Below are 55,520 nucleotides of genomic sequence, written 5' to 3' on the forward strand. Positions count from 1 at the left end.
ATTTCATATTTCTTTGAATAAAATTGCAAATATATTTCATGATCCTAATCATGTAAATATAATGCAATTGTTAATTTACGTTTATTTGTGGTTTAAGTCTTCTAAATTTGTAGGATACAAAGAAAAACCCCCAATCATTGGAATCGTTTCTCCAGAAAAAGGAGTAGAAAACTCTATTTTAACAACTCCTATAATTTTTAAAAAAACAATGAATATTTCTTATAAAAATTATGTAGAAAATTTTTTTCCCCATCTAGTTAATAGAATTTTTGAAATTTTAGATCCAAAAATTCCTATTATAGAAAATACTAATTTTAGCGATTTTTGATATATTTTTCTATATAATTTCCAACTTCTTCAGTTGTTACTAAAGAAGAATCTATTATATCTGGTGTACAAATTTTTTTTTCAATAGAGCTTTTTACTGCTTCTTCTAAAAGAATTTTTTCTTTGCACATTCCAAAATATTCTAACATCATAGATACAGAAAGAATACATCCTAATGGATTTGCTATATTCTTTCCTTCTGCTTGAGGATAAGATCCATGAACTGGTTCAAATAAAGATTTATTATTAACTCCAATAGAAGCTGATGGAAGTAATCCCAAAGAACTAGTAATAACACTTGCCTCATCTGAAAGAATATCTCCAAACATATTATCCGTTAGAATAATATCAAATTTTTTAGGATTCATAATAATTTGCATAGCAGCATTATCTATATATAAAAACTCCAAATCCACATTTGGATAATTTAATGACATTTCCTTAATAACTTCACGCCATAATCTAGAAGTTTCTAAAACATTAGCTTTATCCACTAAAGAGATTTTTTTCTTACGAGAAAGTGCTGCTTGAAAAGCTATTTTTCCAATTTTTTCAATTTCTTTTTTGGAATAAATACAATAATCATAAGCTTCTTCTTTATTTTGAGAACGACCTTTTTTTCCAAAATAAATTCCACCAGTTAATTCTCTAAATATCAAAAAATTAACATTTTCTAATCTTTCTTTTTTTATAGGAGATTTATTTATTATTTCTGAATAAGTAATTATCGGACGGATGTTGCAATATAATCCCATTTTTTTTCTAAGTTTTAATAAACCATCTTCTGGTCTCATTCCTCTTGGATAATGATCGTATTTTGAATTTCCTATAGATCCAAATAAAACAGCATCTGATTTTAAACAACTATCTATAGTTTCTTTTGGCATAGGATCTCCAAACATTTCTATAGCTTTAGATCCTGCTATCATTTTTTTATAAAGAAAATTATGAGAAAATTTTTCTTCAATAGAATTCAAAACTTTTATTGCTTGTTTGATTACTTCAGGTCCAATTCCATCTCCTTCTATTACTACTACATTTTTTTTCATAATTAAAAAAAGTTAAAAAACAATCTTTTTTCTTCAAAAAATTTTATCTCTTTTTGAAGAGAAACTAAAAAATCTATATCATCATATCCATTTATAAAACAATTTTTTTTATATGGATGAATATAGAATTTTTCCAATTCTCCTGTTTCTAATATTTTAACAAATTGTTCAATTAAATTAACTTGAACATTTGTATGTGGATTTTTTTCAACTGTATCAAATAATTTTGATAAAAAAGATTCGGAAACTTCTATAGTTAACAATCCATTATTTAATGCATTTTCTTTAAAAATATCTGCAAAAAAACTAGATATAACGACTTTAAATCCATAATCATAAATTCCCCATACTGCATGTTCACGACTCGATCCACATCCAAAATTTCTTCCTGATAAAAGAATCTTTCCAGAAAAAACAGAATTATTTAAAATAAAATTTTTTTTTAAAGACCCATCTTTTTCATAACGCCAATCTCTAAAAATATTTTTTGCACATTCTTTACGTTTTGTTTCTTTCAAAAAACGAGCTGGCATAATTTGATCTGTATCTATATCTTCCATAGGAAAGGGAACAATTCTACTAGTTAGTAGAGTAAATTTTTTCATAAGTATTTCTTTATATCTACAATTTTTCCTTCTATGGCGATAATAGAAGCTGTCAAAGGACTTACGAGTAAAGTCCGAACTCCTGTTCCTTGTCTTCCTTCAAAATTTCTGTTAGATGTAGAAACACAATATTCTCCCATAGGAATTTTATCTTCATTCATTCCTAAACACGCAGAACATCCTGGTTGACGAAATTCAAATCCAGCATTTTTTAAAATTTTGTCTAATCCTTCTTTCTTTGCTTGTTGAATAACTTTCTGTGATCCAGGAACCACCATTACTCTTACATGATTCGCCTTTTTTTTTCCTTTCACTATCAATGCAACTAATCTTAAATCTTCTATTCTAGAATTAGTACAACTTCCTATAAAAATATAATTGATCGTTTTTCCTATTAATGATTCTCCAGGAGAAAAACCCATATAATTTAAAGATCTTTTATCATTTTCAGAAAGTGATTTTTCTGGAATGCGTTCAGAAATTTTCATACTCATTCCTGGAGTTGTTCCATAAGTGATCATTGGTTCTATATCTTCTGCATGAAGAAGATATTTTTTATCAAAAATTGTATTCTTATCTGTCTTCAAAGTAGACCAATACTCTATGTTTTTTTTGTGATGTTTTTCTTCATTTTTTAATAAATACTTTTTACACTTTTTGATGTAATCAAAAGTAATTTCATCTGGAGCTATTAATCCTCCCTTTGCTCCCATCTCAATACTCATATTACAAATTGTCATTCTTCCTTCCATACTCATATTTCTAATGACTGATCCCGTATATTCTATAAAATGTCCTATTCCCACATCTACTCCTAATTTTGAGATTATATACAAAATAACATCTTTTGGAGTTACTCCTTTTTTTAAATTTCCCTCTAATTGAATTTTCATTTGTTTAGGTTTAGAGAGCAATAAACATTGGCTTGCCATAACCATAGCAACTTGACTAGTTCCAATACCAAAAGCAATACTTCCAAAAGCTCCATGAGTAGATGTATGACTATCTCCACAAACTATTGTCATTCCAGGCAAAGTTAGCCCCAATTCAGGACCAATCACATGAACAATTCCATGATTTTCATGCCCAAGTCCATAAAACGTAATTCCAAATTTTTTACAATTTTTTATTAAAAAATTTATTTGTTTTCTAGAAAGAGGATCTGAAATAGGTAAATGTTGATTTTTTGTAGGAACATTATGATCTACAGTAGCTATAATTTGTTTGGGTCTAAAAACAGAAAAACCTCTTTTTTTTAATTCTAAAAAAGCTTGAGGACTCGTAACTTCATGTATATAATGTCTATCAATATAAAGTACATCTAACTTATTTTCCAATTTTTTTATTGTATGAGATTCCCAAACTTTATCAAATAAAGATTTTTTAGACATGTTTAAACAACATTTATTCTTCTTCTAATGTGTTGTAATCTATTTTTATTATTGTTTCCTTTATTATTGGCTTCTTCTAAAATAATTTTTAATTCTTGATCAGATATCTCCTTTTTTTTATCAGCATATCTTAAAAAAATAGAATAAACTAAATCTAAAGAATTTTTATTTAAAAAATGTCCCAATTTTTTATAACGATAATCCAAAGCTGCCCTTCCACTTCTAGCTGTTAAAATAATTGAAGAATGGTTATGAATTCCAACATCTTCTGGATTAATGCTTTCATAAGTTTCTCTTTTCTTTATTATTCCATCTTGATGAATTCCTGATGAATGAGAAAAAGCATTCATTCCTACAATCGCTTTATTTGCCTGTACTTTCATTCCTGTACATTCAGAAACTAAATGACTTATTGAAGAAATAAGTTTTGTTTTTATATTTGTAAATAAATTCAAATGAGAATTTTGTTTAATGATCATAACGATTTCTTCTAATGAAGTATTTCCAGCTCTTTCCCCAATTCCATTAATAGTACATTCTACTTGTTGTGCTCCATTTATTATTCCAGATAAAGAATTTGCAGTAGCCAATCCCAAATCATTGTGACAATGAGTCGATAATGTAATATTATGGATTCCCTTAACATTTTCCTTAAGAAATTTAATTTTTATACCATATTCTTCTGGTAAACAATAACCTGTAGTATCAGGAATATTAATAACTGTTGCTCCATATTTAATTACAGCTTCACAAACTTTTGCTAAAAAATCGTTATTTGTACGTCCTGCATCTTCTGCATAAAATTCTACATCTTCTACAAATTTTTTTGCATATTTTACAGCTTGTATAGCTCTTTCTATAATTTTTTCTGGAGTACTATTAAATTTATAACGAATATGGCAATCAGAAGTTCCTATTCCAGTGTGAATTCTAGATCTTTTTGCATATTTTAAAGCACTTCCTGCTATTTTTATATCTTTTTCTACAGCTCTAGATAAAGCACAAATAATAGGTTTTGAAATAGATTTACAAATTTCTTGAACAGATTGATAATCTCCTGGACTCGAAGTTGGAAACCCTGCTTCAATGACATCTACTCCCAAATATTCTAGTTGTTTCGCTATTTTTATTTTTTCTTTAGTATTTAGTTTACATCCTGGAACTTGTTCTCCATCACGCAACGTTGTATCAAAAATATGAATTCTTTTCTTTTCCATACTATTTGGATTATTTTAATTCCATTTCAAAACTATCTCTTACAAAAAAAAAATAATATAAAATAATTTTTATATTTACAATGTATAAAAATACAAAATATTTTATATTTTTCTGTTTATCAAGCTTAATAACTTGAAAAAATTACAATGTTAACAAAAATGAATAATAAGAAAATGGATCATCTTCTTCTATTAATTCAATCTCTATCTAAATCCGAAAAAAAGAATTTTAAACTTTATGCAAATAGAATAAAAAAAAACAAAAACGCTAAGTTCATAAAACTTTTTGAAATAATGAGCAAAATAAATTCTTATCAAGAAAAAGAAATATTGGAAAATACATTCATAAAAAAAATTCAATTATCTAATATGAAAGCTCATTTATATAAACAGATTTTGATTAGTCTTAGACGACAGCAGAAGCATATTCTAGAAAATTATGATATACAAATACATGAATTTTTAGATTTTGCTAAAATATTATACGATAAAGGTCTTTATCTACAAAGCTTAAAATTTTTAAAAAAAGCAAAAGTTATAGCTAAATGTAATGAATCAAACACAATTTTGTTAGAGTTAGTAGAATTTGAAAAAATGATAGAATCTCAACATATTACCAGAAGTATTTATTCTAGATCTGGAGAATTATCTTTAGAATCTAAAGAATTAATTGAAAGAGTTCAATGTCATAATGCTTTATCTAGTCTATCTTTAGAATTATACGGATTATATTTAAAAGTAGGATATGTAAGAAATGAAAAAGACAAAATATTTATAGAAACATATTTTCGTACAAATCTTACAAAATTTGATATAACTAAACTTAGTTTTTATGAAAAATTGTTTTTATATCAAGCTCAAGTATGGTACCATTATATTAGACAAGATTTTATCATGTGTTATAGGTCATCTTGTAAATGGGTTGAGCTGTTTCAAAATCATGAAAAAGCAAAAAAAATAGCTCCTGTCAGTTATTTAAAAGGATATCATTATTTACTAGATACTTTATTTTACTTGAACCATTACTCTAAATTCAAAAACGTTTTAGAAAAATTTGAAAAAGAAGTTCAAAATGGAGATATTATTTTAAATGGAAATACAAAAATATTAATTTTTATGTACAAATATACTAATCGTATTAATAAACATTATATGGAAGGAACTTTTTCTGAAGGGGTAAAAAATATTCTTCCTTCTTTATTCCAAGATTTAAATAAAATTTCTACTCGTTTAGACTCTCATTATATTATGGTACTTTATTATAAAATTGCTTGTTTATATTTTGGAAGTGGAGACAATAAAAATACCATTAGATATTTACTAAAAATTATGGAAAATAAAGAAAAAAATTTAAGACAAGATTTACAATGTTTTGCTCGACTTTTACATTTAATTGCTTGTTACGAAAGTGGATTAGATGAAAATATGGATCGTAAAATACAATCTGCATACAAATTTTTTATTCAAATGGATGATTTATACATTGTACAAAAAAAAATTATTCATTTTTTCAAAAACCTAGGAACTTTTTATCCACATCAAATTAAAGGACAATTTAAAAAATTAAGAGAAAAATTAATTAAATATTCTGATCATCCTTATGAAAAAAGAACTTTTCTATATCTAGATATCATTTCATGGTTAAATTCAAAAATAGAAAATAAATCCATTGAAATAATTATAAAAGAAAAATTTTTAAAAAATCATTGTTAATTTAACAATAAAATGATTTTAAAAAAAAGAACCAAAAAATATGAAAAAACAAAATTAATGAATGTGACAAACATATTTGAAATATCATATTTCATGATCAAATAAAAAAGAAAAAAAATACTAAAAAATAACTTTAAAATTGTCTCTATCACATAGAGAGAAATAATTGATCTAGGTTTTTTATTAAAAATAAAAAAAAATAATAAAAAAAAACTATTAATAAGAAACAGAAATACATATCCTATTATGAAATAGGAAAAATCCCTTTCATAAAAAAAATTACAAATTATATGTATAAATAATATAAACGAAAAAAAAACTACCAGTTTAAATTTTTTAATTATCATTAGTTTGAAAAATAAATAAAAAAAAAAACATAAAAATAAAATTAATCAAAATGTTCTTTAATAAAAAAACATGCAAAACATTATTGATGAACTTTCTTGGAGAGGTTTAATTCAAAATAAAGTTCCTGGAGTAGAAGAACAACTAAAAAAACGTACGACTATATATATTGGATTTGATCCAACATCTAATTCTTTACATTTGGGAAGTTTGCTTCCTATTATTATGTTGATTCATTTTCAAAAAATGGGACATCAATCTTTAGCATTGATTGGAGAAGCTACAGGAATGATAGGAGATCCATCGTATAAATATGATCGTAGAATTTTTTTGAATCAAAAAACTTTACAAAAAAATACAAAATCTATCAAAAATCAACTTTCTAAACTATTAAATTTTCATTCTGAAAAAGTAGAATTATTAAACAATTTTAATTGGATGAAAAATATTTCCTTTTTAAAATTTATCCGTGATATAGGAAAACATTTCTCTATAAATTATCTGATATCTAAAGATTCTGTAAAAAAACGTGTTAAAAATAAAAATGACGGAATTTCTTTTACTGAGTTTTCTTATTCTCTCATACAAGGATATGATTTTCTCTATTTAAATCAAAAAAAAAATTGCTTTATTCAAATTGGAGGATCAGATCAATGGGGAAACATTACTGCGGGAATAGAGCTTATTAGAAAAAAAACAGGAAAAAAAGCATATGGAATCACTTTTCCTTTGGTAACAAAACCTAATGGAAAAAAATTTGGAAAGAGTGAAAAAGGAGAAAATATATGGTTAGATAAAAATCGCACTTCTCCATACAAATTTTATCAATTTTGGATAAATGTATCTGATATGGATATTGAAAAATTTATTAAAATTTATACCTTTCTTCCTAAGGAAAAAATCAATACATTAATTTTAAAACATAGAAATAATCCAAAAAAGAGATTACTACAAAAAAAACTAGCATGTGAAATGACAAAATGGGTTCATGGAAATGAAGCTTATGAAAAAGCTATAAATATTTCAAATATTTTATTTGAAAAAAAGTATACAAATACTTTTTTACAATCTTTAGATGAAAAAACTATATTTTCCATATACAAAAATATACCACATATGCTCTTTCCTAAAAAAGAGTTTGAAAAAGGTATTTATTTATTAGATTTTTTAAAAAAAAGCAGTTTTTTTTCTTCTAAAAGTCAAGCAAATCGTGCTTTAAATGCAAATTCAATTTTTATCAATAAAATATCTATCAAAGAAAACATATTATTAAATAAAGAAAATGTAATAGGAAAAAAATACATTTTACTTCAATTTGGAAAAAAAGAATTTTTTCTTATAAAACTTAAATAATAAAGTAGATTTAATATCCAAAACTTTTTAATTTATTGTAATTTGAACGCCAATTTTTACATACTTTTACATCTAATTTTAGAGAGACTTTCTTTTTAAAAAAATCCTCTATTTCTTTTATAGAAAAAAATCTTAATTTTCGAACAGAATTTCCATTATTTCCAATGAGAATATTTTTTTGAGAATCACGTTCCACGTATATAGATGAAAAAATATCTATTTCAATTTCATTTTTATTAAATTTTTCTGTAAAAACCTCAACGGAGTAAGGAATTTCTTTATAATAGAAAAAAAATATTTTTTCTCTAATAATTTCATTAACAAAAAATCGTTCCGACTTATCACTTAAAATTCCTTTGGGATAATAAGGAGGGTGTTCAGATAACAATCCTAAAATTTTATTCATTAATAAATCTTGATTTATTTTTTTTAATGCAGATATAGGTAATATTTCTGAATTAGGAATAAATTTATGCCAATAATCTATTGTCTCATAGAATAATTTTTCACTATATTCTATCCCTATTTTATCTATTTTATTTATTAAAATAATGATAGGAATATTTCTATTTTGAATAGGATTCAATATAAAAGAAAAATATTTTTTTTCCATGAAATGGAATTTTCTCATTTCTGTCATAAATAAAACAATATCAGCATCTTCTAAAGATTTTTCCACATATTGCATCATTATTCTTTGCATAGGAGAAATTGGGTTTATAATAATTCCTGGAGTATCAGAAAAAATAATCTGAAAATCAGACTCATCAATAATTCCTAATATTCTATGACGAGTGGTTTGTGGTTTTTTCGTAATAATAGAAATTTTTTTTCCTACAAGAGAATTTATTAATGTTGATTTTCCTACATTTGGAAATCCTATAATATTAACAAAACTAGACTTATGAATAATCACTCAATAAAAATATTGTTTATTGTATTTTTACCGTTTTTGATTCTGATTTTCTAAATACAATTCCTTTTTCTTTAAAAAAATCTACTAATATTTTAGTATTGTTATGTATTTCTCCTTGAATAATTTTTTTAGAAAGTTGATTTAAAATATCATGTTGAATTACTCTTTTTAATGGTCTAGCCCCAAAATGAGGATCATATCCTTTTTCAGATAAATATGCTATTGCTTCATTTGTCGCTTCTATAGAAATATTTTTCTTTGACAATAAGAATCCTAATTTTTTCATTTGTAATTTTACAATTTCTTTAATCTCTTTTCTAGAAAGAGGTTTAAACAAAATTATTTCGTCAATACGATTAATAAACTCTGGTCTTACTATATTTTTTAATAAATCTATCAAAGACTTTTTTATGGATTCTATTCCATTAGAATAATGAACTTCTTGGTTTAATTTTTCTTGAATCATATCTGCTCCTATATTGGAAGTCATAATAATGATTGTATTGGTAAAATTTGCTGTACGACCTTTATTATCTGTCAATCTTCCATCATCTAATACCTGTAAAAGGATATTAAATATATCTGAATGAGCTTTTTCAATTTCATCTAATAATATAACACTATAAGGACGACGACGTATGGATTCTGTTAGTTGTCCACTTTCTTCATATCCAACATAACCTGGAGGAGCTCCAATCAATCTACTTATTGAATGACTTTCTTGATACTCACTCATATCTATACGAACCATATTATTTTCATTATCAAAAAGATATTCTGCTAACGTTTTAGCCAATTCCGTTTTTCCTACTCCTGTACTTCCCATAAAAAGAAAAGATCCTATAGGTTTTTTTTCATCTTGAAGTCCAGCTCTAGAACGTCGTATAGCATTTGCCACAGATTGAATAGCATTTTTTTGACCTATAACTCTCTTATGTAATTTTTTCTCTAGAGATAACAATTTTTCTTTTTCACTTTGTAACATTTTAGTAATTGGAATTCCAGTCCACTTAGAAACAACTTGAGCAATATCTTCTCTAAAAACTTCTTCTTGTATCATTTTTTTTCCATTTTCATTTTGTTTTTTTAATTTTTCTTCAAATAATTTAACTTTCTTTTCTTCTTCTTTAATTTTCCCATATCTTAATTCAGCTACTTTTCCATAATCTCCTAATCGTTCTGCTTGTTCTGCTTCAAACTTAAAATTTTCTATTTTATCCTTAGATTTTTGTATTCCTTCAACCAAATCCTTTTCACTTTGCCATTGATTTTGTAATTTTTTTCTTTTTTCATTCAATTTCGCCAATTCCTTCTTTAATAAAATTAGTTGTTTTTCATCATTTTCTCTTTTTATAGCTTCTATTTGTATTTCCATTTGCATTATTTTTCGATGTAAAACATCTAATTCTTCAGGTTTTGAATTAATTTCCATTCTTAGTTTTGATGCAGCTTCATCAATAAGATCAATAGCTTTATCAGGTAAAAATCGTTCGTTAATATAACGTTGAGATAATTCTACAGCAGCAATAATAGATTCATCTTTAATTCTTACTTTATGATGACTTTCATATTTTTCTTTAATTCCACGTAATATAGATATAGCATCTGTCACAGATGGTTCATCAACATATACTTGTTGAAATCTTCTTTCTAAAGCTTTATCTATTCTAAAATATTTCTGGTATTCATTTAAAGTAGTTGCTCCTATTGCGCGAAGTTCTCCTCTTGCTAATGCAGGTTTTAAAATATTTGCTGCATCTATAGATCCTTCTCCTCCTCCTGTACTGACTAAGGTATGTATTTCATCAATAAATAAAATAATATCTCCATTTGAAAAAGTCACTTCTTTTATAACGCCTTTAAGACGTTCTTCAAATTCCCCTTTATATTTGGCTCCTGCAATAAGAGATGCCATATCTAAAGAGTAAACTTGTTTATTTTTTAAATTATCTGGAATATCTCCATTAATAATACGATGAGCTAATCCTTCAGCAATAGCTGTTTTTCCAACTCCAGGTTCTCCAATTAAAATTGGATTATTTTTTGTTCTTCTAGATAAAATTTGTAAAACTCTACGTATTTCTTCATCACGTCCAATAACAGGATCTAATTTTCCTTTACTTGCCCATTCATTAAGATTTTTTGCATATTTTTCTAAAGAAGCATTAGAAGAGTTTTCTGTCATTTGAGAAACGACATTTCCACTTTCTTTTCTTATATCCTTAATGATTTTCTTTATATCTTCTTCAGTAATTCCTTGATCTTTCAATAATTGAGATGTATAATCAGAATTCATAAAAATAGCATAAAAAAGATGTTCAATAGAAATAAATTTATCTTTTAAACTATTAGCATAGATTTCTGCTCTATTTAACATTTGTATTACATGATTACTTAAATGTTGACTAATTGGCTTACTTAATATTCTAGGATAAGTAGAAATAATACGATCTACTCCTATCATTAGGATTTTATGATTGATATTTAATTTTTCTAAGATAAAAGAAATAATATTATCTTCTTTTTCTAGTAAAGATTTCAATATATGTGCATTTTCAATAGATTGTTGGTTATTTTTTAATGCAATTTGTTGTGCTTTTTGTATAATATTTTGAGATTTTATAGTAAATTTATTAGAATTCATAAAATAATGAAATTTGTTTATCCTAATCTGGATACTGAGTTAATATTAAACTAATAAGTTCCATTTTTTTTTTTTTACAATATAAAAAAAACATATTTATGTTAATATTTACTTTCGTGTTTTTATTTTTATGATAAAAAAAGAAGAAATACAATCTCTTTCAGAAAGAATTAATAGAATTCATGATGTTCTAAACATTCAAAAAATGAAAATCTTTCTTGAAAAAGAACAAGAAAGATTTTTTCATCCTAGTTTTTGTAAAAATTACAAAAAATATAAAAATTTCGTAAAACGTTTACATGTTATGAAAACATGTATAAAAGATTTTTTTGAATTAAAAAATGCTATGGAAGAACTAGAAATTCTTTTTTCTCTTTCTAAAGAAGAAAACGAAGAGAGTATTGAAATTGAAAAAGAACTTCATCTTCAATTTAGTAAGACTAAAAAATTATTATCAAACATAGAATTAAAAAATCTTCTTTCTAAAGAAGAAGATGTTTTGAATGCTATATTACAAATTTCTTCTGGAGCAGGAGGAACTGAAAGTTGTGATTGGACATCTATGTTAATGAGAATGTATGTGATGTGGGCTGAAAAAAAGAAATATTCCGTTAAAAAAATTCATCATCTTCCTGGAGATATTACAGGGATGAAATCCGTGACTTTAGAACTGAATGGATTGTATGCATTTGGATATCTAAAAGGAGAAAATGGAGTTCATAGGTTAATACGAATCTCTCCATTTGACAATAACTCAAAACGACATACTTCTTTTTCTTCTGTTTATGTCTATCCTTTAATAGATAAAAAAAATATTGATATTGATATTAAATCTTCAGATATCCAATGGGAAACTTTTCGTTCTGGAGGAGCAGGGGGACAAAATGTTAATAAAGTAGAAACAGGAGTTAGATTACGTCATCTCCCAACAGGAATTATGATAGAAAATACAGAATATCGTTCACAAATACAAAATAGACAAAAAGCTTTACAACTTTTGAAATCTAGATTATTTGAAATAGAAATCATTAAAAAAAATGAAAAAAAAAATCAGATAGAATCTGAAAAAAAAAAGATAGAATGGGGATCTCAAATACGAAATTATATCATGCATCCTTACAAATTGGTAAAGGATTTAAGAACAGGTTATGAAACTAATCAAATTCATTCTGTCATGAATGGAGAAATAGATATTTTTTTAAAAAAATTTTTAGTCTATAATAAAAAAAGAGAAGAAAAATAAAGAAAAAAATTTAAAATTTTTTCTTAGTTATTGATTTTTTTTTTAAATAAAAAAAAAAGATCATTAATTCTTCTATTTTTCGATTGATGAAAATTCGTTACGCTGATCTTATAGATCAAACTTTTGATTTTCCTACAGAGGAATTTTCTATTAAAAATAATCTGTTAGAGTTTCATGGAATTCCACTAATGAACCTTATTAAAAGATATGGAACTCCATTGAAATTTACTTTTTTGCCAAAAATCTCTCAAAATATACAAAAAGCTAGAAAATGGTTTGAAAAAGCTATTCATTCTAATCAATATAATAACAAATATACTTATTGTTACTGTACAAAAAGTTCTCATTTTTCTTTTGTTTTAGAAGAAGCGTTGAAAAATAATATTAGCATTGAAACTTCATATGCTTATGATATAGAAATTGTTAAAAATCTTTATCAAAAAGGAAAAACAAATAAAAATATTGAAGTAATCTGTAATGGATTTAAAACTCATAATTACATAGAAAATATATCAAAATTGATTAATAATGGTTTTTATAATACTATCCCCATATTAGATAATTCAGATGAATTAGATAAATTAAACTTATTTATCAATTATCCATTTAAATTAGGAATACGAATTGCTTCTGAGGAAGAACCAAAATTTGAATTCTATACTTCTCGTTTAGGTATTGGATATAAAGATATTATTGTTTTTTATTTAAACAAAATAAAAGATAATCCTAAAGTGGAATTAAAAATGTTACATTTTTTTATCAATACGGGAATTAAAGATACAGCTTATTATTGGAATGAACTTTTTAAATGTTTACACATTTATGCGAGACTAAAAAAAATAGCTCCGGAATTAGATATTTTAAATATAGGAGGGGGATTTCCCATTAAAACATCTATGTCTTTTGAATATGATTACGAATATATGACTAATGAAATTGTTTATCAAATTAAAAAATTTTGTCAAGAAGAAGATATTTCAGAGCCACATATATATACAGAGTTTGGAGCTTACACAGTTGGAGAAAGTGGAGGAATTTTATATAAAATTCTTAATCAGAAACGTCAAAATGACAGAGAAAAATGGAATATGATAGATAGTTCATTTATGACGACTCTTCCTGACACTTGGGCTATAAGAAGTAGATTTATTATGATGGCTATCAATCGTTGGAATGATTCATATGAAAGAGTTTTTTTAGGAGGATTAACATGTGATAGTGATGATTATTATAACTCAGAACAACATATGAATGCTATTTATCTTCCTTGTTTTCGTGAAAATATCCCACTTTACATTGGTTTTTTTAATACTGGAGCATATCAAGATACAATTAGTGGATATGGAGGAGTTCATCATTGTTTAATTCCTCAACCTATTCATATTTTAATAGATCATGATAATAAAAAAAACTTTGTCTATAAAATATTTCGTAATTCACAAAGTCCTGAAGAGATTTTAAAAATATTAGGCTATTAATTTTTTTTTATTAAAAAAATAAAATATTTATGAATAAAAAAACTTTTGCAGGAATTCCTAAAAAATACGCCTTACTTGAAAAATCCAAAATTGTACTTATTCCTGTTCCATATGATTATACAGGAACATGGAAAAAAGGATCTAAAAAAGGTCCAAAAGCTTTCTTATCTGCATCAGAACATATGGAATTATATGATATTGAAACTAATTCAGAAGTATACAAAAAAGGAATTTTTATTGTCCCATCACCTATTGTCAATTCTTCAATTCCTTCCAAGGAGATGATTAAAAAAGTATACGATATTACAAAAAAATATCTTTTTAAAAAAAAATTTGTTACTCTCATAGGAGGAGAACATTCTATTTCAATAGGGAGTATTCGAGCGTTTGGAGAAACATATACGAATATGAGTATTCTTCATATGGATGCACATGCAGATTTACGTCCTATGTATAATGGAGATCCTTATAATCACGCTTGTTCCATGTATGAAGCATCAAAAAAATATCCTGTTATACAAATTGGAATTCGAAGTATGGATATACTAGAAAAAAAATATATAAAAAAAGAAAATACATTTTATATCCATGATATTTATAAAAATGATTTATGGATGAAAAAAGCAATTCAGAAATTATCTAAAAATGTGTTTCTTAGCATAGATATAGATGTTTTTGATCCAAGTATAGCCCCTTCTACAGGAACTCCAGAACCAGGTGGAATGTTCTGGTACAAAACTTTAAAATTCTTAAAAATGGTATTCAAAAATAAGAAAGTTATAGGATTTGATATTGTGGAACTCTTGCCAAATGAAAAAGAATCTTCTACAGATTTTTTAGTAGTTAAACTATATTACAAACTATTGTCATATAAATTTTCACTACATAATACATAATTATTATGAATCAAAATCAAAAAATCATTATAGCTATAGATGGATATTCTTCTTCCGGAAAAAGTACTCTTGCTCAAAAGATATCTAAAATACTGAAATATACTTATATAGATACAGGGGCCATGTATAGAAGTATTGCTTTATTAGCGATTCAAAAAAATGTTTTTAACAGTGATTTATGGAATCTTACTAATTTAATTCCTTTTTTGAAAAATATTGATTTTCAATTTCAATGGAATAAAATATTAAATAGAACAGATTTTCTTTTTAATAAGAAAAATGTTCAATATGAAATTCGTTCAAAAGAAGTTACAAATAAAGTAAGTTTAATAGCTAGAATCCCAGAAGTTCGTGAAATATTGACAATGAAACAGAGAAACTTTGTAAAAAATATTCCTCTTAATAAAGGAATTATTATAGATGGAAGAGATATAGGGAATATTGTTTTTCCTCAATCAAAATTAAAAATTTTTATGACAAGTTCTATAGAAATTCGTTCCTACAGAAGATATAAAGAAATTAAAAAAAGAGGAGAATTATCTTCTTATGAAGAAATAAGGAAAAATATTCTGTATAGAGATATGATAGATATTTCTAGAAAAATTTCTCCATTAAAAAAACCTATAGATTCCATAGAAATAGACAATACATTTCTTAACACTGAAAAACAATTAATGCTTGTCCTTCAATTGATAAAAAAAAATATAATAAAAAAGAAAAAAAATCATATATGAAACTTTTAAATGGAAAAATCGCAATAGTAACAGGAGGTTCAGGAGACATTGGAAAATCTATTGTGAAAACATTTGTAAAACATGGCGCTTATGTTATTTTTACATTTTTTTTTTCAAAAAAAAATGCTATAAAATTATCCAGTGAATTGGGAAATTCAGTAGAAGCACATAAAATAGATCTTACAGATTTTGATTCTTCACAAAACTTTGTGAAAAAAGTTATGGAAAAATTTGGAGGAATAGATATATTAGTAAACAATGCTGGAATAATAAAAGACAATTTATTGCTTAGAATGTCTGAAGAAGATTGGGATAAGGTTATTCGAACTAATATTTATTCTATTTTTTATCTTACAAAATATGTAATTAGTTATTCTATGATAAAAAAAAAAAATGGAAGCATTATTAATATGAGTTCTGTTATAGGAATGACGGGAAATTCTGGACAGTCTAATTATGCAGCATCTAAAGCAGGAATTATTGGATTTACTAAATCAGTTGCTAAAGAATTCGGAAAAAAGAACATTCGTTGTAATGTTATAGCTCCTGGATACATTGATACAAAAATGAATTCTCATTTTCAATCCAAAATAAAGGAAAATTGGATTAGAAATATTCCCTTAAAAAGACCTGGAATTCCTCAAGATGTAGCCAATTGTAGTCTATTCCTTGCGTCTGATCTTTCCAATTATATTACTGGAGAAGTATTAAATGTTAATGGAGGATTAATTTAATATGTTATATTCAAATAAAAAAATTGTTCAAAGTTTAGGAGAAATTCTAATAGCAAAATCTATTATACATATAATAATTTCTCCAGGATCTAGAAATGCTCCTCTTATCATTCATTTTACACAACATATGTCTTTTAAAACTTATAGTGTTGTAGATGAACGTTGTGCAGGATTTTTTGCTTTAGGAATTTCACAACAAATAAAAAAACCTGTAGTCCTTAGTTGTACCTCTGGATCCGCAGTAGTGAACTATTATCCTGCAGTTACAGAAGCTTTTTACCAAAATATTCCTCTTATTTTTCTCACTGCAGATCGTCCTAAAGAAATTATAGATGTTTTTGAAGGACAGTCTATTCATCAGGAAAATATTTTTCAAAAACACGTAGAAACATCTATTCAACTAACAGAAGATGAATCTAAATCAGGATTATGGTATAATGATAGATTGATGAATGAATCTATTAATAGATGTATTTTAAAAAAAAAACCTATACATATTAATATTCCTTTTTCAGAACCTCTTTATGAAACAACAAACTATTTACAAGTAAAACCTAAAATTATAAAAACTATCTCCGTTGAGAATAATTATATTGAAAAAAATAAATATAAAAAAGAAAAATATATATGGAAAAAATCTAAAAAAAAAATGATTTTACTAGGATTGTTTTTTCCAGAAAGAAACATGGAAAGGATTTTAAAAAATTTAAGTATAGATCCTTCTATAGTCATTTTCACAGAAACAACATCTCATATATATGGAAAATTTTCTTTTCCTATAGATCCGCTTATTCTTAGCATGAAATCTAAAGAATGGCTTCAACTGAAGCCTAATCTTTTGTTGACTATTGGAATCAATATTATATCAAAAAAAATAAAATTTTATTTAAGAAAATATCCACCAATGTATCATTGGCATATAGGAGATCATCAAAATAATTACCCAGATACCTATTACAAATTAACGACCTATTGGGCTATTAAACCAGAAACTTTTCTAAAAAAATTTTTTTGTACTAACAAAAATAATAATGTGAATAATTCTCATTCACAATTATCAAATTATAGATATCTATGGGAAAAATTAAGGAAATTTAGAATAAAAAAACAAAATTCTTTTTTAAAAAAAGAAAAAAGTTTTTCAGATATTCAAGTTTTATTTTTTATATTTAAATCTATTCCTAATCATTCTATTTTACAATTAGGAAACAGCACCATTATACGATATTATCAACTTTTCTATAAAAAAAAATATTCTGTTAAATCTTATTGTAATCGTGGAACTTCTGGAATAGATGGATGTGTTTCTACAGCTATAGGTTCTGCTGTTAGCAGTAAAAAAATTGTGACACTAATTATAGGAGATATAAGTTTTTTTTATGATAGTAATGCTTTATGGAACAATTATATTCCAAATAATTTTAGAATTATACTTATCAACAATGAAGGAGGAAATATATTTAGATTTTTTTCAAATAAAATTCCTAAGAAAAGTTTTAATTTTTTTGAAACAAAACATTCTTTTACTGCAGAAAAAATTTGTGAAATGCATAATTGGAAATATGAAAGAGTTTCAGATAAATTTTCTTTGAAAAAAAGTTTATATATTTTTTGGAACAAATCCGATATTCCTTCTTTATTAGAAATAAAGACTCAAAAATCCAATAACGCAAAAATATTGAAAAGATATTTATCTTAATTTTCCATTTTATATTTACTAAAATAAGTAAAAAAAATATCATAAATAGCTTTAATTCTAGCAAGAATTTCTCTGAACTGTATTTTGGAATCAAAAGATAGACTTTTTGCATTAAACCCTATAACATCTAATCCTAAACAATTTCCTATAAAAATAGCTCTCTCATTATGAAATTTTTGAGAGATGATAGTAAATTTTTTTTGATTAAAAATTTTGTGAACTCTTATCACAGAATGTAAAGTACTAATTCCTGAAAAATCTTCATATATAAAAGATGAAGGAATTCCTTTTTTCATTAATTCTTTTTTCATCATTTTTGGTTCATTATAATTCCTCTCTCTATTATCTCCACTAACAATTATATAACGAATTTTTTTATGAAAAAAAAGAAAATAAGCCGCATCCATTCTATATTTAAAATAAGCGTTTATTCCTCCTCCATGCAAATATTTAGAAGTACCTAAAACAACTCCAAATGTATTATATGGAATGTCATTGACATGATCATAACTTTTTCTTATTGACCATAAACTGATTCCAAAATACAAAGAATAAAACAATAAAATAATAAAAAAAAATATACGTTTTATTTTTAATTAATGCAATAATCGTATTCTACGAATAATAAAAAGAATCATCTTCAATTACCCATTCCCCCTTTTCCAAAAAAAATTCTACTTGTTTAAATTTTATGTTTTTAGTTTCTCCAGTAACTAGATGACGAATATTAATTCGATTATTTCTTCCTAACTTTTTTTCTCCTTTCATTATAGGATCAATCATCATCTTGTTTTTATTGGAAATATTATATAAAACATCACTTCTCATAAGAGTAGATTTAAGTAAAAAAGAAATAACTTTTTTGTTTATTTCATAAACTTTTTCTTGAAATAAATTAAAAGCATTCTGCTTATAAACTATTAAAGGATCTTTTTGTTCAAAAACAGCATTTTGAACTGAAGATCGTAAACTATCCATTTCTCGTAAATGTTCTTTCCATTTTTCATCTAGAAAACACAATATAGTCTTTTTTTCAAACATAGATAATAAAGATCTTCCCTGACTCTCATAAATTTCTTTCAAACTTGATCCAAAACAAATATTAGTTATTCCATCTGTAAATATGATTTGAATTTGATAATTTTCATAATTTCTTTCAAAAAGATTCGAGATATTAGTAGATATAATAGGAAAAAAGTTCTTAGAAATCATTTTTTCTTTTTTCTTTTCATAAAAAGAAATGATCTTATCATGAAGTAAATTGATACAATCACGTTCTTTATACGAAAAGAATTCACTTTTTTGTATAGGAAAATGAATTCCGAAAATTTGAAAAAATTCAAACTCAAAATTATTGAAAGATTTCTTCCCTAGTAAAATCATTATCTCTAACAAGAGATAGACCATATTAGATATATCTAAACTTAATTCATTTTCACAACATAACGCATTTTTACGTTTTTTATAGATAAACTCTCGTTGTTTATTAATCACATCATCATAATCTAGTAAACGTTTACGTATACTAAAATTATTATCCTCTATTTTTTTTTGCGCTCTTTCTATAGACCTTGTTAATAAAGGATGTTGAATAATATCTCCTTCCTTATGACCAAAACGATCCATTAATTTTGACAATCTTTCTGAATCTATAAATAAACGAATTAAATTATCTTCTAGAGATACATAAAATTGAGAAGTTCCTGGATCTCCTTGACGCCCAGAACGTCCTCTTAATTGATTATCGACTCTTCTAGAATCATGTCTTTCAGTTCCTAAAACAGCTAATCCCCCATATTTTACTACTTCTTTAGAAAGTTTTATATCCGTTCCACGACCAGCCATATTTGTTGCTATAGTTACAGCACCAGGAAGACCTGCTTTTGCTATGATTTCTGCTTCTTTGTCGTGTAATTTAGCATTTAAAACATTATGTGAAATTTTTCTAAATTTCAAAGCTCTACTTAGAAATTCAGAGACTTCAACAGAAGTAGTTCCAACAAGAACTGGACGTTTTTCATTTTTAGAAAAATGAATAATTTTTTCTAAAATAGCATTATATTTTTCACGTTGTGTTTTAAAAACAAAATCTTGTAAATCTTTTCTTTTTGTAGGTTTATGAGTAGGAATCACTACTACATCCAATTTGTATATATGCCAAAATTCTCCAGATTCCGTTTCTGCTGTTCCTGTCATTCCAGATATTTTTTTGTACATTCTAAAATAATTCTGCAAAGTGATTGTAGCAAGAGTTTGACTAGAGGATTCTATTTTTACATGTTCTTTCGCTTCGATAGCTTGATGAAGTCCATCAGAATAACGTCTTCCTTCCATAATACGACCAGTTTGCTGGTCCACTATTTTAACTCTTCCTCCTAAGACTACATAATCGACATCTCTCTCAAAAAGAGTATAAGCTTTAAGAAGCTGATTAATAATATGTATACGTTGTGATTTTACAGAAAAATTTTTTAATTTTTTTTCTTTTTCTCTAATTTCTTCTTCTTTAGAAAAATTTTTCTTTTCTAATTCTGTTATTTCCACATTTATATCAGGAAGGACAAAAAAACCTATATCTTCTACATTTTTAGATAAAAACTCAATCCCTTTATCTGTCAATTCTACAGTATTATTTTTTTCATCTATTACAAAATAAAGATCTTTATCTACTCTATACATGGCCCTCCCATTATCCTGTAATAAATACTGACTTTCTATCTTTTGTAAAATTAAACGAATATTATCTTCACTTAAAAATTTAATTAAAGATTTTTTCTTTGGTAACCCACGATATGCTTGAAAAAGTTTAAATCCTCCTATTTTTTTGTCTCCAGATTTTATTAAGCTCTTAGCTTCATAAAAAAAATTACTAACTATTTTATTTTGTTGATTAACAAGATCTTCTACTTTATCTTTTAAAAATTTAAATTCATCTTTATTATCTTTATCAGGTTGAACAGAACCTGAAATGATTAAAGGAGTACGGGCTTCATCTATTAACACAGAATCAATCTCATCTATTATAGCATAATTTAACTCTCTTTGAACCAGTTCTTCTTTAGAACTTGCCATATTATCACGCAAATAATCAAACCCGAACTCATTATTCGTTCCATAAGTTATATCAGCTTGATAAGCTTTTTTACGTAAATAGAGATTAGAAGATAGATAATTATCAATACAATCCACTTTTAATCCATGAAATTCCATTAAAGGAGACATCCAACTCATATCTCTTTTAGATAAATAATTGTTTACTGTCACAATATGGACTCCTCTTCCAGAAAGAGCATTTAAATAAGCTGATAAAGTCGCAACAAAAGTTTTTCCTTCTCCTGTCGCCATTTCAGCTATTTTTCCTTGATGAAGAACGACACCTCCCATTAATTGAACGTCATAATAAACCATATCCCAAATGATGGATTTTCCATGAGCATCCCATTCATTTCTCCAAATAGCCATGTCTTTGTGCAAAAAAACATAAGGCTTTATTTTTGAAATTTCTTCATCAAATAATGTGGATTTGACTATAAGTTCTTTTTTTTCTTTAAACCTTTTTGCTGTTTCTTTCATCACAGAAAAAGCTTTTGCTAAAATATTTGTTAATATTTTTTGTTCTTCTTTATAACATTCTTCTTGTAATTTTTCTAAATGAGAGTAATTTTCCTCTAGAGTACTTAGAGTACAAGATTTTTCTTTTATTTTATTTAGTATTAATTTTTCTTCTTCATAAAATTTTTTTGTAGATATTTTTATGAGATTCTTAAATTCTTTAGTTTTATTTCTTAATTCATCATCTGATAATAATGAGATTTTTTTCTCTTCTTCTTTGATATGAATCAAAATTTTTCTAACCTCTTTAAGATCTTTTTCATTCTTATTTCCTAAGAACTTCTTTAAAAGATTTCTAAAAAAATTCATTAGTATAAAATGTTATAAAACATATTTTTTTTTATTTTTGAATTTGAAATTAAAGTTCATATTCATCTCTATTCCAATAAAAATCTTCATCATCACGTGGATAATCTGCCCATATATCTTCTATAGATTCAAAAACTTCTCCTTCTCCATTCTCTAACTGCTGAAGATTTTCCACGACTTCTAATGGAGCACCAGTACGGATAGCAAAATCAATTAATTCTTCTTTTGTTGCAGGCCAAGGAGCATCTTCTAAATGAGAAGCTAATTCTAAAGTCCAATACATATTATATATTATTGATATTGATTTGTTTTACTGAATTTTATTTGAAAAATAATGAACTTTTTCATAAAATTACAAGATAAAATTAGTGAATTTAAATTACAAATAATTTGAGATTATTAGAATTCGGATCTATTTATTATTCTTTATCCATATGAAAAAATTTCCTAGAATTGTGTTTATAGGAGGAACACATTTTTCTCTTTTTTCTTTAAAGGAATTATTTATGAATCAATATAATATTGTAGGAATAATTACAAATCCTGATGATTCCTTAAAAAGAAGAGGAAAAGACCCATTTACTAATAAAATAAATCCTATAAAAAAGTATGCATTAGAAAATCATATTCCTTTTTTACAACCAAAAAATCTTCTTGATTCTTTTTTTTTAAAAAATTTGAGAATTTGGAATGCAGATATACAAATAGTTGTTTCATTCAAAATCCTACCTAAAAAAATATGGAAAAATTCAAAAATAGGAACTTTCAATTTGCATGCATCTCTTCTTCCTCAATACAGAGGAGTTTCTCCCATAAATTGGACCATTATAAATGGAGAAAAAAAAACTGGATTAACTACTTTTTTTCTATCTAATCAAATAGATTCTGGAAATATTCTCTTACAAAAAGAAATAGAAATAGAAAAAAAAGAAACAGCAGGAGAACTAGAAAATAAATTAAAAAAAATGAGTGGATCTATAGTCATAGAAACATTAGAAGGAATTATTCAAAAAAAAATAAAACCTATTTCACAAGAAAAAATTACTAATTCTTTTCCATTAAAATATGCTCCAAAAATATCTACTAAAGATTGTAGAATCTGTTGGGAAAAAACTTCTATAGAAGTCATTTACAATAAAATTAGAGGACTTAGTCCTTATCCAACTGCATGGACTCTATTATTTTTTAATCAAAAAAAATTTGTTAGATTCAAAATTTTTGTTGTTGAACAAATACGAAAAAAACATTCTTTTCCAATTGGACTAGTAATTATTTCATTATTCAAAATGAAAATTTCCGTAAAAGGAGGTTTTATATCTATTATTGAAGGACAAATAGAAGGGAAAAAAAAAATGAATATAAAAAATATCATCAACGGAATGAAAATCAGAAAAAATCTTTTTGTTTACTGAAACAGTATTTTTTTTGTTAACATATTTTTATCCATTATAAATATTTTATATTTGTTTCTTACAAAGAGAGTACATAATAAAAAAAATCTAATCATCCATGAATAAAATAGAATTAGTAAATTCAATAGCTGAAAAAACCGGAATCACCAAAATAAAAGCTAAAAATGTAACAGATGCATTTATTGATACAATAATTGAATCTCTAAAAAAAGGAGATAAAGTTACATTAGTAGGATTTGGAACCTTTTCTGTTGTGGAAAGAAATCCCAGAAATGGAATTAATCCGAGAACAGGAAAAAAAATTCATATTCCAGGAAAAAAGGTCGCTAAGTTCAAAATAGGAGCAGAATTAACTAAATTGTAGTCCTATCATGTAAGAAAAGGAATAAGGGATAGTGTAATTTTTTCCTTATAAAAACTTTTATGGGGATAATCTATGGAATTTCCACTTATTTTCTTCATATAAATTGTAAACCAATCTATCATGAAGTCTGTTTGGTTGTCCTTTCCAAAATTCCATTCGATATGGTTTTACAATGTACCCCCCCCAATAAAAAGGTCGTTTGATCTTGTTTTTTTCAAAAAAATTACTCCATTTTTTATATTGATTTAATAAATATTCTTTGGATGAAATGATTGTACTTTGTTTTGATGCCCAACATCCTATTTGATTTTCTTTAGGTCTTTTATAAAAGTATTCGTCTGATCTATTTCTTGAAAGTTTAATAACATTTCCCTTAATAATTACTTGTCTTTCTGTATTTGGCCAATAAAAAGAAATACAAGCTTTTGGTTTTTTTTTTATGGCTGTTCCTTTGAAACTTAAATAGTTTGTATAAAAAATAAAACCTTCTTTAGAATACATTTTTAATAAAACAATTCTCGTTTCTGGAACTCCATCTTCTCCTATGGTTGAAATAGACATAGCATTAGGTTCTTCATTTATTTGATGAATATTTTTTTCCTCTTGAAACCAAGAATGAAATAATATTAAGGGATCCAAAGGAATATCATATTCCATTAGTGAATTTTTTTTATAATTTTTTCTATAATGACTTAAATCAAAAATCATAATTTTATATCATAAAATGATTTATCAAACAAAAATATACTACCTTTAGTCTTAAAATTCTTTTTAAGAAGCATATTTTTTTTATAAAAAAAGAGAAGGCGTGATAGCTCAGTTGGTTAGAGCGTTGGATTCATAACCCAGAGGTCGGGGGTTCAATTCCCCCTCACGCTATTTATTTAAAAAAAAAATAAAACATGTAAAACATGTATTTTTCTGTTTCTAACATTTCTCTTTTACAAAAATTACGCCTTTTACATAGAATTATTAAATCTAATAAAAATTCAGAACATTTTATTTTTGAAATTTTTGGAGAAAAATTAATTATTATGTTCTCCGATTCCGATTCAGAAAATATAATTAAGACAGAAATACAAGTATATGTAAAAAAATATTCAAAAGAAAAAGTCTCTGTCCATTCCCAATTGATAATAGATATTTTATCTACATTTTTAGATGAAATTATTCTCATCAAATTCATAAAGGAAAAAAAAATACTAAATATTTGTTCAAAACAAGGAAACTACGATATTCCTATTCTTCTTTGGGATAAGAATCATATTCTTAATGATTTTTTTAAAAATTTAAAAGAAATTGAAAAAGAAACTAAAAAAATAACTATATTTTCTAATGTTTTTTTTAATATTTTAAAAAAAACTTCTTTTATTATTGAAAATAAAGAAGAATTACCAAGTGTTATAAATGGAGTTTTTTTTCAATTTTCTTCAGAGAGATCTACTTTTGTAGCTACAGATACTTACAAATTAGTAAAATATACAATAAATCATATTCAATTAGACCAATTGATTGAATTTATTCTTCCAAAAAAATCCATTGAAATCCTTAAAAAATTTTTATTAGTAAATAAACCCAATAAAAAAAGTAAAGTAACTATTGAATATAGGAATAAAATTGACATAAAATTTCATTTTATGAATGAAACTTTTTCATGCTTATTAAGCAACAAAAAATATCCAAATTATAATTCGGTTATTCCTATTCATAAATATGATGTCTTATTTATTATAAATCGTGTTTTATTCCTAAATTCTATAAAAAGAATATCTCTTTTATCGAATTTAAATAAAAAAAAAACAAGTTTTATTCGTTTTTATTTTGATAAAAAATTAAAAATTTATGAAGAATACGATGAAAATATTTATAGCTTTTTAACAATTCAATATGAATTTATTGATAATAGTTTACAAAAAAAAGAAATAAAAATAGGATTTAATTCAAAATTTCTAATTGAAATATTATCTTCTTTTAATGAAGATTTTGTTAGTTTTGAATTGTATACTTCAAATAAAGTAGGTATTTTGAGACCAATTAATAATCAAAATAAAAGAAAAGAATCAATTTTAATATTGATTATGTCTGTAATAATATGAGAATCTCATATAATTGGATAAAAAAATATATTTCTATTGATCTTAGTATAGAAAAAATATCTAGTATTCTTACTGATATTGGGTTTCCAGTAAAAAGGATAAAAAAGATCTTCATAGAAAAAGAAAATCATATAGAAGATGAAGATAATATCTTAGATATAGAAATAACTCCTAATCGTGCTGATGCTATGAGTCATTATGGGATAGCTAGAGATTTATACGCTGTTTTAACATTTCGTGGATACAAAAAGGTACATTTATTAAAACCAATAATAAATAATAGTTATCAAAAAGATATATCCAATAACAAATATTGTTTTCAAATTTTTATTGAAGAAAAGAAAAAATGTATTAGATATTCTGGAATTGTGATTTCTAAAATCAAAATAAATCCATCTCCAAATTGGTTAAGTTTTAGATTAAAATCAATTGGGATCAACCCTATTAATAATATAATTGATGTTACGAATTTTGTAATGCATGAATTAGGACAACCTATCCATATTTTTGATATGGATCAAATAGAGGGGAAAAAAATTATAATAAGAAATGCAAAAAATCACACAATTTTCGAATCTGTTGATAATAGAAAGAGAAAATTAAACGAAAAAGATTTAATTATCCATGATACGAAAAAACCTTTATCAATAGCTGGGATTATAAATAGTAAAAATTCAAATATTAATTCCAAAACTAAAAATATTTTTTTGGGAAGCGCTTATTTTGATCCTATGACTATCCGTTCTATTGGAAAAAGACATTTTATAAAAACAGATGCAAAATTTAGATTTGAAAGAGGAGTAGATCCTCATCAAATTGTATATGCGTTACAAAGAACTGCTATTCTTATAAAAAAAATTACAAAAGGAAAGATTGGTTCCGATATAATTGATATTTGTTCTCAACCTATATTTCCTTTTAAAATTCAACTTCGTTATAAAAAAATTAGAGAAACTATAGGAAAATCTATTTCAAAAGAGAAAATTAAAAAAATTTTATTCTTACTTGAAGTCATTATTGTTTCTGAAAATGAAAAATTTTTATTAGTTCTTGTTCCACCTTATAGAATTGATGTACAAAGAGAAATTGATTTAATAGAAGAAATATTACGTATTTATGGAATAAATAATATAAAAATATCTAACAATAATAATATAAGAATATCTCCATTTCCTAACTTTTTTCATAAAACAAAAGAAGAAATACAGAAAATCATTTCTAAACAATTGGTTTGTCATGGATTTCAAGAAGTTATAAATTATTCTATGAACAAAAAAAATGAATATTCTTGTTTATTAAATTCTTTTTTTAATAGAAAAGAAATTAATATCATTAATCCTACAAATAAATTTTATAATTCAATGCGTTCTAGTTTATTATTTGGAATGATAAATTGTATAAAGTATAATCATAACAGAGGAAATATAAAAATAAGATTTTTTGAAATTGGAAAAATATATTTTCAAGAAAATAATAAATTTTTAGAAAAAACCTTCTTAAGTCTTTCTATGTCAGAAACAGAAAAGAAAAGAATGATAGATCCAATAAATTCTTCTTCTTTCTTTTATTTAAAAGGAATTATTGAACAAATTTTTCAAATTTGTGGAATTAACAACTATTCACAAATATTATTTTCACATCCTCTTTTAGAAAAAAGTATATCAATTCAATATAAAAATAAAAATCTTGTTTTTTTAGGAAAAATAAAAGAAGAATTTTTTCTTCAAAAAAAAGAAATATTCTATGCAGAAATTGATTGGGAATATTTAATATCTTTTATTCAAGAAAAAAAAGTTCTATATGTTCCATACTCTAAATATCCTACTTCAAAACGAGATTTATCATTTTTAATAGATAAAACTATTTCTTTTGAAAAAGTTTATCAATTAATGAAAAAGAAAGAAAAAGGTTTTATTAAAAAAATTGAAATATACGATTTATATGAAGGAAGAAACTTACCAAAATCAAAAAAATCTTATACCATAAGTTTTTTCTTTGAAAGCAAAAAAAAGACATTAACTGATATCATTATCAATAAAATAATGAAAAAAATAGAAGAATTTCTGAAAAAAGAACTAGGAGCAAAAATAAGAGAATTATCTCAATAATTTTATTGATTGATTGATTGTTTAGATAATTTTATCAAAATATTTTTAAGTCCAGTTTCATTTTCTATCATTTTAGAAATATTATTTATATGAACTCTTTTTTGTAACATAGTATCTCTATATCTCATTGTGACTGTGTTACTTTTTAAAGTATCATGATCTATAGTAAAACAAAGAGGAGTTCCAATAGCATCTTGTCTACGATAAAGTTTTCCAATAGATTTTTTTTGATCATAAATCAATCTATAATCTATTTTTAAATCATTAAAAATTTTTTTTGCAATTTCTGGTAATCCATCTTTTTGAACCAATGGAAATATAGCAGCTTTTATAGGAGATAAATAAGGTGGGATTTTTAATACAATACGTTGATTTCCATTTTTTAATTTTTCTTTTTTAAGAGAAGAAGAAAATATGGCTAAAAAAAGACGATCTAATCCTAAAGAAGTTTCTATAACATAAGGAATATAACTTTCTAATTTATTTTTTTCACAAAAAATTCTTAATTTTTTCTTTGAAAAAATTTCATGATTTTTTAGATCAAAATCTCTACGGGAATGAATTCCTTCCATTTCTCTAAATCCAAAAGGAAAATGAAATTCTATATCCGAACCAATACTTGCATAATGAGCGAGTTTATTTTCATGATCACGTAATTTATATTTTTCATTTCCTAAATTTAATTCTAAATGCCATTTTAAACGAATTTTTTTCCAATATTCATACCATTTCATTTCTTCTTTAGGAAGAATAAAAAATTGCATCTCCATTTGTTCAAACTCACGCATACGAAAAATAAACTGTCTTGCAATCATTTCATTTCGAAATGATTTTCCTATTTGAGCTATTCCAAATGGAATTTTCATTCTATTAGATTTTTTAATATTTAAAAAATTAGAAAATATTCCTTGAGCAGTTTCTGGACGAAGAAATAAATCTCCTTTTTCTTCTTTGACTTTAAACATCATATTAAAAGGACGAATGTTTGTCCAATTTTTAGAACCACATATGGGATCATATATATTTAATTCGTCAATTAAAACACGAATGTCTGAAAAATCATTTTTTTTAAAAGATTGATCTAAACGAGATAATATTTCGTTTTTTTTACTATGAGACATTTTTTTAGAACACTTTTTTTGCATAAAGGTTACATATTCTTTAATTAATTTTTCTGGATTATATCTTTTTTTAGAATCTTTGTTATCAATTAAAAATTCATTAAATTTGTCAATATGTCCAGATGCTTTCCAAACATTAGAATGCATAAGAACAGAGGAATCCAATCCTACTATATTTTCATGTATTTGAGTCATAGATTTCCACCAATATTCTTTAATATTGTTTTTTAATTCTACTCCATATTGACCATAATCGTAAACTGCATTTAATCCTCCATAAATTTCACTAGAAGGAAAAACAAATCCATAAGTTTTAGCGTGAGAAATCAAAAAATGAAAAAAATGACCGTTTTTTTTTTCTTTCATGAAAAATTAGTATTAATTATTTTTTAAATTCTAAATTTAGATACTTTTCTAAATCTAAAGCCGCCATACAACCGCTTCCAGCAGAAGTAATCGCTTGACGATAAATAGGATCTTGCACATCTCCTGCAGCAAATACTCCCGGTTTATTAGTACGAGTACTTCCTTTTTCTACAAGAATATATCCTTTTTTATCTAAGTCAAGTTTCTTTTTAAAAATGTCTGTATTAGGAGAATGACCTATAGCTATAAATAATCCACTCAAAACAATCTTACTTGTTTGATTATTATTATTAATTATTTTAATTCCTTCCAAAAAATGATTTCCAATAATTTCTATAATTCTATGTCCAAATAATATGTTTATGTTTTTCTTATTTAAAATACTATTTTGTAATGCTTTAGAAGCTCTAAAATAATTTTTTCTAACTAATAAATATACATTTTTACAAATATTTGATAAATAATTAGCTTCTTCTAAAGCTGTATCTCCTCCTCCTACAACAGCAACATTTTTTCCTTTATGAAAAAAACCATCACAAGTAGCGCAAAAAGAAATTCCTAATCCTGTCAATTTTTTTTCTTTTTCTATTCCTAAAAACTTAGGACGAGAACCTGTAGCTATAATAATTCCTTTACTTTCGATACTTTCTTTGCTTTCCAAATCAATACGATGTATTTCCCCTTTTTGATGAGAAAAATGAACTTCACTTACACTTTTATGTATAATTACAGCGTTGAAACGTTCTGCTTGTTTTTTACAATTTTCCATAAGGACTTTTCCACTAACTCCTAAAGGAAATCCAGGATAATTGTCTACATTTGTTGTAGATGTCAATTGACCTCCAGGTTGGAATCCAGAAAAAATAATAGGATTTAAATCTGCACGTGCAGCATATATAGCTGCAGAATACCCTGCTGGACCAGATCCTATAATGACGCAATCTACTATTTTTTTATAAAAATTATTAATTATCATATTTTATGTCCTTTTTTCATTTTTTTCTTAATTATTTGCATTTAAAAAAAATAAAAAACAAAACTTATATATATTGTGAAATTAGAAAAAAATTTTATTCTTTTACTAAAGAAGAAGTCATCAGACAATATATAATTTTTTTATTAAAAAAAGTAAAAAATTACAAAAACTCAAACATATGGGTAGAAGTTCCTTTTCAAATAAATAAATTAAATAAACGATTAGACCTTTTAGTTCATTTAGAAAAAAAACCCTATATTCTCATAGAATGTAAAGCTCCAAATGTTTCACTCACACAAAGAACCTTTAACCAAATTTCTTATTATAACAAAAAAATAAAAGCTCCCTATTTAATGATCAGTAATGGGATTAAAAATTTTATTTTTCAAACAGATACAGATAAATACAAAAAAAAATTGATTTTTTTAAATTATATTCCATAATGATCTTCATCATCATAATAAATGATGCATATAATCAATGAGATCCAATAATTTAGTAGAATAAGCAACTTCATTATCATACCATGAAACTATTTTTATAAAAGTAGGACTTAACATAATACTAGAATTTGCATCAAAAATAGAAATTCTTTGATCTCCTATAAAATCCGTAGAAACAACAGCTTCTTCTGTGTATCCTAGAATTCCTTTTAATGTAGTTTCAGATGCATTTTTCATATAATATTTAACCTGATTATAATTAGTACGATTTTTTAAACAAACAGTTAAATCTAATACAGAAACATTAGAAATTGGAACTCTAAAAGCCATTCCTGTCAACTTTCCATCTAAACTTGGAATAATTTTTCCAACTGCTTTTGCAGCTCCTGTAGATGAAGGAATAATATTAGTTAATGAAGATCTTCCAGATCTCCAATCTCTACTAGAAACAGAATCTACTATTTTTTGAGTAGCAGTGGCAGCATGTATCGTCGTCATCAATCCTTTTGACACTCCAAAATTATCATTTAATACTTTAACTATTGGAGCCAAACAATTCGTAGTACAGGAAGCATTGGATATAATTCTTTCATGAGATTTCATCATTTTATGATTGACTCCCATTACATACATTGGAATATCATCTTTTGGAGGAGCAGATAATACAACTTTTTTAGCTCCTGATTGTAAATGACTTTCTGCTAAGTCCTTTGTTAAGAAAAGACCGGTAGATTCCACCACATAATTGACATTTAAATTTCCCCATTCTAAATTATTAGGATCTTTTTCATTACTTACTTTAATTCTTTTTCCATTCAAAATTATATAATTGTCATTTTCTATGGAAATATCTCCTTTAAAAAAACCATGGACAGAATCATATTTTAATATATATGCTAAATACTCAGTATTGACTAAATCATTTACAGAAACAATTTCAATGTTGTTTCTCTTTAAAGCAGACATTAAAACCAATTTTCCTATCCTACCAATACCATTGATTCCTATTTTAATTATTGACATATTTAACTTTTTTTTTATGAAATTAATTTTTAACTTTTAAAAAAGTCATAAAAGTAGATGAAGGGATTTCAACTTTCCCTATTTGACGCATTTTTTTCTTTCCTTTTTTTTGTTTCTCCAAAAGTTTCCGTTTTCTAGAAATATCTCCTCCATAACATTTTTCTATGACATTTTTTCTTAAAGCTTTAATTGTTTCTCTTGCAACAATTTTTCCAGAAATAGAAACTTGAATAGGGATACTAAATTGATGTTTCGGAATTAAAATAGATAATTTTTTACATATTTTTCTTGCCATAAAAAAAGCATTGTCTTGATGGACTAAAAGGGATAATGGTTCTACTTTTTGATAATTAATTAATACAGTTAATTTTTTTAAATCAGAGTTTCTATAACCTAAAAAATTATAATCAAAAGAAGCATATCCACTAGATATTGTTTTTAATTTATCATAAAAATCGAATATTATTTCAGCTAAAGGCATTTCAAACATAATTTTAACTCTTCCAGAGGTTAAATAATGTTGATTTTCAATCATTTTTCCACGTTTTTCAATACATAAAGATATCACATTCCCTATATATTTTTCTTTTGTCAAAATAGAAACAAAAACATAAGGTTCTTCTATTTTATGTATTTTTTCTGTTTCTGGAAAAAATGAAGGATTACTCACTTCTATGACTTTTTTAGTCAATGTTTTTTTCATAAAAACTCTATAAGAAACATTAGGAATAGTAACAATCACAGAAATTCCATATTCACGTTCAAGACGATCTCTAACTACTTCCATATGAAGAAATCCTAAAAAACCACAATGAAATCCGAATCCTAAAGCAGGAGAAGATTCTGTTCTAAAAGTAAAAGCAGAATCATTCAACTGTAATTTTTCCATAGAAGAACGTAATTCTTCATATTGATCAGAATTCACTGGATAAATACTAGAAAAAACCATAGGTTTAGCTTCTTCGAATCCACTTATTGTTTTTAAAGCTGGATTTTTTGCATCAGTAATAGTATCTCCCACTTTTACTTCAAAAGTATTTTTTATTCCAGAAACAACATATCCGACATCTCCTGTTTCAATTTTATTTTTAGAAATATGTTTTAATTTTAAAATTCCTATTTCATAAGCATAATAAATTTTTTTTGTAGACATAAATTTCAATTTTTGTCCTTTTTTCATACATCCATTTTTTATTCTAAAATATGCCTCTACTCCTGTAAATGGATTATATAAAGAATCAAAAATCAATGCTTGAAGAGGAGATTCTGGATCTCCATTTGGAGGAGGAATTTTTGTCACAATTTGATCTAAAACTTTTTCAATCCCCAATCCATTCTTTGCACTTACAGAAATAATATCTTTAGGAGTACATCCCATTAATTCTACCATTTCTTCTATTACACATTCTGATCTTGAATCAGACAAATCTATTTTATTTAAAATAGGAATGACTACAAGATTTTTTTTTAATGCTAAATAAAGATTAGATACAGTTTGTGCTTGCACACTCTTCGTACAATCCACAACCAATAAAGCTCCTTCACATGCAGAAATAGAACGAGATACTTCATAAGAAAAATCAACATGTCCTGGAGTATCAATTAAATTTAATACATATATTTTATTTTTGTATTTGTATTCCATTTGAACTGCATGACTCTTAATAGTAATTCCACGTTCTCTTTCTAAATCCATATTATCAAGTAACTGATGTTGATTTCTTTTTGTGTTGTAGGAAACAGTTTTTGTAAATTCTAATAAACGATCTGCTAAAGTACTTTTTCCATGATCTATATGTGCAATGATACAAAAATTACGAATATAATGAATCATAAAGAAATAAAAATTTAATAATTATTTTTAAATGACCTTGAAGGGATTTGAACCCATGCCATAGGAATCGGAGTCCTATATTCTATCCAATTAAACTACAAGGTCTAATTTTTTTTTGAAAATTAATTTATTTTGTTAAATAAGTTCATAGTTTTTTGTAACCCATTTAAAATAAATGAAAATATTATATCAATTCCTATTGATAATCTTTTTAATAAATTTTGATATTCTTTTTCATTCCAATTTCCTAAGACATAATTTACTTTGTTCATTTTTTTTTGATATGAAAAAAGAAAATCATGACCAATACCGAAACGAAGACGGGCATAATGAGATGTTCCTAATTTTTCCTCAATATTTTTTAATCCGTTATGTCCTCCATTTCCTCCTTTTCCTCTTAAAAGAAAACGACCAAAATGAAGATAAATATCATCAGATATGATGAGAATATTTTCTAAAGAAATATTCTCTTTATTCATCCAGTGTTTAACAGAAATTCCAGAAAGGTTTACATAAGTTGAAGGTTTTAAAAAGAAAATTTTTTTTTTTAAAATTTAAAATTGAAACAAAACCTAATTTTTTTTCTGAAAAAGAAAAAAAATACTTTTTTGCAATTTGATCTAAAATTAAAAATCCAAAATTATGTCTTGTATTTTTGTACAATGACCCTGGATTCCCTAATCCAGTTATTAAAAATTTTTCCATTTTTTTTATTTTTCTAAATGAAGAACTTCATCTACCTTTATTCCTATTTCTGCAGGAGATTTGACTATGTGAATTCCGCATTCTTCCATAATATTCATTTTTACTTGTGCTGTTTCTTTTTCCCTTCCTATAATAGCTCCAGCATGTCCCATAGTACGGCCTTTAGGTGCAGTTTGACCTGCAATAAAACCTATTATTGGTTTTTTCTTTTTTGATTTTTTTATCCATTTCGCCGCTTCAATTTCTAATTGTCCTCCTATTTCTCCAATCATAACAATACATTCTGTCTCATCATCTTTCAAAAAAAGATTTACAATTTCTTTCATATTCATTCCAATAATACTATCCCCCCCTATTCCAATGGCCGTAGAAATTCCATATCCTTTTTTTACTATTTGATCTGCTGCTTCATAAGTAAGTGTTCCAGATCTAGAAACAATTCCTATTGTTCCTTTTTTATTAAAAACTAAATTAGGCATGATTCCTACTTTTGCTTTTTGTGAAGAGATAATTCCAGGACAATTAGGTCCAATTAATCGTGATTTTTTCCCTTTTAAAAAATGTTTTACTAAAACCATATCTGAAACAGGAATTCCTTCAGTTATACATACAATCATTTCAATGTTTATACTAATTGCTTCTAAAATGGCATCTGAAGCAAATAAAGAAGGAACAAAAATAACACTAATATTTCCTCCTGTATTATGAACGGCTTCATACATAGTATTAAAAATAGGAATTCCTAAATAAACTTCTCCACCTTTTCCTGGTGTCACTCCTCCCACTATAGAAGTTCCGTAATTCATCATTTGTTCAGTATGAAATAACCCTTCTTTTCCCGTTAATCCCTGAACAATCACTTGAATGTTTTCATCTATTAAAATACTCATAATTAATTCTTTATATTTTTTCTAAAAATTTTTTATTTGTTTTTTTGACAGTTATGAACTAACATTAACTTCAGCATTTCCTTTTTCGGGGAAAAACATGGAAAAAATCAGTAACTTTGTATATGTTATGACATTAGAATTAGATATGTCATCTAAATTTTTATTTTTCTAATATTCATCTGTTTTAGATTCATTCATTTTTACTATTTTTGCCATTACTTCTGCTTCCATAACTAATTTTCTATTAACATAACCTTTCCCTTTCATATGAACTATTCCTCTTTTTATAGGTTCTAGTAAATCTACTTGAAATATTAATAAATCTCCAGGAATTACTTTTTTTTTAAATTTTACTTTATCTATTTTTAAAAAATATGTAGAATACAATTCTGGATTTTTCATTTTATTTAATACTAAAATACCACCTACTTGTGCGATAGCTTCTATTTGTAATACTCCAGGCATAATTGGTTCTTTGGGAAAATGTCCTATAAAAAAAGGTTCATTCATAGTAACATTTTTTATTCCTATAACTCTATTTTCTGTTAATTCTATAATTTTATCTACTAGCAAAAATGGAGGTTTATGTGGCAAAATCTTCATAATCCTTTTAATATCAAAAATAGGTTCTTTTGTTAAATCAAATTCAGGAATATTTTTTTTGAAAAATGTTTGAATTTGAATGCTTTTCACTAATTTTTTTGCAAATTGGACATTTGCATGATGACACGGATTGTAAGCAATTATTTTTCCTTTTAATTTGACTCCTATTAAAGTCAAATATCCCATAATATCTAAAAGATAATGCTTAGCCACTTCATTTTCATGATTGTTAATTTCTCTTTTTTTTTCTTCATAAAAAGAAAGAGAACAAAAAGTCCTTGATTTTGCTATTTGTTGCTTAAATTGATCTAAATGTTTAAGAACAGCATTTTGTGTACAAATAAATTTTGAATCAAAATCAACCATAATTGCAATTTCAAATCTTTGAGCTGGCAAAGCTAAAATTTCTACTCCTGTTTTTGTATCAGAATATGATATTATTTTTTTTACTGAAAAATATTCTCTTTCTGCATTTTGTTCTACAATTCCTACTTTTTCAATTGCCTCCACAAAATATTTAGAAGAACCATCCATTATAGGAAATTCTATGTTATCTAATTCTACAATCACGTTGTCTAAATCCATTCCTGCAAAAGCCGCCAACACATGTTCACTTGTACAAATTTTTAACCTATTTTTTTCTAGAAGAATAATTCCTCTATTTGTTTCATTAATCAATGAAATATGTGCTTTCATACAAGGGTTTCCTTTTATATCTGTCCTTACAAAAAGAAATCCCGTATGTACAGGTGCTGGCTTTAAAGTAATAGTAACGTTTTTTTCAGTATATAATCCAATTCCTTTCAAGGAAATTTGCGTTGCAATAGTTTTCTGCTTTTCAAGCATATTTCTTAATAAAATATTTTTTAACTAAAATTTGAAAAAAATATGAGAAATTATTTTTTAAATAATAAAAAACTTTATGTAATTTATTATTATGATTGTTCATAATTGAATTATGAGTTTTTATAGACGTTTTATTTTTTTTTTAACAGGTTTTATTATTGGAATTATAATTCTATTATTTTGTTCTTAAATAAAAATAAATAAAGAACAACATACATACAAAATTATTAAATGAATGAAAAGAACTTATCAACCTTCTAATAGAAAAAAAGTAAATGTTCATGGGTTTCTAAAAAGAATGAGAACAAAAAACGGAAAGAACATTCTCTCTAGAAGGAGAAAAAAAGGAAGAAAAAAATTAACAGTTTCTAATTTTAAAAAATTTTAAATAATAACTCTCTATCTCCAATCTCTGGAAAATTTCTAACTTCTTTTCCATTATAATGAAACTTTTTTCCATGAGTAATGATCTCTTCATATGCAAAAAAATTAGACAAATCTCCTATATCAACTATTTTTGAAATAAAATTAATTTTCTTTTGAAAAGGATCAAATTCTTCATATCTCATAATCCCTATATCAACTAGAAACTTTTTTTTTCCTTTCTGTATTTGAACCTCTCTATAAATTTTATCAAATAGATTTTTTTTATTTTCAGGAATGAAAAAATAAGATTTGTAATTCTTCTCAATAGATTTTTCTTTAGTAGAAAAAAAATAAAATCCTGCAAGAATAGATAAAGTATTATATTTTTTAATAATTTCTTTTTGACTATCTTTGGGATAAAATCCTGCTTCAAAAAGAATGCAAGGATAACCTTTTTCTTGTAAATTATCTCCAGTAGCTGTAGGAAATAATTCATCAGAATATCTTCCTATTGATCCTATTTTTGGTAACACTTTTTTCATACTATTTGTAATAGAATAGATTAATCCCATGGCTTTTTTTCTTTCTTTAGTAACTTTTGTAGGTCCTTTTACAGAAGGTGCTAAAAAAGATAAAATAGCTGGATTAAAAAATTTATCTCCAATATTATAAATACTTCTTTGATCATGTAAATTAAATAAAATATGAGGGTGATTTTTTTCTATTTCAGATAATAAGATCCTAATTTCTGGAGATTGCAAACGAAGAACATCTCGATTCAAATCAATATTCACAGAGTTACGTCTTTTAAATTTATTAGATCCATCAGGATTTAACATAGGAATAAAAAAAATGGTTAAATTTTTTCTTAAAAATCTAACTAGATCATATTCTTCTTTTTTTTTAAAAAAATGAAAAATATCAAACATCGCTCTTGTTCCTGTAGTTTCATTTCCATGCATTTGGGACCAAATAAAAATTTTTATCTTTCCTGTCCCCCATTGAAATTTAAAAATTTTCCTTCCCTCTACAGAAATTCCTACAGGAACAATGGAACATATATTTTCATATTTTTTTATCATTTTTAGTAGTTGAGAATATCTGAAAAAAATTCTAGAATGATTTAGACTTTTTTTGTCTAAGAAAAAAAATTCATAATTTTTAAACAAAAAATGGATATCAAAATTTATCATCAAATTTTTATTTATTTTTAAAAAAATTATTTGATTAAATCATAAAAAAAAATACAAAAAGTAAAAAATGATAAAAAATATGCTTTACTTTGTAAGTAGTAAAAGAAAAATAAACGATAAAATTTATTTTATATGAAAAAAAATGTTAAAATCTATAGCAGAAAACAAAGATATAAAATAATTTTTTTATATATATAATAACGAATTTTTATTTTTTATGATATGAAGAACTATTTCAAAATAAATTATATTGAATCATTTTTATTAATTTTATCTTTTACTGCTTTAAATTTATTCAATTTCATTTTTAGAAAGTTATTGATTGTTATAAACTTACCTGAAAGTATGATATTTGCCATATCATATACAATTCCTTTTATTTTTTTATTTCTTTTAATTTCTCATCAAGCTAAAAAAAAAAATCTTCTCATTGAATTCTCATTTAAAATTTCTCCATGGTATATTTATCTTGTCACTTCTTGTGTGATGTTTTGTCTGATCATACTTAATGACTGTATTACTTCATTTGTTCCAAAAGAAGGACCATTATTAGGAGATATGTATAAAGAAATAGAAGATTTTATGAAAGAAGAATCTAAAAATACAATTCCATTTCTTTCTACTACCGTTTTATTAGCGCCTATATGCGAAGAAGTTCTTTTTAGAGGAATTATTTTAAATGGAATGTTAAAAAATAAAATACATCCAATAAAAGCTATTCTTTTTTCCTCTTTTTTATTTGGACTAACTCACATGAATCCTTGGCAATTTGTAGGAGGTTTTTTAATTGGAAATTTTATAGGATTCATATATTTTACAACTAACTCTATACTGGATTGCATTTTATGGCATATTTTTAATAATGCTCTTGCTATTGTTACTATGTTTTTTTTCAATGAAGAAATACTTTCAAATCAATCAAATTTTAATAGCATCATTTTATCAATTTTAATAATTAGTTGTTTAGTTATTCCAGCAGGTTGTGTTTTTCTTTTCAAAAAAAGAAGAAAAATATGAAACAAATTGTTTTTGCTACAAAAAAATTCTTTAAAACAGGATTTTTTTTCAAAAAAACAAGAAATATGTTTTTTTGACTCTTAAGAATAGAATATTTAGATGGAACTCCTGGAATCTATTCCTACAGATATCCTTCCCTTGATAGAAAGGATAGAAGAAAAAATTGAATGAAAATATTTCTAAAAAAATTATTGTTAAAGAAATGAATCTATAGAATTCAAGCTTTTAAAAAGCTTATTAAGCTTATTCATCTAATATAGAGATAAATAAAATAATGAGAAGACCTTCATTAACTATATTGGGTTGTCATTCTTCAATTCCAACAGATAAATTTTATCCTACAGCTCAAATATTGGAGATGAAGGGATATTCTTTTCTCATTGATTGTGGAGAAGGAACTCAAGTTCAATTAAGAAAAGCAAAAATAAAATTTAATAGAATAGTGCATATATTTATATCTCATTTACATGGAGATCATTTTTTTGGTCTTATAGGACTCCTATCAACTTTTCATTTATTAGGAAGAGAAAAATCAGTAAGTATTTATGCTCCAAAAGGATTAAAAGAAATTATTGATACTCATTTTAAATGGTCTTATACAAAACTTAAATATTGTATTGATCACATCGAATTATCTTCTGAAAAAGAAGAAAAAATTATGGAAAATGAAAAAATAGAAGTATATACCATTCCACTAAAACATAGAATTTATACAAATGGATTTCTTTTCAAAGAAAAACCAAATAATAATAGAAAATTAAACATGAAAGAAATTCAAAAAATTCCAGACATTAAAATTATAGATTACAAAAACTTAAAACTTGGAAAAGACTTTATGACAAATGAAGGAAAAATTATTCCTAATTGTCAACTAACGTTCGATCCTTCTAAAATATTATCTTATGCTTTTTGTTCAGACACCTCTTATTATTTACCTATTATAGAACAGATAAAATCTGTAGATTTATTATATCATGAATCCACTTTCTTAAAAAAAGAAGAAAATAGAGCAATTAATACAGGACATTCTACGGCAAAACAAGCTGCTTATATGGCGAAAAAAGCCAAAGTGAAAAAATTACTATTAGGACATTATTCTAATAGATTTCCAAACATTAAAGAATTTGAAAAAGAAGCAAAAGAAATTTTTTCTAATGTAGAAGCATCAGAACCTTTAAAAAGGTATTTTTTAGATTAAAAATATCTCTTCCTATAAGAAAGGAAAGAGACAATAATTCCCACAAAAAAAATAACAGGTGTTATAAGAAAAAAATCTTCTATTGTAAATTTTAAGGGAAAAGGAATTTTCTCTACAATCATAAAAATATGATATGTTTTTTGTAAGAAAAAAACGATGTAAGAGACAAAAATTCCAGTAACCCATCCAAAAAAAGTAATAAGAATTCCTATATAAAAAAAAATTTTTTTTATATCATATAATGAATACCCAAAACTCCATAATACAAAAAGTTGATTTTTTTTATCTATTTGCAAAATATAAATGGCACTCATTAAGTTGAATCCAGTAATTAATGCAATTAAACTGAATAAAAAATAAATGAATATTTTTTCCGTATTTATAACTTTATAAAAAGCTTTTTCCTCTTCTATACGTGTTTTTATTAAAAACTGAGATCCCAATTTTTTTTTCAATATTCTTTTTATTTGTTCGACATTTTCATTCTTACTAATTTTTATTTCTAATGTCTGAAAAACATTTCTTTTTATTAAATTTTGAATCTCATAAAGATCACAAAATAAATATTTATGATCAGTTTGTTGATTGAATTTAAAAAATCCTTTTATTTTTGCTTTTTTTTCTATAAAAAAAGGAACTAAATGTTTATTTTTTTTAAAAAAATAAAAAAATTTAATTTTTACAGGAAGAAATGACAAATAATGAATTATCGGAAAAAATAAACTGACATATATATTCATTTTATCATTTTTTGTATTTTTGTTTATGATAATTTTTTGAAAAATATTCATAACTTTTTGGTATTCAGAATCGACCCCTTTTAAATAAAATAAATAGACATCATCTTTATAGTGGAAATAAACTTTTTTTTCCATAGTTTTAGAAAAAGCCAAAATACCTTTTGTATCTTTTATTTTTTTCAATAGAATATTGTCATTAACATGAATTTCTTTCTCATTAGAATTAGAAGAAATAGTAATATCAGGATAATGAGTCTTGTAAAATTTTACATTTAAATCTTTTAATCCAGAAAATACAGATAAAATTATAGATAAGGTCAATGTAGATATAGTAAGAGAGAGAGTCGATAAAAAAAGAATAATATTAACAATATTTGTTTTTTTTTTAGAAAAAAAATATCGTATTGATATATAAAAAGAAGTTTTCAAAAATTATAAAAAAATTTTTTTTCTTTTTTTTCCATAATTTCTAAAGATTTATCCAAACAAAAATCTAATTCTGGAATTTTTTTAACGCGATATCTAAGTTTTTTAGATAATAATTTTCTGTAAAAACCAGAATTTAAACGAATTTTTTTTAAAATATTTTTATCTAAAAAAGGATATATTGCTATATATCCCATTATGAAACTCATATCACATGAAAGATAAACTCTAATTAAAGTAACTAAATAATTACTACTACTATTATTAAATTCTTTGTGTAAAATTTCTGCAATTTCTGTATAAAATACTGAAGATAATTTTTTATTTCTAATAGTATCCATTTCTAATATGATTTTTTAATCAACATTCAATAATAATAAAAAAACAAAGAATGGATCATTTTTGAATTTGAAATCAAAAAAAAATTTGTAATAGGTTAAATATTGTTGTAACATTGCATTTATATATTCAAATTTATCTTCATCATTATTATTATTGGGTCCCATAGCTCAGTTGGTTAGAGCACCTGACTCATAATCAGGGTGTCGCTGGTTCAAATCCAGCTGGGACCATTTTAATAGATGACCGGGGGGGGATTCGAACCCACAACTTACAGTTTAGGAAACTGTTGCTCTATCCTATTGAACTACCCAGTCAATGTCAATAAAAAAAATTAATCAATTTTCCTGTTCCTGTTGTATAACAGATACAAATGATCTGTTTTTTCTTTTCTTTTTAAAGAGAACAAAACCATTTTTTACAGCATACAAAGTATGATCCTTTCCTATTTTTACATTTTTTCCAGGATGATGTTTTGTTCCTCTTTGACGAATAATTATTCCTCCAGATTTAACATATTGGTTTCCATATATTTTTACTCCTAATCTTCTTCCTTTTGAATCTCTTCCATTTCTAGAACTTCCTGAACCTTTTTTATGAGCCATTCAATGAAAATTTATTATTATTCTCTTCTATTTTTTCTTTAGAAACAGATTTTTTTTCTAAAAAAGAAATTACTTTAATTTTTGTAAAAAAAGGTCTAAATCCATTTTTTACTTGATATCCTTTTCTTCTTTTTTTTTTAAAAATAATTATTTTATTTCCTTTTAAATGTTTCAAAATTTCTACTTGAACATTTATATCTTCCAAAAAAGGAGTTCCTATTTTAGAAAAACCGTTTTTATAAAAAAAAAGAACTTTGTTCAAAATAATTTTTTCTCCTAAATTTATAGAAGAAGAAAGGGAAGGAACATATACATATTGGTTTTCAATCAATTTGAATTGTTTTCCCAAAAAATAAACAATAGCATATATCATAAAAAATTTCTTTAAGACTTAAACAAAAACTTTTTTGCTTTTAAAAGACCATCAAACAAATAATCTATTTCTTTAAAAGTATTATATACAGAAAAACTTACACGAATCATTCCTGTTACATTAAAAAAACTCATTAGAGGGTGAGCACAAAGATGGCCCGTTCTAACAGCAATTCCTAAACGATCTAAAACACTTCCTACATCAAAACAATGCAATTTACTTAAATTAAATGAGATGATACTAGATTTTTCTTTAGGATCATTATTTCCATATAATTGAATTCCATCAATATCATTTAATCGTTTTATAGCATAAATTAAAAGTTTTTCTTTATAAGATTGGATATTTTTTATTCCTATTTTCTCTACAAAATCTATAGCAGCTCCCCAAACAATAATTCCTTCTATATTGGGAGTTCCAGCTTCAAATTTGAATGGTAAGTCTGAGTAAATAGTTTTTTTAAAACTTACTTTCTTTATCATTTCTCCACCTCCTTGATAAGGAGAAAGATTTTCTAATATTTTCTCTTTTCCATATAAAACTCCAATTCCAGTAGGTCCATACATTTTATGCGCAGAAAAAACATAAAAATCCGTATTTAGATCTTGTACATTTAAACATAAATTGGACATAGCTTGTGCTCCATCAATCAAAACTAAAGCTCCATATTCGTGAGATTTATCAATAATCTTTTTAATAGGATTAATTATTCCTAAAACATTAGATATATGATTAATAGCTACAATTTTTGTTTTCTCTGAAATTAAAAATTCAAAATGTTCTAACTGCAAAATTCCATTTTTATTAATAGGAATAATCTTTAATAATGCTTCTTTTTTCTCACAAAGAATTTGCCATGGAACAATATTTGAGTGGTGTTCAAGATAAGAAATAATAATTTCATCTCCTTTTTTGATTAAAGGAGTTATGCTATATGCTACTAAATTAATAGATTCTGTAGCTCCCTTTGTAAAAATAATTTCTGAAGGAGATTTTGCATGAATAAATCTTTGAATTTTTTTTCTGACTTTCTCTACATGAAAAGTGGCTTTTTGACTAAGGAAATGAAATCCACGATGGATATTAGAATTCATTGTAGAATAATAATTTTCAGAAGCCCGAATCACTTGTAAAGGTTTTTGAGTAGTTGCTGCATTATCTATATAGACTAAAGGATTAGAATCAATTTTTTGATTCAAAATTGGAAATTGATTCCTAATTTTTTGAATTTTTTCTTGTGAAAGCATATATTATGATTAATATATATCTAATTTTTTTTTCATTTTTTTTAAAAGTAAATTTTTCAGTTTAAAAATATTAATAGATTTCAATATTTCTTCTAAAAAAGAAAATAGCAATAAAGCTCTACTTTTTGTTTCTGGAATCCCTCTTGATTGAAAATAAAACAAATCAGAATCATGAATATTTCCAACAGTACAACCATGCGAACATTTTACATCATCAGAAAAAATTTCCAATTGAGGATTAGTATATATGCAAGCTTCATTAGAAAGAAGAATATTATTGTTTCTTTGAAACGCATTAATTCCTTTGATCCATTTATTTACAATAATTTTCCCATTAAAGATTCCTTTAGATTTTCCCCATAAAATATTTTTGTATAACTGAAAACTAATAGAATTAGAATAGAGATGATCTACTAAAGTATGATGGTCTATCAATTGATTTTCTGATAAAAGAGATATTCCGTATAAATAAGAAGAAGCGGATTCTCCATGAGAATAAACATTTAAATTATTTCTAATCAATTTTCCTTGAAGAGAAAAAGTATAAATTGAACATTTACTATAAAGTTTTTGTTTAAAAAAAGTGTTATCGATCATGGAATGTTCTTTCAAATCATCTTGAATCTTATAAAATTCTATTTTGCTATTATAAAAAGCATAAATTTCACTGGTTGAATTGATCAATCCCAAATATTTTTTTAAACATCTATGATGTTCAACTATTTTAACAGAAGAATATTTTCCGACTATAATCAAATTTCTTGGATGAAAAAAAATTTCTGATTCTGTGGAAATGTGTAATATTTCTATTGGTTTTTTCAAAAAAATATTATCAGGAATATGAATATACACTCCATCTTTTGAAAAGATGGAATTTAAAGTATTAAAAGCATCATATTTATATGATAATTTTCCATAAAAATTTCTAATCATTTCTTCTTTTTGTGAAGCAATATTGGATATAATAATACTATTATCTATGCTAGTAGAATTAGAAGAAGATGTTGTATGAGAAAAAAATGAATTATATTTTCCATTAACAAAAATAATAAGAAAAGAATCCTTAAAATAAAGAGATTCTTTAATTATAGATTCTAAATTTTGTTTTTCTTTAAAAAAATTATCTTTTTGATTCAGAATTGAGTGAATATTCGTATTTTTCCATTCTTCATCTGTATAAGATGGAAATCCTTTTTTTTTAAATAGATCAATAGATTCACGTTGTACCATAGACATATATGTATTTTCTACATTCCAATTTTTCTCTGAATCTGAGAAATAGGAAAGAATTCTATCTTTTAACGTCATATGTGTATAACATAATTAATTAAGGTGATTTTTTGTTATTTATCCAATAATCATATCCTTCTTTTTCCAATTTTTCTGCTAGATCTTTATTTCCGGATTGAACAATTCTTCCATCATATAAAATATGTATAATATAATCTGAAGATAAATAATCTAACATTCTTTTATAGTGAGTAATAATTAAAATAGAATTTCTTTCGTTTTTTAAAAAATAATTAATTCCTTTTGCCACAGTACGTAATGCATCTATATCCAGCCCTGAATCCACTTCATCTAAAATTGATAATAAGGGATCTAACATTGACATTTGAAATATTTCATTACGTTTTTTTTCTCCTCCTGAAAATCCTTCATTTAAAGAACGATAAAAAAATTTTTTTTCTATATTTAGAGAAACAGATTTTTCTTTACTCTTAACAAGTATTTCTTTAGCAGACATTTTATTCATTCCTTTAGCTTTACGAGACTCATTTATTGCCGTTTTAATAAAATTCATCACCGAAATACCTGGTATTTCTACTGGATGTTGAAAAGACATAAAAATTCCTAAATGCGCACGTTCTTCCGGAGAAAGATTTTTTAAATTTTTCTTTAGAAAGAAAATATTTCCTTTTGTTATATTGTATTCTTTTTTTCCAGAAATTACAGAAGCAAGTGTACTTTTTCCAGATCCATTTGGCCCCATAATTACATGAATTTCTCCTGAAAGGATTTCTAAATTTATTCCTTGAAGAATTTTTTTTCCTTTTATAGAAACATGCAAATTTTTTATACTCAACATAACAAAAAAACACTATGTAATTTTTTCATTATCCAACAGATCCTTCCAAAGATATTTCTAAAAGATTTTTAGCTTCTACCGCAAATTCCATAGGAAGTTTTTTTAATATTTCATTGCTAAATCCATTAACAATAAGAGATATTGCTTTTTCTGTATTAATACCACGTTGGTTACAATAAAAAATTTGATCTTTTCCTATTTTTGAAGTAGTTGCTTCATGTTCTACTTGAGAATTAGAATTATATACCTGAATATAAGGAAAAGTATGAGCTTCACACTGATTTCCTATCAATAATGAATCACATTGAGAAAAATTCCGTGATTTTATAGCTTTAGGGGAAATTTTCACTAATCCTCTATAATTATTTTTAGCTTTACCAGAAGAAATTCCTTTTGAAATAATTACACTTCTAGTTTGTTTTCCGATATGAATCATTTTAGTTCCTGTATCCGCTTGTTGAAAATTTTTAGTCAATGCTAAAGAATAAAATTCTCCCATAGAGAAATCTCCTTTTAGAATACAAGATGGATATTTCCAAGTAATGGATGATCCAGTTTCTACTTGAATCCAAGATATTTTAGCATGATTTTCACATAACCCACGTTTTGTCACAAAATTAAAAACTCCTCCTTCTCCTTCTTTGTTTCCAGGATACCAATTTTGAACTGTTGAATATTTTACTTCAGAATCTTCCAAAGCTAAAATTTCTACTACAGCAGCATGTAATTGATTTTCTTTTCTTTGCGGAGCTGTACATCCTTCCAAATAACTGACATAAGATCCTTTATCTGCAATAATTAAAGTTCTCTCGAATTGACCTGTTCTACTTTCGTTAATACGAAAATATGTTGATAACTCCATAGGACATCTAATTTTTTTTGGAACATAACAAAATGAACCATCTGAAAATACAGCTGAATTTAAAGCTGCATAAAAATTATCATTGTTTGAAACAACTGAACCTAAATATCTTTTTACAAGATCTGGATATTGTTTTAAAGCATCACTGATAGAACAAAATATAATTCCCTTATCTTTTAATTTTTTTTGAAATGTGGTAACTAAAGAAACAGAATCTAAAACAATATCTGTTGCAATTCCAGAAAAAGATTTTTTTTCCTCTATAGAAATCCCTAACTTGTCAAATGTATTGTTTAACAGTTCCGTATCTTTTTCATTTAATTCTTTTTTTGGAGCAGAATAATAACTAATATTTTGAAAATTAGGATTTTTAAAATTGACGTTTGCCCATTTAGGAGGTTTCATTTTTTTCCATATATCATATGATTCTAATCTCCAATTTAACATCCATGTTGGTTCGTTTTTTTTTTCTGATATTTTTTGAATAATTTTTTCATTTAATCCAACTGGAATTTTATCCGATTTTATTGGAGTGTAAAATCCATATTTATATTCAGAATTTGTGAAATTTTCTAATATTTTATTATTATCTTTTTTCATTTCATTTTTTATGAAGAAAAACTTTTTCCACATCCACAAGTGTGTTGAGCATTAGGATTTTTAAAATAAAATCCTTTTCCATTAAGACCTCCTGAATATTCTAATGTAGTTCCTGATAAATAAGGAATACTATTTTTATCTACCAATATCTTCATATTTTCATGTTGAAAAAGTTGATCTTCTTTTTTTTGAACTTTATCAAAAGTCAGTTCGTAAGATAACCCAGAGCATCCTCCACTTTTTACTCCAAATCTAACAAAAGAAACATCGTTAGAAATACCTTCTTCTTCCATAAGAGAAATCAATTTCTTTTTAGCTTGATCAGATATAAAAACCATAATACTTAATAATTTAAAGTTATTGTCAATAATAATAAAAATAAATAAAAAGAATGAGAATTAATTTTTTAAAACATCAATTATTTTCGTTACACCTATTTTTATTCCCCATTTATCTGTCATTCCTGCATTTACTTCTAAAATATATTTAATATTGTTATTATAATTTCCTTCTTCTATTTCTATTTCCATTTCAGGATAAACATGTTTATTTACAAATATAACAGTATGATTTTTATCAAGAAAAATAATATCTAAAGGAATCCTCATTTCTTTCATATTTATTATTTTTTGAATTTCTTCCTTGTTTCTTAAAAAAAACAACATTCCACTATTTTTCTTTAAAAAAGATCTATATTTTAATCCGTTTTTTTTCTCTAGATCACTACTTGCAAATTCTATATTAATTTTTTTAATAATAAAATTTTCATTCTTCATATATAATTCTCCATGTTTGATAAATTCGATTTCCAATTGATCTCCCATATCTGAAAATAACAAAAAATCATTCTTATTTCTTTCAGAGGATAAAAAAAATAAAGTCATTATCAATGTTAATAAAAATTTCATGAAAAAAAATATTTCTTTTTTCTTAAAGAAAGAAGTATAAAAACTCCAAAAATAATATATGGAATACTAAGGCATTGTCCCGTATTAAAAGATAACATATGAATGATTTCATCTCCTTGTGGTTCTTTCATAAATTCTAAAAAAAAACGAGTAGACCAAAGAAGAACAAAAAATATTCCAGATATATATCCAATTTTTACATTTTTTTTTCGATATAAAAACCATAAAAATAAAAAAATGAATAAATAACTAATAGATTCATATATTTGTGTAGGATGTCTAGGAATTATTTCTCCATATTCTGTATCCATTTGTAAAAATTTTACTGCCCAAGGCACCATTTCACATGGTTTTCCTACAATTTCAGAATTGAAAAAATTTCCTATTCTTATAAAAACTGCAGATAATGACACAACAATACATAATCTATCACATAACCAAAAAAAAGATTTTTTTAAAATTCTTTTGCTATAAAAGAAACTAGATAAAATAATTCCTATAGTTGCTCCATGACTAGATAATCCTCTATATCCAACAAATTCATAACCTTTTATTATTCCTAAAAACAAACTTTCTTTAGGGTTTTCTCTTATGGGGAAAAAAGCTTCTATCCAATGATGATCTGAAAAATATAAGAAATCATAAAAAAAAATTTGACCTAATCTTGCTCCTATAATAGTTCCTAAAAAAGTATATACCAATAAAGGTTCCAAATATTTATGGTTGATATTATCAACTCTATAAATATATTTCATGATAGACCATCCTGTTATAAAAGAAAGAACAAACATTAAACTATAAACATGAATAGAAAAACCTTTGAAAGAAAATTTAGTTATTGGATCCCAATCTATATAATAATATTCCACTAATATTTTCATGATTTTCATACAGTATAAGTATATCATACTCGTTTTATTTATTATTATTCACAGGATCAAATCCTGATTTTCCCCATGGATGACATCTAAGAATTCTTTTTAATCCAATAATAAAAGCTTGAAAGATATTTTTTTCTTTTTTCAGCGATTGAATCATATAATCGGAACAAGTTGGAATATATCTACAATTTTTTCCTATCCATGGAGATATTCCTATTTGATAAAATAGAATACTCTTTAAAAGAAAAATCTTAACGATTTTTATCATTTCATTGATAATAATAATGATAAAAAAAAATTAGAATATTAATTCTTATTTCTTCTTATGAAATTTAAAAAAGAACCATATATAAACCATTGAATTTGTTTTTCATTATAAGAATGTTTAGCTATTATGTTGTCTTGATTTCCATTTTTATGAACCAATTTTATATTGATATTTTTTTTAGGAAAAAAATTTCTTATATAAAAATGAAAAGTATCCTCCTCTTGAATTTTATGATAATCTGAAGAATCCAAAAAAGTCAAAGCTAAAATCCCTTGTTTTTTTAAATTAATCTCATGAATTCTGGAAAAAGATTTTGCAATAATCACACGAACTCCTAAAAAACGAGGTTCCATAGCTGCATGTTCTCTTGAAGATCCTTCTCCATAATTTTCATCTCCTACAATTAAAGTAGAAATATTTTTTGATTTATAAAATTTTGCTACATCAAGAATGTCTCCATAATTTCCTGTTAAAATATTTTTTATATGATTAGTTTTTTCATTAAAAGCATTAACAGCTCCAATTAACAAATTTTCTGAAATTTTTTCAAGGTGTCCTCTATATCTTAGCCATGGCCCAGCCATAGAAATATGATCAGTAGTACATTTTCCTTTTATTTTTATTAAAAGCTTTACATTTAATAAATCTTTTCTATTCCAAGAAGGAAACGGAGATAAAACTTGCAAACGTTTTGAATTTGAATCAATTTTAATATCTATGTTATTATTATTTTTAGGATCTTCATATCCTAATTCTGATAGGTTATAATTTCTTAAAATGGGCATATTCATAGATATTGGTTCTTCAAATTTAACATATTCTCCCATTTCATTTTTTAATGAATCTCTTATAGGATCAAAGGTTAAATCTCCTGAAAAAATTAAAGCCGTTACAATTTCAGGAGAGGCAATAAAAGCATGTGTTTTAGGATTTCCATCGTTACGAGATGAAAAATTTCTGTTAAAAGAATGAATAATTGTATTTTTTTTATTATAACTATTTCCTTTTCTTTTCCATTGTCCAATACAAGGGCCACAAGCACTAGAGAAAATCTGAGCTCCAATCTTTTGAAAAAGAGAAACAAACCCCTGTTCTTTCATAAGTTTATACACCATATTGGATCCTGGTGTAATTAAAAATTCAGAAGAAATTTTTAGTTTTTTCTTTTTTGCTTGTTTAATTATAGATATTACTTTTGACATATCTTCATAAGAAGAATTTGTACAAGATCCAATTAATCCCACTTCTATTTTAGTAGGCCAATCATTTTTTTTAGCTTCTTCTTTCATTTTAGAAATTGGAATAGAACGATCAGGAGTGAAAGGACCGTTAATATATGGTTCTAATAAATCTAGATCTATTTTTATTACTTTATCATAATAAACATATGGATTTTTATAAACTTCTATATCTGCTTTCAAAAAATTTTTTATTTTATCAGCCATATCAGATATTTCTTTTCTTCCACTTTTATCTAAAAAATCTTTCATTTTTATATCATAAGGAAACAAAGAAGATGTCGCTCCTATTTCTGCCCCCATATTACATATAGTTGCCTTTCCTGTACAGGAAAGGCATTCTGTTCCTTCTCCAAAATATTCAATAATAGAATCTGTTGCTCCTTTTGTTCCAAGAATTCCAGATAATTTTAATATAATATCTTTAGGAGAAGCCCATCCATTTAATTTTCCTTTCAGATAAACTCCAATAATTTTTGGAATCTTTAACTCTAAAAAAGAACCAGACATAACTTCTATTGCATCTGCACCTCCTATTCCGATTCCTAACATTCCAAGTCCTCCAGAATTAGGAGTGTGAGAATCTGTCCCAATTATTATTCCTCCAGGGAATGCATAATTTTCCAAAATTACTTGATGAATGATTCCTGATCCAGGGGTCCAAAATCCAATTCCATATTTATTCGATGCAGATTTCAAAAAATTATAAATTTCCTGATTTTCTTGAAAATATTTTTTTAAATCTATGTCAAATCCATATTGAGCTTTTATTAAATGATCACAATGAATCGTTGTAGGAATTTCTGTTTTATTTTTTCCAGTCTGCATAAATTGAAGTAATGTCATTTGAGCGGTTGCATCTTGCATTGCAAGACGATTTGGTAAAATATTCAGATAAGATTCATTATTATTCGATAAATTTTTTTTATCATGAATTGAATGAGAATACAATATTTTCTCAGAATAAGTCATTGGTGAAGAAATTATGTTTCTAACTTTACTGATTCTAAATTTTAAATCGAAATAAAAATTACGAATCATGTCAAAATCAAAAATCATACAAATTTTTTTTTCTCTAAAGTTAGAAATTATACAATGAATTTAAAAAATAAAAAATCATAAATTTCTTTATAAAAATCTACTGGATTGTCTATATGGATCCAATGTTTTGCATTCTTAATGGTAAGAATTTTTGAATTTGGAAATAATTTTTTTATTGATAAATAATCTTTAGAAAGAACATAATTAGAATATTCTCCACGTAAAAAAAGTGCAGGACCATTATAAAAACCATTTTTAATCTCCTCACAAATTAAAGAATCATAGTTTTTTTCAATTCCAAATAAAAAAAAACGAAATGCTAATTTTCCATTTTTTTTTCTGTAAGTACATTTGGAAAAAAACACTCTTTTTTCTGTATTTTTAATAAATGGGTTTAAGAAAGAATCAAGATCTTTTCTTGTTTTGAGAATATCAAAGTTTACTTTTTTCAAAATTTGAATAATATTTTTTTGAGTGATATCAAAAGAATATGCTTTAGGAGTTATATCTACAATTACAATTTTTTCAGGAATAAATGGATATTTTATAGAAAATTTCATTACAGCTCTTCCTCCCATAGAATGACCTATTAATATTGGACGTGATAAACTATAATATTTAATGTATTCAAATATATCCTTTGAAATAAGATCATAATTCATTTCTATTGAAAAAAAACTTCTTCCATGATTTCTAATATCTAGCAAATGAACTTGGTAACTTTTTGAAAAAAAATTCGCAAAAGATATCCAATTCTCTCCATTTCCAAACAAACCATGAAAAACTAAAATAGGAAATCCATCTCCTAAAATTTTAGAATGCAAAATCATAATAATACTACTCTATTTTTCTATTTATTTCTTCATTTATATTATTTATGTTGTTAATGTTTGATGATTGAATTCTTTTTAAATAAGTTTGAATTGTATTTTCTAATCCCATATATAAAGAATCACTAATTAAAGAATGTCCTATAGAAACTTCAACAAGATTTGGTATTTTTTGAATTAAAAAAGAAATATTTTCTAAATTTAAATCATGACCTGCATTAACTAATAAGTGGTTTCTCATAGCTTCTTTTGCTGTTAAAATATAAGGATTAATACAATCCCATTTTTTATTAGCATATCCTATAGCAAAATATCCAGTATACAATTCTATTCTATCAGCACCTGTTTTTGCTGCATATGAAACAAATTTTGGATTGGGATCTAAAAAAATAGAAGTCCTAATTCCATGATCTTTTAATTTAGAAATTGTTTCAGTAAGTAAATCCTGATATAAAATTGTATTCCAACCTGCATTAGAAGTAACAGCATTATCAGAATCAGGAACCAAAGTTACTTGATTAGGAAGAATGTCTAATACTAATTTCATAAACTTCTTAATAGGTTTTCCTTCAATATTAAATTCTGTTCTAAGAATAGAATTTAAATCATAAACATCTTTATATGTAATATGTCTTTCATCAGGACGTGGATGAACTGTAATCCCATGAGCCCCAAATTTTTGAACATCTACTGCCACTTGTAAAAGATTTGGAATATTTCCTCCTCTTGCATTTCTTAATGTAGCTATTTTATTTAAATTAACACTTAATTTTACCATTTATTTTTTTTTAATTTGAAACTATTTTTCAATGAGAAACATTTGTAGCGACTTGTGTAACTTTTAAGTTAAATTCTTTAGCTGCTGTTAATAAATGATCAAAAACACTGGCTTGTATTTGCTCATATTTTACAGATTCAGAAGTATTTGTAAAACAGTATAATTCTATGGGAAGTCCATAAGGAGTAGGTTCTAAATGTCTAACCATTAAAGTTTCTGATTGTGATATTTTAGGATGTTGATGCAAATATTCTAATGCATATTGACGAAATAAACCAATATTAGTTAATCTTCTTCCATTAATATCCATACTAACATCTATATTTTTCTCTTTATTAAAAAGCTCTATTTCTTTTTGTTTTTTTTTAATATAATTTTTTATTAAATAAAAATGTTGAAATTTTTCTAATTTAGAAGAATTACAAAAGTGAAAAGATTGAATATTAAATAAAATAGATCTTTTTATTCTACGTATGTTCTTTTGACGCATTACTTCAAAATTTGTAACGGCAGTAGATATCAAGTCATAGGTAGGAATACTTGTAATCGTCTTATCAAAATTTTCTATTTTCGCAGAAATTAGATTAATCTCTATAACAGTTCCTTCTATACTATATTTTGGAATTCCTATCCAATCTCCTACTTTTATCATTTTTGTAGAAGCCATTTGGACTCCAGATACAAAACCCAAAATTGTATCTCTAAAAACTAATATTACAATAGCGGTGATAGCTCCTAAACTGGTAATAACAGAAAGAATATCGTTTTTCGTTAAAATAGAAATAATGATTAAAACACAAAATAGAATAGAAACAATTTTTAATAATTGAGAAAAAGAACGAACTGCAATTGTTTGATGATTATTTTCACTATTAGCAATTCTCATAATTGAATTAATAACTCTGATTAAAAACTGTAAAACAATCAGAACAAATAAAATATTAAATATTTTTTCCAAAAAAATAACAGTTGTATAATGATCCTTGAAAAAAGGCTTTAACAACAAAAATCCAATAGATAGTGGAAAAAAATGAGAAAAACTGTCAAAAACCTTATTTTCATACAAAATATTATCCCAAATAAAATGAGTAGAACTCACAATTCTTTTTCCTATAAAACGAACTCCTTTGTTGAAAATTAATTCTAAAATAATCAACAAAATTGTAAACAAAAAAATTTTACTAATTATAATAAATGTTATATTACTCCTTAAATCCAAATTATTATTTGAAATTAATAATAATTTATTATAAATCCATTCATATGAAATATTATCTAATATTTTTTCTAAAAAACACATAAATAAAACTCTTTATCCTTCTCAATCTCTAAGTTATTTCCTAAATTTTATTTTTTCAGTATTTCGTATTATTTTTTTTTATATGTAGATTGGAGATCTATATAATAGATATTGAATTTCTTTTCTTTGTTTATTTTTTTTGTGTAAAAAAAAATAGATTCAATTTTTA

General features: G+C 25.0%; 50 protein-coding genes, 4 tRNA genes and 1 pseudogene (1 of these 55 only partly in view). 19 read left to right on the plus strand and 36 right to left on the minus strand.

Annotated elements, in window-relative coordinates:
* Window positions 1-328, plus strand: partial view of a PD-(D/E)XK nuclease family protein gene (locus tag H0H77_RS02785; RefSeq protein WP_185851532.1) — the 3' end only. Its footprint begins 2,429 nt before the window's first position; the window shows 328 of its 2,757 coding nt (coding positions 2,430-2,757); the start codon falls outside the window, past its left edge; it ends in the stop codon at window positions 326-328.
* Here the strand turns inward: H0H77_RS02785 and leuB are convergent.
* From leuB to H0H77_RS02805, 4 genes are read right to left on the minus strand one after another with little or no spacing between them, the layout of a single operon-like run.
* The gene (gene leuB / locus H0H77_RS02790; RefSeq protein WP_185851533.1) at window positions 315-1,376 is read right to left on the minus strand and encodes a 3-isopropylmalate dehydrogenase; all 1,062 of its coding nucleotides are present in this window, start codon (window positions 1,374-1,376) and stop codon (window positions 315-317) included. The genes H0H77_RS02785 and leuB overlap by 14 nt on opposite strands.
* A 2-nt stretch (window positions 1,377-1,378) precedes the next feature.
* On the minus strand, window positions 1,379-1,981 hold the full coding sequence (gene leuD, locus H0H77_RS02795; protein WP_185851534.1) for a 3-isopropylmalate dehydratase small subunit: 603 nt from the start codon (window positions 1,979-1,981) through the stop codon (window positions 1,379-1,381).
* Complete coding sequence (leuC, locus tag H0H77_RS02800) at window positions 1,978-3,372, minus strand: 3-isopropylmalate dehydratase large subunit (protein WP_185851535.1); 1,395 nt, start codon at window positions 3,370-3,372, stop codon at window positions 1,978-1,980. The genes leuD and leuC overlap by 4 nt, the downstream gene beginning before the upstream one ends.
* A gap of 2 nt (window positions 3,373-3,374) precedes the next feature.
* A complete protein-coding gene (locus H0H77_RS02805; protein WP_185851536.1) occupies window positions 3,375-4,589 on the minus strand; it encodes a 2-isopropylmalate synthase in 1,215 nt (404 codons plus the stop codon).
* 147 nt (window positions 4,590-4,736) lie between these two features.
* Here H0H77_RS02805 and H0H77_RS02810 point away from each other — a divergent pair, with 147 nt between their 5' ends.
* Complete coding sequence (locus tag H0H77_RS02810) at window positions 4,737-6,302, plus strand: hypothetical protein (protein WP_238783790.1); 1,566 nt, start codon at window positions 4,737-4,739, stop codon at window positions 6,300-6,302.
* Between the two features lie 417 nt (window positions 6,303-6,719).
* On the plus strand, window positions 6,720-8,000 hold the full coding sequence (gene tyrS, locus H0H77_RS02815) for a tyrosine--tRNA ligase (RefSeq protein WP_185851537.1): 1,281 nt from the start codon (window positions 6,720-6,722) through the stop codon (window positions 7,998-8,000).
* A 10-nt stretch (window positions 8,001-8,010) separates the two neighbouring features.
* Here the strand turns inward: tyrS and era are convergent, their stop codons facing one another.
* Both era and clpB read right to left on the minus strand, forming a co-directional pair.
* Window positions 8,011-8,913 (minus strand): GTPase Era, encoded by a 903-nt coding sequence (gene era, locus H0H77_RS02820; RefSeq protein ID WP_185851886.1) that lies wholly within the window; start codon window positions 8,911-8,913, stop codon window positions 8,011-8,013.
* Window positions 8,914-8,932: 19 nt separating this feature from the next.
* On the minus strand, window positions 8,933-11,560 hold the full coding sequence (clpB, locus tag H0H77_RS02825; protein WP_185851538.1) for an ATP-dependent chaperone ClpB: 2,628 nt from the start codon (window positions 11,558-11,560) through the stop codon (window positions 8,933-8,935).
* Window positions 11,561-11,690: 130 nt separating this feature from the next.
* Between clpB and prfB the strand changes: the two genes are divergently transcribed.
* The 6 genes from prfB to menD all read left to right on the plus strand — a co-directional run bounded on the left by prfB (window position 11,691) and on the right by menD (window position 18,344).
* Window positions 11,691-12,803 carry a peptide chain release factor 2 gene (prfB, locus tag H0H77_RS02830; protein ID WP_185851539.1) on the plus strand — a complete coding sequence of 371 codons (1,113 nt, stop codon included), beginning with the start codon at window positions 11,691-11,693 and terminating at the stop codon, window positions 12,801-12,803.
* 86 nt (window positions 12,804-12,889) lie between these two features.
* A complete protein-coding gene (locus H0H77_RS02835; protein WP_185851540.1) occupies window positions 12,890-14,281 on the plus strand; it encodes a type III PLP-dependent enzyme domain-containing protein in 1,392 nt (463 codons plus the stop codon).
* A gap of 29 nt (window positions 14,282-14,310) precedes the next feature.
* Complete coding sequence (gene speB, locus H0H77_RS02840) at window positions 14,311-15,177, plus strand: agmatinase (RefSeq protein WP_185851541.1); 867 nt, start codon at window positions 14,311-14,313, stop codon at window positions 15,175-15,177.
* 5 nt (window positions 15,178-15,182) lie between these two features.
* Window positions 15,183-15,911, plus strand: a complete 729-nt coding sequence (gene cmk, locus H0H77_RS02845; protein WP_185851542.1) for a (d)CMP kinase — start codon at window positions 15,183-15,185, stop codon at window positions 15,909-15,911.
* The gene (fabG, locus tag H0H77_RS02850) at window positions 15,908-16,645 is read left to right on the plus strand and encodes a 3-oxoacyl-[acyl-carrier-protein] reductase (RefSeq protein WP_185851543.1); all 738 of its coding nucleotides are present in this window, start codon (window positions 15,908-15,910) and stop codon (window positions 16,643-16,645) included. The genes cmk and fabG overlap by 4 nt, the downstream gene beginning before the upstream one ends.
* Before the next feature lies 1 nt (window position 16,646).
* Window positions 16,647-18,344, plus strand: coding sequence for a 2-succinyl-5-enolpyruvyl-6-hydroxy-3-cyclohexene-1-carboxylic-acid synthase (gene menD / locus H0H77_RS02855; RefSeq protein ID WP_185851544.1), 1,698 nt, complete (start codon window positions 16,647-16,649; stop codon window positions 18,342-18,344).
* Here menD and H0H77_RS02860 read toward each other — a convergent pair.
* Genes H0H77_RS02860 through H0H77_RS02870 form a run of 3 tightly spaced genes read right to left on the minus strand, consistent with a single transcriptional unit; the run spans window position 18,341 to window position 22,548 of the window.
* Window positions 18,341-18,904 carry a SanA/YdcF family protein gene (locus tag H0H77_RS02860; protein WP_238783791.1) on the minus strand — a complete coding sequence of 188 codons (564 nt, stop codon included), beginning with the start codon at window positions 18,902-18,904 and terminating at the stop codon, window positions 18,341-18,343. The genes menD and H0H77_RS02860 overlap by 4 nt on opposite strands.
* A gap of 55 nt (window positions 18,905-18,959) precedes the next feature.
* Window positions 18,960-22,265, minus strand: a complete 3,306-nt coding sequence (gene secA, locus H0H77_RS02865) for a preprotein translocase subunit SecA (protein WP_185851545.1) — start codon at window positions 22,263-22,265, stop codon at window positions 18,960-18,962.
* Window positions 22,266-22,314: 49 nt separating this feature from the next.
* Entirely contained in the window at window positions 22,315-22,548 is a 234-nt protein-coding gene (locus H0H77_RS02870; protein ID WP_012821710.1) for a DUF2795 domain-containing protein, read from the minus strand.
* Between the two features lie 151 nt (window positions 22,549-22,699).
* On the opposite strand from H0H77_RS02870, the gene fmt reads away from it, so the two are divergent.
* Window positions 22,700-23,677, plus strand: coding sequence for a methionyl-tRNA formyltransferase (fmt, locus tag H0H77_RS02875; RefSeq protein ID WP_185851546.1), 978 nt, complete (start codon window positions 22,700-22,702; stop codon window positions 23,675-23,677).
* 97 nt (window positions 23,678-23,774) lie between these two features.
* The gene (locus H0H77_RS02880) at window positions 23,775-24,041 is read left to right on the plus strand and encodes an HU family DNA-binding protein (RefSeq protein ID WP_185851547.1); all 267 of its coding nucleotides are present in this window, start codon (window positions 23,775-23,777) and stop codon (window positions 24,039-24,041) included.
* A gap of 57 nt (window positions 24,042-24,098) precedes the next feature.
* On the opposite strand, the gene pdxH is transcribed toward H0H77_RS02880, so the two are convergent.
* Window positions 24,099-24,749 carry a pyridoxamine 5'-phosphate oxidase gene (gene pdxH, locus H0H77_RS02885; RefSeq protein ID WP_185851548.1) on the minus strand — a complete coding sequence of 217 codons (651 nt, stop codon included), beginning with the start codon at window positions 24,747-24,749 and terminating at the stop codon, window positions 24,099-24,101.
* Window positions 24,750-24,846: 97 nt separating this feature from the next.
* Here pdxH and H0H77_RS02890 point away from each other — a divergent pair.
* The 3 genes from H0H77_RS02890 (at window position 24,847) to pheT (ending at window position 28,245) form a co-directional block, all read left to right on the plus strand.
* A tRNA-Met gene (locus tag H0H77_RS02890) sits at window positions 24,847-24,920 on the plus strand.
* 32 nt (window positions 24,921-24,952) lie between these two features.
* Window positions 24,953-26,137, plus strand: coding sequence for a DNA polymerase III subunit beta (locus tag H0H77_RS02895; RefSeq protein ID WP_185851549.1), 1,185 nt, complete (start codon window positions 24,953-24,955; stop codon window positions 26,135-26,137).
* Entirely contained in the window at window positions 26,134-28,245 is a 2,112-nt protein-coding gene (gene pheT / locus H0H77_RS02900) for a phenylalanine--tRNA ligase subunit beta (protein ID WP_185851550.1), read from the plus strand. The genes H0H77_RS02895 and pheT overlap by 4 nt, the downstream gene beginning before the upstream one ends.
* Before the next feature lie 2 nt (window positions 28,246-28,247).
* Here pheT and H0H77_RS02905 read toward each other — a convergent pair whose 3' ends face one another.
* The gene (locus H0H77_RS02905) at window positions 28,248-29,732 is read right to left on the minus strand and encodes a glycine--tRNA ligase (RefSeq protein WP_185851551.1); all 1,485 of its coding nucleotides are present in this window, start codon (window positions 29,730-29,732) and stop codon (window positions 28,248-28,250) included.
* Window positions 29,733-29,748: 16 nt separating this feature from the next.
* Window positions 29,749-30,708, minus strand: coding sequence for a thioredoxin-disulfide reductase (gene trxB, locus H0H77_RS02910; RefSeq protein WP_185851552.1), 960 nt, complete (start codon window positions 30,706-30,708; stop codon window positions 29,749-29,751).
* Window positions 30,709-30,713: 5 nt separating this feature from the next.
* Here trxB and H0H77_RS02915 point away from each other — a divergent pair, with 5 nt between their 5' ends.
* Complete coding sequence (locus tag H0H77_RS02915; protein ID WP_185851553.1) at window positions 30,714-31,151, plus strand: type I restriction enzyme HsdR N-terminal domain-containing protein; 438 nt, start codon at window positions 30,714-30,716, stop codon at window positions 31,149-31,151.
* Window positions 31,152-31,163: 12 nt separating this feature from the next.
* Here the strand turns inward: H0H77_RS02915 and gap are convergent, their stop codons facing one another.
* The 6 genes and pseudogenes from gap to fabZ all read right to left on the minus strand — a co-directional run bounded on the left by gap (window position 31,164) and on the right by fabZ (window position 37,052).
* Complete coding sequence (gene gap / locus H0H77_RS02920) at window positions 31,164-32,174, minus strand: type I glyceraldehyde-3-phosphate dehydrogenase (RefSeq protein WP_185851554.1); 1,011 nt, start codon at window positions 32,172-32,174, stop codon at window positions 31,164-31,166.
* A gap of 22 nt (window positions 32,175-32,196) precedes the next feature.
* Complete coding sequence (gene lepA, locus H0H77_RS02925) at window positions 32,197-34,005, minus strand: translation elongation factor 4 (protein ID WP_317168010.1); 1,809 nt, start codon at window positions 34,003-34,005, stop codon at window positions 32,197-32,199.
* A gap of 35 nt (window positions 34,006-34,040) precedes the next feature.
* Window positions 34,041-34,113: transfer RNA gene (locus H0H77_RS02930), tRNA-Arg, on the minus strand.
* 17 nt (window positions 34,114-34,130) lie between these two features.
* A pseudogene (gene pth, locus H0H77_RS02935) lies at window positions 34,131-34,713 on the minus strand (aminoacyl-tRNA hydrolase).
* Window positions 34,714-34,718: 5 nt separating this feature from the next.
* The gene (gene sucD / locus H0H77_RS02940) at window positions 34,719-35,603 is read right to left on the minus strand and encodes a succinate--CoA ligase subunit alpha (RefSeq protein WP_185851556.1); all 885 of its coding nucleotides are present in this window, start codon (window positions 35,601-35,603) and stop codon (window positions 34,719-34,721) included.
* 168 nt (window positions 35,604-35,771) lie between these two features.
* Window positions 35,772-37,052, minus strand: coding sequence for a 3-hydroxyacyl-ACP dehydratase FabZ (gene fabZ, locus H0H77_RS02945; protein ID WP_185851557.1), 1,281 nt, complete (start codon window positions 37,050-37,052; stop codon window positions 35,772-35,774).
* 235 nt (window positions 37,053-37,287) lie between these two features.
* Here fabZ and rpmH point away from each other — a divergent pair, with 235 nt between their 5' ends.
* Entirely contained in the window at window positions 37,288-37,440 is a 153-nt protein-coding gene (rpmH, locus tag H0H77_RS02950) for a 50S ribosomal protein L34 (RefSeq protein ID WP_185851558.1), read from the plus strand.
* Here the strand turns inward: rpmH and H0H77_RS02955 are convergent.
* Complete coding sequence (locus H0H77_RS02955; RefSeq protein WP_238783792.1) at window positions 37,427-38,500, minus strand: M14 family zinc carboxypeptidase; 1,074 nt, start codon at window positions 38,498-38,500, stop codon at window positions 37,427-37,429. The two genes, rpmH and H0H77_RS02955, sit on opposite strands and share 14 nt — an antisense overlap.
* A 456-nt stretch (window positions 38,501-38,956) precedes the next feature.
* Here H0H77_RS02955 and H0H77_RS02960 point away from each other — a divergent pair, with 456 nt between their 5' ends.
* A complete protein-coding gene (locus H0H77_RS02960) occupies window positions 38,957-39,628 on the plus strand; it encodes a CPBP family intramembrane glutamic endopeptidase (RefSeq protein ID WP_238783793.1) in 672 nt (223 codons plus the stop codon).
* A gap of 274 nt (window positions 39,629-39,902) precedes the next feature.
* Complete coding sequence (locus H0H77_RS02965; protein ID WP_185851561.1) at window positions 39,903-40,826, plus strand: ribonuclease Z; 924 nt, start codon at window positions 39,903-39,905, stop codon at window positions 40,824-40,826.
* Here H0H77_RS02965 and H0H77_RS02970 read toward each other — a convergent pair.
* Together H0H77_RS02970 and H0H77_RS02975 are read right to left on the minus strand one after the other, a co-directional pair.
* On the minus strand, window positions 40,823-41,995 hold the full coding sequence (locus tag H0H77_RS02970; RefSeq protein ID WP_185851562.1) for an ABC transporter permease: 1,173 nt from the start codon (window positions 41,993-41,995) through the stop codon (window positions 40,823-40,825). The two genes, H0H77_RS02965 and H0H77_RS02970, sit on opposite strands and share 4 nt — an antisense overlap.
* A complete protein-coding gene (locus H0H77_RS02975; protein ID WP_185851563.1) occupies window positions 41,992-42,333 on the minus strand; it encodes a ribosome-binding factor A in 342 nt (113 codons plus the stop codon). Before H0H77_RS02975 ends, H0H77_RS02970 begins: the two co-directional genes overlap by 4 nt.
* Window positions 42,334-42,490: 157 nt before the next feature.
* Here H0H77_RS02975 and H0H77_RS02980 point away from each other — a divergent pair.
* Window positions 42,491-42,564 (plus strand) — tRNA-Ile (locus H0H77_RS02980).
* Window positions 42,565-42,574: 10 nt separating this feature from the next.
* Here the strand turns inward: H0H77_RS02980 and H0H77_RS02985 are convergent.
* The 15 genes from H0H77_RS02985 to H0H77_RS03055 form a co-directional block, all read right to left on the minus strand.
* Window positions 42,575-42,648, minus strand: a tRNA-Arg gene (locus tag H0H77_RS02985).
* A 21-nt stretch (window positions 42,649-42,669) separates the two neighbouring features.
* Window positions 42,670-42,936: a 50S ribosomal protein L27 gene (gene rpmA / locus H0H77_RS02990; protein WP_185851564.1), complete on the minus strand. Its 267-nt coding sequence runs from the start codon at window positions 42,934-42,936 to the stop codon at window positions 42,670-42,672.
* On the minus strand, window positions 42,926-43,309 hold the full coding sequence (rplU, locus tag H0H77_RS02995) for a 50S ribosomal protein L21 (protein WP_185851565.1): 384 nt from the start codon (window positions 43,307-43,309) through the stop codon (window positions 42,926-42,928). Before rplU ends, rpmA begins: the two co-directional genes overlap by 11 nt.
* Before the next feature lie 11 nt (window positions 43,310-43,320).
* Entirely contained in the window at window positions 43,321-44,556 is a 1,236-nt protein-coding gene (locus tag H0H77_RS03000) for an aminotransferase class V-fold PLP-dependent enzyme (protein ID WP_185851566.1), read from the minus strand.
* 9 nt (window positions 44,557-44,565) lie between these two features.
* Window positions 44,566-45,864 (minus strand): Fe-S cluster assembly protein SufD, encoded by a 1,299-nt coding sequence (sufD, locus tag H0H77_RS03005; protein WP_185851567.1) that lies wholly within the window; start codon window positions 45,862-45,864, stop codon window positions 44,566-44,568.
* Between the two features lie 19 nt (window positions 45,865-45,883).
* The gene (sufC, locus tag H0H77_RS03010; protein WP_185851568.1) at window positions 45,884-46,645 is read right to left on the minus strand and encodes a Fe-S cluster assembly ATPase SufC; all 762 of its coding nucleotides are present in this window, start codon (window positions 46,643-46,645) and stop codon (window positions 45,884-45,886) included.
* A 28-nt stretch (window positions 46,646-46,673) separates the two neighbouring features.
* Window positions 46,674-48,107, minus strand: coding sequence for a Fe-S cluster assembly protein SufB (gene sufB / locus H0H77_RS03015; RefSeq protein WP_185851569.1), 1,434 nt, complete (start codon window positions 48,105-48,107; stop codon window positions 46,674-46,676).
* An 8-nt stretch (window positions 48,108-48,115) separates the two neighbouring features.
* Window positions 48,116-48,445 carry a HesB/IscA family protein gene (locus H0H77_RS03020; RefSeq protein ID WP_185851570.1) on the minus strand — a complete coding sequence of 110 codons (330 nt, stop codon included), beginning with the start codon at window positions 48,443-48,445 and terminating at the stop codon, window positions 48,116-48,118.
* 60 nt (window positions 48,446-48,505) lie between these two features.
* Window positions 48,506-49,015, minus strand: coding sequence for a DUF192 domain-containing protein (locus tag H0H77_RS03025; RefSeq protein WP_185851571.1), 510 nt, complete (start codon window positions 49,013-49,015; stop codon window positions 48,506-48,508).
* The gene (lgt, locus tag H0H77_RS03030; RefSeq protein WP_238783794.1) at window positions 49,012-49,923 is read right to left on the minus strand and encodes a prolipoprotein diacylglyceryl transferase; all 912 of its coding nucleotides are present in this window, start codon (window positions 49,921-49,923) and stop codon (window positions 49,012-49,014) included. Before lgt ends, H0H77_RS03025 begins: the two co-directional genes overlap by 4 nt.
* A gap of 7 nt (window positions 49,924-49,930) precedes the next feature.
* Entirely contained in the window at window positions 49,931-50,164 is a 234-nt protein-coding gene (yidD, locus tag H0H77_RS03035; RefSeq protein ID WP_185851572.1) for a membrane protein insertion efficiency factor YidD, read from the minus strand.
* A 38-nt stretch (window positions 50,165-50,202) separates the two neighbouring features.
* Window positions 50,203-52,461: an aconitate hydratase gene (locus H0H77_RS03040; protein ID WP_185851573.1), complete on the minus strand. Its 2,259-nt coding sequence runs from the start codon at window positions 52,459-52,461 to the stop codon at window positions 50,203-50,205.
* A gap of 29 nt (window positions 52,462-52,490) precedes the next feature.
* Window positions 52,491-53,273 carry an alpha/beta fold hydrolase gene (locus tag H0H77_RS03045; RefSeq protein ID WP_185851574.1) on the minus strand — a complete coding sequence of 261 codons (783 nt, stop codon included), beginning with the start codon at window positions 53,271-53,273 and terminating at the stop codon, window positions 52,491-52,493.
* A 7-nt stretch (window positions 53,274-53,280) separates the two neighbouring features.
* On the minus strand, window positions 53,281-54,051 hold the full coding sequence (locus H0H77_RS03050) for a pyridoxine 5'-phosphate synthase (protein WP_185851575.1): 771 nt from the start codon (window positions 54,049-54,051) through the stop codon (window positions 53,281-53,283).
* 28 nt (window positions 54,052-54,079) lie between these two features.
* Window positions 54,080-55,351 carry a mechanosensitive ion channel family protein gene (locus H0H77_RS03055; RefSeq protein WP_185851576.1) on the minus strand — a complete coding sequence of 424 codons (1,272 nt, stop codon included), beginning with the start codon at window positions 55,349-55,351 and terminating at the stop codon, window positions 54,080-54,082.
* Window positions 55,352-55,520 lie beyond the last annotated feature (169 nt).

Source organism: Blattabacterium cuenoti (genome assembly GCF_014251255.1).
GTDB lineage: Bacteria > Bacteroidota > Bacteroidia > Flavobacteriales > Blattabacteriaceae > Blattabacterium > Blattabacterium cuenoti_W.

Coding starts and splice junctions, on each gene's coding strand:
- leuB (WP_185851533.1), bottom strand. CDS start 1,376: ATGAAAAAAAATGTAGTAGTAATAGAAGGAGATGGAATTGGACCTGAA.
- leuD (WP_185851534.1), bottom strand. CDS start 1,981: ATGAAAAAATTTACTCTACTAACTAGTAGAATTGTTCCCTTTCCTATG.
- leuC (WP_185851535.1), bottom strand. CDS start 3,372: ATGTCTAAAAAATCTTTATTTGATAAAGTTTGGGAATCTCATACAATA.
- H0H77_RS02805 (WP_185851536.1), bottom strand. CDS start 4,589: ATGGAAAAGAAAAGAATTCATATTTTTGATACAACGTTGCGTGATGGA.
- H0H77_RS02810 (WP_238783790.1), top strand. CDS start 4,737: ATGTTAACAAAAATGAATAATAAGAAAATGGATCATCTTCTTCTATTA.
- tyrS (WP_185851537.1), top strand. CDS start 6,720: ATGCAAAACATTATTGATGAACTTTCTTGGAGAGGTTTAATTCAAAAT.
- clpB (WP_185851538.1), bottom strand. CDS start 11,560: ATGAATTCTAATAAATTTACTATAAAATCTCAAAATATTATACAAAAA.
- prfB (WP_185851539.1), top strand. CDS start 11,691: ATGATAAAAAAAGAAGAAATACAATCTCTTTCAGAAAGAATTAATAGA.
- H0H77_RS02835 (WP_185851540.1), top strand. CDS start 12,890: ATGAAAATTCGTTACGCTGATCTTATAGATCAAACTTTTGATTTTCCT.
- speB (WP_185851541.1), top strand. CDS start 14,311: ATGAATAAAAAAACTTTTGCAGGAATTCCTAAAAAATACGCCTTACTT.
- cmk (WP_185851542.1), top strand. CDS start 15,183: ATGAATCAAAATCAAAAAATCATTATAGCTATAGATGGATATTCTTCT.
- fabG (WP_185851543.1), top strand. CDS start 15,908: ATGAAACTTTTAAATGGAAAAATCGCAATAGTAACAGGAGGTTCAGGA.
- menD (WP_185851544.1), top strand. CDS start 16,647: ATGTTATATTCAAATAAAAAAATTGTTCAAAGTTTAGGAGAAATTCTA.
- secA (WP_185851545.1), bottom strand. CDS start 22,265: ATGAATTTTTTTAGAAATCTTTTAAAGAAGTTCTTAGGAAATAAGAAT.
- H0H77_RS02870 (WP_012821710.1), bottom strand. CDS start 22,548: ATGTATTGGACTTTAGAATTAGCTTCTCATTTAGAAGATGCTCCTTGG.
- fmt (WP_185851546.1), top strand. CDS start 22,700: ATGAAAAAATTTCCTAGAATTGTGTTTATAGGAGGAACACATTTTTCT.
- H0H77_RS02880 (WP_185851547.1), top strand. CDS start 23,775: ATGAATAAAATAGAATTAGTAAATTCAATAGCTGAAAAAACCGGAATC.
- pdxH (WP_185851548.1), bottom strand. CDS start 24,749: ATGATTTTTGATTTAAGTCATTATAGAAAAAATTATAAAAAAAATTCA.
- H0H77_RS02895 (WP_185851549.1), top strand. CDS start 24,953: ATGTATTTTTCTGTTTCTAACATTTCTCTTTTACAAAAATTACGCCTT.
- pheT (WP_185851550.1), top strand. CDS start 26,134: ATGAGAATCTCATATAATTGGATAAAAAAATATATTTCTATTGATCTT.
- H0H77_RS02905 (WP_185851551.1), bottom strand. CDS start 29,732: ATGAAAGAAAAAAAAAACGGTCATTTTTTTCATTTTTTGATTTCTCAC.
- trxB (WP_185851552.1), bottom strand. CDS start 30,708: ATGATAATTAATAATTTTTATAAAAAAATAGTAGATTGCGTCATTATA.
- H0H77_RS02915 (WP_185851553.1), top strand. CDS start 30,714: ATGTCCTTTTTTCATTTTTTTCTTAATTATTTGCATTTAAAAAAAATA.
- gap (WP_185851554.1), bottom strand. CDS start 32,174: ATGTCAATAATTAAAATAGGAATCAATGGTATTGGTAGGATAGGAAAA.
- sucD (WP_185851556.1), bottom strand. CDS start 35,603: ATGAGTATTTTAATAGATGAAAACATTCAAGTGATTGTTCAGGGATTA.
- fabZ (WP_185851557.1), bottom strand. CDS start 37,052: ATGCTTGAAAAGCAGAAAACTATTGCAACGCAAATTTCCTTGAAAGGA.
- rpmH (WP_185851558.1), top strand. CDS start 37,288: ATGAAAAGAACTTATCAACCTTCTAATAGAAAAAAAGTAAATGTTCAT.
- H0H77_RS02955 (WP_238783792.1), bottom strand. CDS start 38,500: ATGATAAAAAAATATGAAAATATATGTTCCATTGTTCCTGTAGGAATT.
- H0H77_RS02960 (WP_238783793.1), top strand. CDS start 38,957: ATGATATTTGCCATATCATATACAATTCCTTTTATTTTTTTATTTCTT.
- H0H77_RS02965 (WP_185851561.1), top strand. CDS start 39,903: ATGAGAAGACCTTCATTAACTATATTGGGTTGTCATTCTTCAATTCCA.
- H0H77_RS02975 (WP_185851563.1), bottom strand. CDS start 42,333: ATGGATACTATTAGAAATAAAAAATTATCTTCAGTATTTTATACAGAA.
- rpmA (WP_185851564.1), bottom strand. CDS start 42,936: ATGGCTCATAAAAAAGGTTCAGGAAGTTCTAGAAATGGAAGAGATTCA.
- rplU (WP_185851565.1), bottom strand. CDS start 43,309: ATGATATATGCTATTGTTTATTTTTTGGGAAAACAATTCAAATTGATT.
- H0H77_RS03000 (WP_185851566.1), bottom strand. CDS start 44,556: ATGCTTTCACAAGAAAAAATTCAAAAAATTAGGAATCAATTTCCAATT.
- sufD (WP_185851567.1), bottom strand. CDS start 45,864: ATGACGTTAAAAGATAGAATTCTTTCCTATTTCTCAGATTCAGAGAAA.
- sufC (WP_185851568.1), bottom strand. CDS start 46,645: ATGTTGAGTATAAAAAATTTGCATGTTTCTATAAAAGGAAAAAAAATT.
- sufB (WP_185851569.1), bottom strand. CDS start 48,107: ATGAAAAAAGATAATAATAAAATATTAGAAAATTTCACAAATTCTGAA.
- H0H77_RS03020 (WP_185851570.1), bottom strand. CDS start 48,445: ATGGTTTTTATATCTGATCAAGCTAAAAAGAAATTGATTTCTCTTATG.
- H0H77_RS03025 (WP_185851571.1), bottom strand. CDS start 49,015: ATGAAATTTTTATTAACATTGATAATGACTTTATTTTTTTTATCCTCT.
- lgt (WP_238783794.1), bottom strand. CDS start 49,923: ATGATATACTTATACTGTATGAAAATCATGAAAATATTAGTGGAATAT.
- yidD (WP_185851572.1), bottom strand. CDS start 50,164: ATGATAAAAATCGTTAAGATTTTTCTTTTAAAGAGTATTCTATTTTAT.
- H0H77_RS03040 (WP_185851573.1), bottom strand. CDS start 52,461: ATGATTTTTGATTTTGACATGATTCGTAATTTTTATTTCGATTTAAAA.
- H0H77_RS03045 (WP_185851574.1), bottom strand. CDS start 53,273: ATGATTTTGCATTCTAAAATTTTAGGAGATGGATTTCCTATTTTAGTT.
- H0H77_RS03050 (WP_185851575.1), bottom strand. CDS start 54,051: ATGGTAAAATTAAGTGTTAATTTAAATAAAATAGCTACATTAAGAAAT.
- H0H77_RS03055 (WP_185851576.1), bottom strand. CDS start 55,351: ATGTGTTTTTTAGAAAAAATATTAGATAATATTTCATATGAATGGATT.